Origin of the sequence: Lentibacillus sp. Marseille-P4043, from assembly GCF_900258515.1 — a bacterium.
Classification (GTDB): Bacteria; Bacillota; Bacilli; order Bacillales; family Amphibacillaceae; genus Lentibacillus_C.
Genome location: NZ_LT984884.1, coordinates 3,112,346 through 3,170,016, shown reverse-complemented (window position 1 = coordinate 3,170,016; position 57,671 = coordinate 3,112,346). Strand labels below are relative to the sequence as shown.

The following is a 57,671-nucleotide window of genomic DNA, read 5'->3' as shown; positions in this document are numbered from 1 at the left end:
TGCCAGGCACAGTAGTAAAAGTGATTTGTGAAAAAGGGGAAAAAGTTAAAAAAGGTGATCACTTGTTAATTACAGAAGCAATGAAAATGGAAACAACTGTACAGGCTCCATTTGCTGGCGTTATTAAAGATATTCACGTTAAAAATCAAGAGGCAATTACTGTGAATGACTTGCTAATTGAGTTTGAATAAGCAAAAAACGGGTAGTAGATTTTTAATCTACTACCCGTTTTTCATTTTAACCAACTTAATGGACCAAAGAGCCTCAGAATGAAGGTTATCGTTTATAAGCTGTTGGGTGATGAGGTTTCGTCCATTTTTTCTTCATACTTGGCGCTGCGTGATGAAAGTAAAATGAAGTAACTCAACATCGAGAAATAACACGATATAACAAATGCATGCACTAATGCTATGCCTAAATTGAGCATCGTAAAAATGATCATCGCTCCAAAGAAAACTTGAAGGAAAATAAGAAGCATCGTGGTAATCCAGCCCCAGAACATGACGCGATTGTTACGATAGTTCTTGATAATTTTAATGAACAATACAATCGTCCAGACAAAAAGGATTCCTGCTAACAAACGATGTCCCATTTGAATCCATTGTTCGAAACTGAACGTAGAAAAAGAAAATTGATCATTTGTACAGAATGGCCAGTCACCACAAACCATACTCGCATGTGCATGTCGGACAAGTGCTCCGGTATAGACAACGATTAATGTATAAACTGTTATAGCGTAAATTTCAATCCGATGTTTTTTCTGTATGACTAATGAAGTTGCATCAAATTTCTTATCTATCTCAAATATTAACAGCATGAGTAAGAAAACAGCCGTGAATGAAATTAACGAAATGCCAAAATGGGTTGCTAAAATGAAATCTGACTGACTCCAAATAACAGCCGCTGCACCAATTAATGCTTGCAGTATTAAAAAGAAGCTTGACAAGAAAGATAAAAACTTCACTTCGCGGATATGTCCAATATATTTCCACGATAAAACCGATAAGGCAATTATGACAATACCCATAATACCGGAAACCAGTCGATGACTTAATTCAATTACAAGTTCTGGTGTTATTTCATTAGGCATGAATTCACCATGACATAATGGCCAGCTTGGACCGCATCCCATGCCTGACCCTGTTTTAGTGACTAGTGCACCGCCAATTAAGACGAATACCATACCAATTGTGGCAACAACAGAAAGCCATTTTAATATTCTAATCATATGAAATCCTCACTTTGCTTCTGGTAGATATACAATAGCTCTATAATAATACTTTTATGATGGCAGAAGCAATAACAAACAAGTAAATAACACACAATTGTCACCTTATCATGTTTTATGACTGTTTTCACTGTGAAAAAAGAAAAAACTCTTGCAAAGTAGAGCGTTGTTTGCTAGAAATAATGTAGGGGATATTTGTTAAGATTTCCACCATTATGCCCAGATCATGGGAAAACTACATATGTTCATGATTGCAAATGAAGGCTATTATGCCTTTTATTTTATTGTTAGTCTCCATTTCACAAATTTGTCACAATTAGTGAGCCTAAGAGTACTCCATATGTAGTTGAATAGAACGTAATACAATTCCGTGATACAATAAGGATAATAGATTGGATACTTTGGGGAACATTAGATATTATAAGTACATTCTTTAGTATGCTCTATATTACTATGCCTTTTTGTTGGGAATTTGAAGGGGGGATATGATAATGGATAAAGTGGAGTCCACAACTTCACAAATAATGGGCAAGGTAACGGCATCAGAGAAAGATACTCCATTTTTTGCCGATTTTAAAGCTCTTGTAAAAACGGGGATTGTTAATTCAAATTTAATAACGACATTTACCGGATTTTGGTTGGCACTTCATTTTACAGGCGCCTCATTTATGGAAAGTTGGGATGTCTTTCTGTTAACGATGGCTGGTACTGCTTTCGTGATTGCAGGTGGATGTATTATGAATAATTGGTATGATGTTGATATCGATCCGATAATGACACGTACCAAGAAACGACCAACCGTTACTGGAACCATTCCACTAAACCAGGTACTTTTAATGGGAATTGCTGCTACAAGTGTTGGGATTATTTTGTTATTGTTCACAACAATTGAAGCTGCTGTTTTAGGGTTTTTGGGATGGTTTACATATGTCGTCCTCTATACAATGTGGTCGAAACGAAAATATACATTAAATACCGTAGTTGGCAGTTTTTCTGGTGCTGTACCGCCATTAATTGGTTGGGCAGCTATAGACCCTGACTTTCATATTGCAGCTGTTGTGTTGTTTTTGATCATGTTTATATGGCAGACACCACATTTCCTTGCATTAGCAATGAAAAAATGCAAAGAATATAAAGCTGCAGGTATCCCAATGCTTCCAGTTGTTCATGGATTTGAATTCACAAAGCGCCAAATGGTAGTGTATACGGCATGTTTATTGCCCTTGCCGTTTTATTTGTCATCACTTGGTCCTACATTTTTGGTGATTTCAACATTACTTAATGTTGGATGGCTTGGTTTAGGTATTGGTGGATTTTTCATGAAAAATGATCTAAAATGGGCAAATCTGATGTTTATTTATTCATTGAATTATTTAACCATTATCTTTTTGTTGATGGTAATTGTAACATTTGAATTCCCCTTCAGTTAATGGTAATTCGTAATGGTCCTTAATTAAAATCAAATATAAGGAAGAAACATAAGAGAAAGAGAGGTATGAATACATGAAAGGTTGGATGGGAAAATTTCGAGCATTAACATTGTTAGGCTCACTGGCACTCGTTCTATCGGGATGTGGTAGAGAAAACTTAACTGCTTTAAAACCTAAAGGATATGGTGCTGAGACATCATTCGATTTAATTATCCTAACTACAATTGTTATGTGTGTCGTTTTTGCAGTTGTGGCAATCGTGTATATTATCGTATTGATCCGATTCCGCAAAAAGAAAGGAAAAGAGAATTTTATTCCAAAACAAGTTGAAGGGCATAAGACACTGGAAACTATTTGGACAATTATTCCCATAATTCTTTTGTTCATCATTGGTGTCCCAACAACGATTGCAACATTTGATTTAGCTGACACATCAGGTCAAAAAGACAGTTTAAATGTAGAAGTTACTGGTAATCAATATTGGTGGCATTTTAACTATAAGGGACAAGAAATTCAAACTAGTCAAGATTTGTACATCCCAACTGGTGAAAAAGTATTTCTTAACATGAAATCTGCTGATGTTATTCATTCATTCTGGGTACCAGCAATCTCCGGTAAAATGGATGTAAACCCTGAGAACGAAAATACCATGTACATCAAGGCTGAAGATGAGGGTGTATATTGGGGTAAATGTGCAGAGTTTTGTGGTCCTTCCCATTCGTTAATGGACTTTAAGATTATTGCTGTGAGTCCGGATGAATTCGATCAATGGGCAAGCGATATGCAAAGTGTCGATCCTGAAGCAGTTGCAGAAGGAGATACAGCACAAGAAGGTCAGGAATTATTCCAAGAAAACAACTGTATGGGTTGTCATGCTGTTGGTTCATCCCCGGTACAAGTGGGACCTAATTTAACAGACTTCGGTAACCGTACGAAAATTGCTGGAATCTTAGATCATAATAAAGAGACCCTTGTTGACTGGATTATGGATCCCGAATCACTTAAACCAGGAAATAAAATGGCTGGAAATTATCCAGCACTATCAAAAGATGAAGCAAGTAAAATTGCTGACTATTTAATGCAATTAAAGCCTTCAGATATTACACCTGAAAGTGCTGGTAATTAAGAGATAGCATAGAAGATATTAATTAAGGGATGAAAGATGTAAAAGGGAGGTTAAAGTAGTGAGTATTGCAGCTACTCAAAAAAGAGGCTTCGGTGCTGTGTTATGGGATTATTTAACGACTGTCGACCATAAAAAAATCGCGCATTTATATTTGTTCGGCGGAGGTTTATTCTTCCTAATCGGCGGAATTGAAGCCATGTTAATCCGTATTCAGTTAATCAAGCCTGACAATGATTTCTTAAGTGCAGGTTTGTACAATGAAATGATAACAATGCATGGAACTACAATGATATTCTTGGCAGCCATGCCGTTGATATTCGCATTAATGAATGCAGTTGTACCACTGCAAATTGGTGCGAGGGATGTAGCTTTTCCATTTTTAAATTCATTAGGTTTTTGGTTGTTTTTGTTTGGTGGAGTTTTACTAAACTGTAGTTGGTTCTTAGGTGGAGCGCCTGATGCTGGGTGGACTTCTTATGCACCATTATCAACAACATCACCAGGACATGGTGTAGACTTTTATGTAATGGGTCTGCAAATAGCTGGTGCGGGTACATTAATTGGTGGTATTAACTTCTTGGTGACTGTTGTCAACATGCGTGCACCAGGAATGACATATATGCGTATGCCATTATTTACATGGACCTCGTTTATTGCAAGTATCTTAATTCTATTTGCTTTTCCTGCATTAACAGTTGGTTTATTCTTGTTAATGTTTGACCGCATGTTTGGAACTGCATTTTTTGATGTATCATTAGGTGGTAACACCATTATCTGGGAGCATTTATTCTGGGTCTTCGGGCACCCGGAAGTGTACATTTTGATTTTGCCGTTGTTCGGTGTATTTAGTAACGTATTTTCAACGTTTGCTAAAAAGCGACTATTCGGTTACACAGCAATGGTATTTTCAACTATTGTCATTGCATTCCTAGGATTCATGGTTTGGGCTCACCACATGTTTACTGTTGGTCTTGGCCCTGTCGCAAACACTATTTTCTCACTTGCAACCATGGCGATTGCTGTACCTACAGGGATTAAAATCTTTGGTTGGTTAGCAACACTTTGGGGCGGTAACATAACGATTAATTCAGCAATGCTTTGGTCACTTGCATTCATACCTACATTTACAATTGGTGGTATGACAGGTGTAATGGTTGCTTCTGTTGCTGCTGACTATCAATATCACGATACGTATTTTGTTATTGCTCACTTCCACTATGTAATCGTAGGGGGAACAATCTTTGGTATTTTTGCTGGGCTGCATTATTGGTGGCCGAAAATGTTCGGAAGGATTTTGCATGAAGGACTCGGGAAACTCACTTTTTGGACATTTTTCATTGGATTCCATTTAACATTCTTTATCCAGCATTTCCTAGGACTAATGGGTATGCCTCGACGTTATTGGGTATTCCATGCCGGAGATGGATTGGAAGTAGGGAACTTGATTAGTACAATTGGTGCCTTCTTTATGGCATTTGGTGTAATTGTGTTTATCATTAACATAATTGTTACTGCACGCGGTGAAAAAGCACCTGCTGACCCTTGGGATGGTCGCACACTTGAATGGGCGACACAATCACCACCAGCACATTATAATTTTAAACAAACACCGCTTGTACGTGGACTTGATCCATTATGGATAGAAAAAACAGAAGGCGACGGCAAGATAACACCTTCAGAACCTTTAGGTGATATTCATATGCCAAACTCATCTTTCTTACCATTTTTATTCTCACTAGGACTATTTATTGCTGGTTTTGGCTTTATTTACCAAACAGACAATAAAGCATGGTTAATAGTGCTAATTGGTGGTATGGCTTTCTCATTAGCTATGATGGTAGTAAGATCAATGAAAGATGACTTAGGTTATCATATTACAAAAGAAGAACTTGAAAGGGAGGCTGACTAAAATGAGTCACGATCATTCCTTAAATCCAGAAACGATGCCACATGAACCAGAAAAGGCCACCCTTGAAGGTAAAAACAAATTTATTGGTTTCTGGTTTTTCCTTGGCGGGGAAACGGTTCTTTTTGCTTGCTTGTTTGGAACCTATCTTGCACTTCACGGTTCAACAGCAGGTGGTCCATCTGGTAATGAATTGTTCGGTTTAGGACTTGTGTTTGTAATGACTGTTTTACTATTAACGAGTTCCTTAACAAGTGTTTATGCAATTTACCAAATGAAGAATAATAATTATAAGAAAATGACCCTTTGGTTTGTTATAACCATTTTGCTTGGGTTTGCTTTCGTTGGCTGTGAGATTTATGAATTCCATCATTACATTACGGAATATGGATTTTCTTTCCGCTCATCAGCTTTCGGATCTGCGTTTTATGCACTTCTTGGGTTCCATGGAGGACACGTAACATTTGGTTTGTTTTGGATGATTTCATTGTTAATCCGTAATGCTAAGCGAGGATTAAACCTTTATAACGCACCAAAGTTTTATATTTGGAGTCTATATTGGCACTTTATTGATGTTGTTTGGGTTTTCATTTTCACAGTAGTATATCTAATGGGAAAGGTGGGCTAATCCATGACTGATAATACAGGTTCCAATAAAATTGATTCATTCCAAAAGAAAAAGAATAAAGAAGAAATGCAACAACAATTAATCAGCTTTGCACTTATGATGGTGTTCACCATAATTGCGTTTGTCGTTGTCATTACTGGAATGGAAAAAGTAATTGCAATTCCTATTTTGATGGCACTGGCAGTTGTGCAAGTTGGTTTCCAATTTTATTATTTCATGCATATGAAACACGCAGGCCATGAAATGCCTTCCGTTATGATATATGGCGGTATTTGGGCGGCTTTCCTTGCATTAATGGGTCTTGGTGTCATAACTTGGTGGTAATAGTAACAAAAAGACTAGGATTTATTCCTGGTCTTTTGTTTTTATAATTGAATAATAGCAAGTTGGCTTTTATGAGAACTCCTTCTAATTGTCCGGACGGAAATGGTTACTGTGTATTGTTATAAATCTGTCACATTCATTTTACGTGCAGTATGGCTAAATACGTTATAATATAGAGTATAAGCTGTTTTTGATGGAGTGAATTTATTATGTGGTTGGAATTACAAATTTTTGGTTTTCGTGCATTGTGGAGTCCTTATTATTTGATCTTTGTTTTAGGACTTTGTCTTGCTTATTATTTAATTACAATACGTTATCGACATAAATTTGGTATTAAAGATAAGCCAACTGGAAAACAACTTGTCTTTTTCTACCTTGGAATGGTCTTACTATATATTGTAAAAGGGTCTCCAGTAGATTTACTTACACATATTATGCTGACAGCACATATGGCCCAATTAGCTATATACTTTTTGATCTTTCCGATTTTAATGATTAAGGGTATTCCGGTTTGGATATGGGAACGGGTGGTTAACGCACCAATAGTTAAACCTATTGTCAAATTATTGACGAAGCCGATCATTTCATTACTCTTGTTTAACGTATTATTTTCTATTTATCATATTCCAGTGGTATTTGACTTTACAAAAGCATCTCCGGTAGCTCATACACTGATATCTACCATTATTTTAGTTGCAGCATTTATTGTATGGTTCCCAATATTGACACCACTTAAGGAATTCGATACCATGTCACCAATTCTAAAAATCGGTTATATTTTTGCTAACGGTGTATTAATTACACCAGCATGTGTATTAATTATATTTGCTAACGTACCATTATATGCTGCATATAGCCAAAACGGAGCTTGGATTCAAGCGTTAGCCTTATGTGTTCCTGGTGATGTACTGCAAGGTTTGACATACTCCATTTCAGGACCGCAGATGTTTTCTCCAATGGGGGTAATGGAAGATCAGCAATTGGGCGGAATCATTATGAAAATTATGCAGGAGGCAACATACTTATCAATATTAGGTAAAATATTCTTTTCATGGTTTACTCGTGAAAGTCTTAAAGTTGATCCGATACCTGATGCAAACGCATGGAAATGAATACAGCAGATGTAGGAACTATTAAGCTGTAATTGACCTGTGACTTATTCTGGGCGGGATTACAGCTTTTTGTCTAATTTTAGTAAGAAGGGGAATAATTTAATGCCATTTTTACCGACAATTAGTACTTTTTTTATCGTTCTTAGTGCACTATTAGTTGCAATTGGCTGGAGATTGATTATAAAAGGAAAAGCTAAAGCACACAAGCGAACAATGATCTGTGCTGCAATAAGTGCATTGCTTTTCTTTATCATTTATGTGTCCAGAACTGCATTTATTGGAAATACCAGTTTTGGCGGACCGGAAGACATTGAAATTTATTATACTATTTTCTTGATTTTCCATATATTTCTAGCCACTACTGGGGCGATATTCGGAGTTGTAACCATTACGCTTGCCTTAAAACGGAAAATTAGAATACATAGAAGAATAGGGCCTATTACAAGTGTTATCTGGTTTTTTAGTGCGATAACAGGGGTTATGGTTTACCTATTTCTATATATTATTTATGATGGTGGGCAAACGACAAGTATGCTCAAGGCAATACTTGGCTCTTAAGCAAACTAAAAAAGTGTGAAAGCAACAGTATGCTTTCACACTTTTTTATACTTTGAAATTCAATTTAATAATTTCCGCTTCTCTTGCGGATTTAAACATAATTAGGAACAGTGGTCCTAAGATAAAACCAAGTATGCCGAGTATTTTTATACCTAAGAACATAGCAATGAGTGTGGCAAGTGGTGAAAGACCAATGTGTTTTCCCATTACTTTTGGCTCTACTGTACGACGTATGCCAAGAAGAATGATGGCGAGTACTGCTAGTTTAACCCCCATTATCGTATCCCCTGTAACGAACATAAAAAGGGCCCATGGTCCAAGAATTGCTATGGAGCCGATAATCGGTATAAAGTCAATTAACCAAATAATGAGTGACATGATAATGGCGACTTCAGGTGCAATGAGAAATAAGCCTAGCAACGAAACAACGAATATAATAATACTTACTAAAAATTGTGCTTTCAAAAACCCTAAAATGACATCTGATAATCGTCTGTTCATAAACGAGAATTTTTCAGCTGTTTCTTTCCTCATAAGTTTGTATGTATTGGCTTTAACCATTGGCAACTCCAGCATGAATAGGAATAAAGCGATTAAGTAGACAAGGAAACTAATTAGGTATTGTGGTATTTTCGCAAATACCTGTGTAATATTATCAATCGTTATTTCATTTTTGGCTGTTTCACTTAATGAAGACAGATAATCTTCTATACTACTTGATACTTCTTGGACAAACTCAGGTGGCAGATTCTCGGAATACTGTTTAAAGTCTTTTTCCCATTCCGCATATACGTCATTTAATTCATTAAAATATGCTGGAACATCTTCTACAAAGTTAACTAACTCGGTTACAGCCTTTGTAACAATAAATGTCCCTGCTACTCCAATAAGCATTAGAAATAATAGAAAGACAATGATAACGCTTGTTTTTCTGTTTGATTTTATTTTCCTTTGAAAAAAACGTACTGTTGGATTTAGCATAAGTGCTGTAATGAATGCGATGATTAATGGGATGGAAATAGGTAAAATAAAATACATTAGTAATATCAATACAATTGCTAAAATAATAAGTGTCCACTGACGTTTTGTAATTGATCGAAACAATTTAATAGGATGTCTCCTTTCCAGGGTAGCCTTTTATGTATATGAAAAATATAGCATTTATTTTACTATTTGAACAGTGATTTAGAATTTTTGGCAATTTAAGATGTCAATGGAGAAAGGGTAGTAAATGATTACAATAAGGAAATAAAAAAACTGCTCTATATATCAGATACAGAGCAATTTTTTAGCTTACTTTTGATATTCTTCGATTTCTTTTTGTACTTTAGCTACAAGACCATTTGCTCTTTCTACAAGGCTTTCAGGGAAATTCTCATTTTCGCCATATTCAACACCATGTGGGTAATAATGTTTACCTAGTAACGGTGTTAATAGCTTAATTACGGCATTGCCACGATCAACATCACCTTCAAGTGCATAACCTTGAATACGGATATAATATGTAATGTTTTTTTCTTTGGAATCAATTCTGTAATCATATGTTACGCGTTCATAATCCCATTGACCTGCGCGAATAAAAGCATGTTTACCCATTAAATGGTCTAGTGGTTTCAAGTCAACAACTGCATCATCTATACCAGAATTTTCTAATCTCATTCTTTTCCACCTCACAAAATTATCCTCACTAATTATATAATAGTACGAAATAGGTTTAGTTGCAATCGAAACCCATTTATAAGTTCAAACAAAAAATAAATCCTCAGTTATTTTCTTTTGTAATTTTGGAGAAATAATAGATAAACTAGAATCAAATGGAGAGCTTGAACATATAGTTGTTATAAATGACTCAACTTTTGTAGCGTGAAATGGACAAATAAGCCTTGATAGAATGAGGAAGGATGGAGGTTAACTGCTCAAGTTGACTTTGGATTAATCACATTTAATCAATCTGTGACTGCTAGACTCTTTTCTATAAGTACGCGCATTTGCCGCCGTCCGAGATCGCTCCGGCTGGATGCTTTCCGCGGGCACGGCCTCAGCCTCCTTGCCCCGGCGAGGGGTATGTCGACGTTGTCCGCAAAGGACGGTTTTAGTCGACCCTCCTTTTCAAACCACTCTGCGGGGTCTTCGGACACGTGCTATTCCCGCAGGACAAGGAAGGCTTCGACAGCACTACATCGCACGCAGAAAATCGGTCTGTATTTTCAAGGAGTCACCACCCTCCACTCACCCGGACTAGTGAAGCGGTAGAATGTGGCTTGGTAGAACATATACTACTACAGTTAATGGTAGTAAATGCAAAACCAGTGGAGGAAATACGCGGAGACTCCAGTGGNAAACCACTCTGCGGGGTCTTCGGACACGTGCTATTCCCGCAGGACAAGGAAGGCTTCGACAGCACTACATCGCACGCAGAAAATCGGTCTGTATTTTCAAGGAGTCACCACCCTCCACTCACCCGGACTAGTGAAGCGGTAGAATGTGGCTTGGTAGAACATATACTACTACAGTTAATGGTAGTAAATGCAAAACCAGTGGAGGAAATACGCGGAGACTCCAGTGGGAGGAAAGGCCTAGGTGAGACCCCGCAGAGCAGAATGGGAACAAAGGCTAAGATCGCCACGTCCTGTGGCAACGCCTTCGTGACCAACGTCGTGTTGGCCTGAGGAGGCTCAGCAGCCGCCCACGGAAAGCGTAGTGTATTTCCGGAACGGCGAGGGCGCAATTTTTTAGTTACTGCGCATTTTATATATAAATCAACAAATACTTTCGATGGGACGAGTAATCGCAGTCCCAATCTTTTAGAAAACAATCTTTATGTTTACCAAGGTTGTCAAGGCAATTATTAGAAACGTTTCAAGTTTGTCTCAGCTTACTGTTGATCTTATTTTATTGGTGCGAAAGTTGAGTAAATGAGTATAGAGGTTGTTTAATAGTAATTAAATGATAATAGGTTTTTATCATTTGGTGCTTTTAGACACGACATAAAGGGGTAAAGCACTTATGCGTTTAATTAAAATAATTGTATTTTTATTTTTAGTAGTGGTAGTGATAGGTGGATATTATTTATTGGAGAAAAATGACATCTCATCGGATAAGGCAATTGATGATAGTGGGAACGTCCTAAAAGAAAAAGAAAACATGCTGGAATCGAAATCTGTTCCGGAAAAGAAATCACCTAAAATAAAGTTAAAAGGTGAGTTGTTTCAATGGATAGGTAACTCATCAGATGAGTTAAGGGATAGCCTTGGTGATCCTTTTAGAATCGATCAAAGCGCATATGGTTATAGCTGGTGGGTTTATACGGATCAACGCGATCAATATATCCAGTTTGGTGTTCAAGAAGACAAGATTAAAACAATCTATGCAACAGGGAACAATTTATCAACTGCTCCCATACAAATTGGACAATCATATGATTCAATTAACGATCATTTTTCATTTGAAAGAGATGTGACATATACGAAGGGGGTTGCTTCCTATACGTTCCATCTAAATGAGGATGATGTAAAAATGCGTCCATTGGTAAAAATAGCCGATAATGTGTTTGTTCAATGTTATTTTGATACGTTCACAAATAAATTATCCTCTATACGGGTTTTAACAACTGATATTTTGCTGAAACATCAGCCATACAAAATAGAGTATCGTGGAGATTTGCCGGAACAACCTAATTTAACTGATAAAGATTGGGAAAAAATTGAAAGCGGTATGGAACAGCAAATATTTGATATTACAAATGTCATACGGAATCATTTTGATAAGAAACAGGTTCAATGGAATGAAACGGTAAGCGATGTTGCGTTTCTTCACAGTGAAGATATGGCTGAGAACAATTATTTTTCTCATTATAGTAAGAATGGCAATGGATTAAAGGAACGGTTAGCGGATAAAAATGTTTATTATTTTTCAGCAGGTGAAAATATTGCTGCACAGTATCCGGATGCAGCTGCAGCCATGGAAGGATGGTTGAATAGCGAAGGACACCGGGAAGCATTATTAAATAAAGATTACACACATTTAGGTGTCGGGGTATATCATTTTTACTACACACAAAATTTCATTAAAAAACCGTAATGGTAAAAAGCTCATAATTTACTTTATGAGCTTTTTTAGATGTCTTACTCTCACAGAATATAGGTCATTATCATAAAGTAATAGTAATTATATTCATCGGTGGTGAAAAATAAATGGGAGATGAATTGCATCCATCCGTTAAAGAGTTTAAACAATTTTTGGCAAATCATCCTGAGTTGATAAAGGAGATCCGAAAAAACGGCAGATCATGGCAAGAACATTATGAAAAATGGATCCTCTTGGGGGAAGATGATCCATATTGGAAGCAATATAAGGAGGAAACAGAAAAAGAAGCGGACCAAAAAGGGATGAAGAAACAATCTGAACTGTTTAGTCAACTCTTGAAACTTACAGAGAATATGGATATAAATAAAGTTCAACATCAAATAACACAATTGAGTTCAACAATATCCACAATCCAAGAGGTGCTAGGTCAATTTCAAGAAACAAAGGAAACAAAGAAATCATTACCTGAAACGAGAAGTAATCAGCCATTTAATTGGTTTCGAGATTAAGAGGTGAAAAACGTATGCAACCGATATGTTATCAGTATCTTCAATCACATCCACATATAGCAAATTTTGTTCGATTCAACCCAAGTTGGTATCGATATTTGACTAGGGATCCAAACCGTATTACGGAATTGCCAGGTGCGGCTAAAAAATATTATGGAAAAACATTTCCCCAACAGCTTGAAAAAATAAGTAATCAGGTTCAAATGGCGGGAATGCTGGTTCAATTTGCTGATGCTATGAAAGATTAGCTAGCTTTATCATATTCAAATTACATGATATGATAAATGTGGAGGTGAATCTAATGATAGCTACGATGGAATATGTAGACATCCTTGACCGTTGCGAATCACTCGGACAGATGGTTTTGCAATCGGACGTCATGGAGGACTACCAGCGTTCCCGTAAAGCGTTAAATAATGATGAAGAGGCACAAAAGCTGATTAAGGCTTTTATAGATATAAAGGATCAATATGAGGATGTCCAACGTTTTGGTAGATATCATCCGGATTTTAATCAAATTATGAAACGTGTCCGAACAACTAAACGTGCAATGGATATGCATGAAAAAGTAGCAGCGTTTAAAGTTGCGGAACGTAATTTGCAAAAATTGCTGGATGAAATAAGTCAATACGTTGCACAAAGTGTGAGTGATGATATTAAGGCTCCAAAAGATGGCGCTGCATTAAGTGATGGTGGCTGTGGCCATGGAAGTGGAAGCAGTGGTTGCGGATGTCGGGCATCTTAATATTGAATTGATAGATTGATGATAATTTGATACACTATGTTCAAATAAGGTGTAAGTGAGGGCGTAAAATGAGGACAAATCGTCAAGGTATTATCGTTTGGTTTCAGCATATGAAAAATTTGCGGCAAATAAAACGTTATGGTCATTTGATTTATACATCAAAAAAATTAAAATACGCTGTTTTATATGTTGACCAAGGGGACGTAGATGACATAGAGAAGAAGTTACTAAGACTCTCATTTGTCTCTAAGATAGATCGATCATACAAGCCCTTTATTCGAACAAACTATGAGAACGCCAAACCGGACAAAGCGAAGCAATATGATTACAAAATGGGGATATAAAATAAATTACAACAAATCTATCGGGTGATACATATAGTTAAATCCGAGGTTTTTTCAAAAAAAAACCTGCAGAAATTTTTCTGCAGGTCTTTTTGTTTTCTAATTGAAAACAAAAAGGCAAAGGGAGAGGAGAAACCGGAGGAAGAACTTATGGGGAAATGTAAGTCTTCTCCGTGTTTTTGAAACAACCAAGCTAAGTATTAGCTGTCTCACTAATTAAGTATGTACGGGTGAAAAAATTCTATACATTTTATTGTGATTTTTATTCATTTCACTGGTCGCCTCTTTTTTTGATTTGTGGTAAAATGTCGATTAGTAGTAAATAGAGGTGTGCATATGAGAGTTATTGCAGGTACAATGAAAGGACGTCAATTAAAAGCGGTTCCAGGTAAATCAACGCGGCCAACGACTGACAAGGTGAAAGAAGCTGTATTCCAAAGTATTGGCCCTTTTTTTCAAACTGGAATGTGTTTGGATTTATTTGCTGGCAGTGGATCATTGGGAATTGAAGCGATAAGCAGAGGGATGGAAAAAACGATTTTTGTCGATAAACATCCAAAAGCAATACATACCATTTATCAAAATTTAAAGTCACTAAAAATCGAACATAAGGCAGAAGTTTTTCGTACGGATGCTTTTCGTGCGCTTCATGCAGCTGCTAAAAGAGAATTGCAATTTGATTTAATCGTTTTTGATCCACCATATGGAAAGGTTAATTATAATAAGTTTTTAGAGGAAATAGAGGAACTACATTTGTTGAATATTAATGGAATGGTCTATTGTGAGCATGATATGTCAGAAGTAATGCCAGATAACCTTTCTAGTTTAACTATTGTGAAACAAGAAAATTACGGTGGGACAATAGGGGTTACAATTTATCAAAAGTAGAGTGGTGACCTCAACATGGAATGACAAGAAGCATTGGAAGAGGTGTTCAAATGAGTAGATTAGCAATTTGCCCGGGGAGTTTTGATCCCGTTACATATGGCCATTTAGATATAATCCAGCGTGGTGCTAGAATTTTTGATAACGTAATTGTGGCCGTATTTAACAATCAATCCAAAGCCCCGTTATTTTCGGTAGAGGAACGGATAGAATTATTACAGGAAACGACAAAAGACTTGCCTAATGTTTCGGTCGATTCCAGTGATGGGTTATTGATTGATTATGCTAAAGAAGTAAAAGCCAATGCTATATTACGTGGATTACGTGCAGTTAGTGACTTTGAATATGAAATGCAAATCACATCGATGAACCGTAAACTTGATGAGGAGATTGAAACATTTTTTATGATGACGAATAATCAATACTCCTTTTTAAGTTCAAGCATCGTAAAAGAGGTAGCCAAATACAAAGCAGACGTTTCTGACATTGTTCCGGAACCTGTTCAAAAAGCACTAATCAAAAAGTTTAGACGTAACTAAGGTGTAAAGAGGCAGCCCCATTAATTGGAAGCTGCCTCTTTAGATTATTTTTTTGCCTGTTTTCTGCGATATAAAAGTAGCACGGCAATCCCTAAAAAAAGGATCGTAATCAAAGGACCGGTATGTTTCAATAGGTCTAATGCTGTATACCAGCTGTTTTGTTGTACCTCCTGTGATACAGGGATATCTTTCAATTCAAATGCTTGTCGATTAACATATAACGGGTTATATAATAGAACTGTTAATATACTTGCGAAAACTGCATGTAAAAAGCGCGCAAAGAAGTAAGGAGCGAAACGGATATCTGTTTTCGCGATAATGCTTGATACTTGGGCCTGAACGGAAAGTCCATGGAACCCCAGAATAAAACTAACGATAACCATTTGCGCTAATAAATTATCGATCGAGATGTTTGACAACATTTGAGAGCCTAAAGTGATTTCAAATATTCCCGATAAAAACGGCAGAGCTAAATCAACAGGTAATGTTAGAAATTGAAAAAGATGTTTCAACACACTAGCAATTGCTGGCGATATATTCAAAATGTACAATAGTTTTGTGAAGACAGAAAAGAGAATAATAAATCCACCGACCATAACTAATGTTTTTACCGAGTTTATGACTGCATCACCCATAACTTGTCCAAAAGGGCGAGGATCGCTCATTCTGGTTTGATGCATTTCATGAAATGCTCGTTTTAGGGATACCTTCTTTTCCACTGATTGTTTATTTGTTTTCTTTGACCTTCCATAAAATCGCATGCAAATACCCACAAGTGTGTTGCCGATATAGTGGCAAACGATCAGCAGAAGTCCTAGTTTTGGATCATTGAAAAGCCCACCAGCAATTACTCCGATTATAAATAATGGACTCGATGCATTGGTAAACGCTACAAGGCGCTCTCCTTCGATTTGTGAAATTTGTTCCTCTTGGCGTAAATGTACAGATATTTTTGCGCCTGTAGGATAACCGCTAACCATTCCCATTGTCCAGGCAAAGCTCCCAACGCCTGGAACATTAAATATGGGACGCATAATTGGTTCACAAAGCACGCCGATAAAACTGACAACGCCAAAACTTATTAATAACTCAGCAATTATAAAAAAAGGTAGCAATGTCGGAAATACACTCTCCCACCAAATGCTAAGTCCGCGAATACTAGCTTCGGAAGCTTGATCAGGAACTGTTAGTATTGCAAATGCGATAAATCCTGTTATTCCAGCTAATAATAGTGTTTTTATAATTTGCCTCAACATAAAGCCCCCTAATGAAGTGCTAGCTCTGTACTTCTTTTTTTGATCGTAGTAGAATAATTTTAGTTCACAATTAAAAAAGCAAATGTGAAAATTAACAATCATAATTTGTACGACGTTTGATAAAAAAGCTAATTTTGATTGTACAAGTCTATATCAATATACGCACATACCCCTGTCATTTATGCCATACTCTTTTTGTAGAGGGTGTATAGTCAGTTGGGGTTATGGAAGGAGTTATACTGTGAAGATAACGAAGCGTCATATAATATCGTTCATTATTGTTGTAGCAATTGCCTTTTTTCTATCTGCATATAAGTTACCGTACTATATTTACAAACCGGGTGGAGCAGATGCATTAAATCCAATTGTCGCCGTTGATGGTGGGCATGAGAGTGCTGGTGATATGCACTTAGTAACTGTAAGAGGGGGACAAGCAACTCCGGTACAGTATGTGTGGGCTAAGCTACTGCCACACCACGAGGTATTACCAATAAGTCAGGTTAGGCCTGAAGGAATTACCGAGGACGAATATTTTCATGTCCAATTACAGATGATGGAGAACTCTCAGGAAGCATCTACAGTAGTAGCATATAAAGCGGCTAATGAAGATATTTCAATTGATTATAATGGTGTTTACGTTGTGTCTGTTATCAAGGGAATGCCTGCTGAGAGTAAGTTAAAAATGGGTGATCGGATTACCAGCATTGATGGAAAAGTAATTGAGGAAACAGATGATTTGATTTCTTATGTTGAGAATAAAAGTGCTGGTGATACAATTTCAATTGAATTTGAGCGAGACGATGAAACAATGACAAAAGAAATTGAATTGGAATCTTTTAAAGAATTAGATAATAAAGTAGGGATTGGCATTCAATTGGTAACTGATCGTAGTGTTAGCGTTGATCCCGATGTCAATTTTTCCAGCGGTAGTATTGGCGGTCCAAGTGCTGGGCTAATGTTTTCCTTAGAAATTTATGATCAACTGACAGAAGCGGATTTAACACATGGATATCAAATTGCCGGAACGGGAGAAATTGATTATAACGGGAATGTTGGACGAATCGGTGGCATTGATAAAAAAGTTATTGCTGCGGATGATGAAGGCTGTAAAGTATTTTTTGCACCTAATGAAAATGGTGCAGCTGATTCCAACTATGAGGTAGCAAAGGAAACAGCAGAGGAAATCGGAACCGATATGAAGGTTGTTCCTGTAGATACATTTGATGATGCCTTAACATACTTAAAAAAGCTTAAATAAAGGTTCTTCTCGTAATGTTTGTTGCTTTTTAATTTTGTAGTTGATATAAACAGCGATACAGTGACAATTCTTTTTTGTGACACTTTCTCTCACTCAAATGTGGGTTAAGTGCTTGAAACCGCTACGGCAGAATACTTCGCTTTCCGTGGGCACGGCCTCAGCCTCCTCGAAAGCAAAGAGCGCTTCCTGCGGGGTCTTCGGACACGTGCTGTTCCCACAGGAGTCTACGTATTCTGCCTCCGCTAGCAGTGATTTTCTAGCTAGAGAGAGTAGTTATTCAATCAATGTTTCACGGTTTTCCTCTCATTTGAATAGAAAGTTTTTTTAGGCTTGAGGAAAATCCGAGCCTCCTTGAAAATGAAATACACATTTTCTTCGTGCGGTTCAGATTCAAGGATGTCTCTTCAAGTCTTATGGGAAGGGAACAGTCTGAAGACACCAAAGTGAGCGGTTTTTGCTCACGAGGAGGCTGAAGCGTTCCCCATGGAAAGCGAGTATTTCCCCCAAGCCGCGAATTACCACTCACCTTGTAAAGGACGGGAGGAAGTCAACTAAAGTTACTTCGCAGTTTATATCCGTTGTGAATAGAAAAACAAATGTTTTCGGAGGGGCGAGTAATCGCATTCCTAATCTTTTAGAAAACAGCCTAAATAAATAAGGGTCTGTCCCCTCTTTAGGGGATAGACCCTTATATCATAATTGGCGGCTGAAGTTCCTGTCGACGTAGCTGTTGCCTAATCGTTGGAGGAAGAATACTATAATAAGCAGCAGTAGCTTTCTCTTCAAGCGATAACATAGGTGGATTCGTTCGACTTAGGTTTGAAATCAGTGGCACATCCGTCTGCTTTTTGGCTTTATTAAGGTATGCTCTACCTGTTTCTGTTAGTCCTAGAATACGCACATATGGGATTGAGGATAGATTGGTAAGTCTATCCATATCTTGCTTCTTTGTATTTGTTAAAATATGGACAAACATCCGTTGCAGCCTTGTCCACGTGTAGCGTTTTGTTTTAATAGCCTTGACCCATTCAGTAAATGAGGTTGCAGTCTTTGCTGTTTTTTTGATGCGATACTCCAACCCCTCATCAACCCCTTGGATCGCTCTTAGTTCAGTTTTGGACATGGTCATCACACGATAATGTAATAGATTAAAATACGCTTCCCAATGATGCCAGCATGAAGCAGTATGATAATACCTTTCTAGCTCCTCTTTGGTTGCCTTAGGAATTGTTTCTGCAATTTCCGGTGTGATTTTTCCAGAAGTAAAAAGTTGTTTCCGAATACTTGTTGCACTGGCGATAGAGCTAGTGATTGTTTCATCATGATAACCACTTTTGCTTCGCTTGATTGTTAACGGCTCAATTGGTAGACTATTTTCCAAAATTGCTTTTACATAACTAAATCCTAAGATGTTATTTGGCTTTGCTAAATCCATACCTGCCGTGGTTAAGCCGATTTTTTGATAAGCTAATCTACTTGCTTCAGGGTAAGCCATCCCCTGATTTAACTGTTCTTTTAATGTTTCCCTAAACAAATCCTTGCGCTCATAAAATGTGTGGTATCCCGTAACGAAATCACTGATCATACCTGATTCACTACCAAAGCAGATTGAATCAATTCCTAATGCGTGAAGTGTTAAAATTGACCCTTTGGCAAATAAGTCACTGCTCTGTACTGCAAACACGTATGGTAACTCAACAACGATGTCAATGCCACTGGCAAGAGCCGCGTTTGTGCGGTGAAATTTATCGATGATTGCGGGCTCACCTCGCTGCAAGAAAGAGCCGCTCATGACTGTGATCATGCAATCGGCTTTAGAGACTTTTTTCGCTTCTTCTAGATGATATACATGCCCATTATGAAATGGATTATACTCGACGATTAAACCACATGCTTTCATCTGTTCAACTCCTAATTATGTATGTTATCATTTAGTTTAACAAAAAACGTTAACAATAGCATAACACGAATCTGATTAGTGTATCTTAGTAATGGAATGCTAGAGACAAAGATTCTTCTTTTTTTCGCAATCTGTAAAGAAAATATGTTGACAAAAGTCTAATTTCCTTTTAAAATAACTTTTGTTGCTCTTTGAGGTGATAAGGATGAAATTTTCGGTAAGTCAACTTAAACGAAGTACGTTAAATGGGCCTTTTACGTTTGATGATGTTGATGATGTTTCGGAATTAGAAACAATGAACAATGATATTCGAAAAATAGACCTGGTTCATGTTTATGGAGAATGTACTATACAAGGGGAACAACTTATTTTTTCTTTTACCATAAATGGCAAAATGATTTTACCTTGTGCTAGAACGTTGGTTGATGTGCCATATCCGTTTGATATTAAGGCACTTGAGGTGTTTACACTATCTGATTTTTATGGTGAAGAAGAAGAGGAAAATGAAATTCATCCAATAGACGGGGAAATGCTTGACTTAACCCCCTATATAAAGGAAAATATCTTATTAGAGGTTCCATTTCGAGTGTTCTCCGATGATGCAAAAGCTAAAGGAGATGCCCCGGTGAAAGGCGATGGATGGGAATTTATTTCTGAAGAGGAAACTGAAAAAACGATCGATCCTCGTTTGAAAAAATTGGAGTCCTTATTTGATAATAATGAGAAAGAAAAATAAGAAGAATTAATTCGAATTTGACTTTCGTTTGAAGGAGGTGTAAGACATGGCAGTACCTAAAAGAAGAACTTCTAAAAAAGTTAAAAACCAACGTCGTACTCATAAAAAATTACACACACCTGGCATGGTAGAATGCTCAAATTGTGGTGAATTAACAAAACCACACCATGTTTGCAAATCTTGTGGACAATATGACGGAAAAGAAGTTGTAAGCAATATCTAATTTTCCTTGATAGTAAAACAGATCACTTTTCATAGTGGTCTGTTTTTTTGTACATGAAAATTTCTATGTATTTAGTCAACTTTCGCAGCGTGAAATGGACAAATAAGCCTTGATAGAATAAGGAAGGATGGAGGTTAACTGCTCAAGTTGACTTTGGATTAATCACATTTAATCCGTCTGTGACTGCTAGACTCTTTTCTATAAGTACGCGCATTTGCCGCCGTCCGAGATCGCTCCGGGTGGATGCTTTCCACGGGCACGGCCTCAGCCTCCTCGAGAAAACCACTCTGCGGGGTCTTCGGACACGTGCTATTCCCGCAGGACAAGGAAGGCTTCGACAGCACTACATCGCACGCAGAAAATCGGTCTGTATTTTCAAGGAGTCACCACCCTCCACTCACCCGGACTAGTGAAGCGGTAGAATGTGGCTTGGTAGAACATATACTACTACAGTTAATGGTAGTAAATGCAAAACCAGTGGAGGAAATACGCGGAGACTCCAGTGGGAGGAAAGGCCTAGGCGAGACCCCGCAGAGCAGAATGGGAACAAAGGCTAAGATCGCCACGTCCTGTGGCAACGCCTTCGTGACCAACGTCGTGTTGGCCTGAGGAGGCTCAGCAGCCGCCCACGGAAAGCGTAGTGTATTTCCGGAACGGCGAGGGCGCAATTTTTTAGTTACTGCGCATTTTATATATAAATCAACAAATACTTTCGATGGGACGAGTAATCGCAGTCCCAATCTTTTAGAAAACAATCTTTATGTTTACCAAGGTTGTCAAGGCAATTATTAGAAACGTTTCAAGTTTGTCTCAGCTAACTGTTGATCTTATTTTATTGGTGCGAAAATTTCTATGTATTTAGTGTACGTCAACCTTCACCATTTACTATTAGTATTAGAGATTGGGTAAATGCCGAGTTTTTTTAAGATATATGCTATGATATCAGTATATTGGATGAAAGAGGGATCAACGTTGGATACTGTAAAATATCACGTACATAAAGAAGGATATGTTGAAATTAAACTTAACCGCCCAGAGAAAAGAAATGCTATATCAGGGGAAATGAGAACAGATTTGAAAGAGGCCATACAACGGGCAAAACAAGAACCAATTTCATGCCTTGTGATTACAGGGACAGGAGATGAAGTGTTTTGCGCCGGCGGGGATTTAAAGGAATTACATGGGGATTTGACAACAGAAGAAGCCTTTAGCCAGTTGTACGAAATGAAAGAGGTGCTTTATGAAATTGCTGCATTTCCGGTTCCAACTATTTGTTTGTTAAATGGCAATGCATTAGGTGGAGGATGTGAACTTGCTGCTGCCTGTGATGTGCGAATTGCGAAAGATACTGCTACATTCGGGTTTGTACAAACAAAACTTGGAATAACACCAGGTTGGGGAGGCGGCGTCCTCTTATATGAAAGCGTCCATGCTAGTTTCGCGTTCCATTGGTTAATGGCTGCGGAAATTTATGATGCCAGGTATTTACAAGAACAAGGATTTATCCATAAGGTTGTTGAAAAAGCAGATTGGAATAACCATGAAAAATTACTAGAACCATATGTGACAAAATCATTTGAACAAATGAAATTAATAAAGAGACAGTATTTGAAGAAAATATCAATTTTAAGTTTGTCCTCTTTAATGGACGAAGAGGTTCGGGTGTGTGCTAATCTTTGGGAATCACCTGCACATAAAAAAGCTGTAGGAAAATTTTTGGCACGAAAATAGCTAACCTTAGCAGAATTACTTTTAAAAATAGTAAAACAGTTATTCTATCACTCCTACTTTTTGCATACATTTTATAGCAAACAATGTAAGGAGGGGTGTTATGGAAGCAACACGTCAAGATGCATGGACGAAGGATGAAGATGTTATTTTAGCAGAAACAGTAATTCGCTATATTAGAGAGGGCCAAACACAACTAGAGGCTTTTAAAGATGTGGCAAAGCAGTTGTCCCGTACATCTGCTGCTTGTGGGTTTCGATGGAATGCAACCATACGTAAGCATTATCAAGATGCTATTCATAATGCAAAAGAAGAACGCAAACAAGCCGGAAGAAAAACAACATCGTGGAGCTATGTGGAGCCATCAGATTATGTGGATAAAGATCCAATAGCAACAGCTATATCACTATTGGAAAAAATGAAAATAAATTATTCTGCGGAAAATCAGCTAACCCAAAAGGAACAAGAGAAAATTATTAAACATCTCGAACAGGAAAATGAAAAATTAAAAGCTCAGTTACAACGCTATGAAGGGGCATGGCAAGAAATGGGGAAGTTGTGGGATTGGGTAACTGATCAAACGAAAGAATAAGGAATTATCATATTGATAGTTGATTAATTAGGAAAAAAGACATGAATGTGAATAATCGTCATTCATGTCTTTTACTTTTAATAAGCAATTACTATTTAGTTTGATTTTAGATCTTTTTCGTTTACTCCATCGGGCATCCAAATTAATGGGTTTTCTCCAAAATCGCGTTCCATTTCGTACTTCGCTTTTTGGAAACCCATTTTCTCCCAGAAACCTTGGGAGTTAATACGAGGGTTTGTTTTGATAGGCAGATTGTAGCTTTTAGCAAATTCAACCAAAGCCTTACCATAATTGTTTCCTCTATAATCCGGTAGCACCTCGAGCTTCCACAGTACTAAGTAATCATGTGCTGGTTCAAAATACAGATCGTATTTTTTATCCACCTTGTACAAGCTCATACGGGCCACAAGTGCATTACCGAAATAAATACCGTAAAATGGTGATTCGCTATCATTTTCCACAATGTTGCTTTGTAAATCCTCTAACATGGATAATTCTTGATTCCCATATTCTTTGAATCGCTTGAATTTCTCCAATGTTTTATAATTAATCAGTAGTTTCTCAACCTTTACATCGTTCATAATCCATTGTCCCCCTTATCGTTAGAATTATTTTAATTCACTTTTCGTGTTTATTCTTTTATTATAATATAAATAGACACGGAATGAAATCAACTTGGCAGGAAAAAAGATTGAGCTTTAACGGAAAACGAAGCTGTTTGATACAATGAAAAAAAAAAAGGGGGAGATAGGCGAATGAAGATTGGGATTATTGGCGGGGGATCTATCGGTTTACTGTTGAGCTGGTATCTTTCTGGTGTGCATGAAGTCACTATTTATGTGCGAAGTACTCAGCAAAAAAAATCGATTAATGAGTATGGGATTAGTCACACACAGCACTCTGTTCCCCGGACAGTGCCAGCATTGTTAACGGAAGAATTAGGGCAAGAAGATTGTTATATTGTCTGTGTTAAACAACCACAGCTTACAAATGTAGTGCCGTACATAACAAAAATCGTATCAAAAACACCTCTTATTTTTTTACAAAATGGGATGGCACACATTGACCAGATAAAAAATATCGCTGTGCCAGTATTTCTGGGAATTGTCGAGCATGGTGCACAGCGGCTAAATAGTTGTACGGTTGCACATACGGGGCAAGGACTGATCAAGCTGGCCACCTATAATGAGAAACGAGAAATGCTAAAAGCAGTAGTTACGAATTTAAATCAACCGAAATTTCCAATTCGAATGGAGAATGATTGGTTATCTATGCTTGGTGAAAAATTAGTCGTTAATGCAGTTATTAACCCATTAACAGCTTTGTTTGAAGTTCAAAATGGGGAAGTGATCCGCAACCCCTATATTGTCTCGATAGCAAAGGAATTATGTCATGAGGCATCTATGGTGCTTGGGCTACCTTTTTTGGAACAATGGAAGCACGTCCTCACCGTAGCTGAAAAAACTAAGGAAAATGTGTCATCAATGTGGAAAGATCTTAAGGAAAACCAACAGACGGAAAATGAGGCGATTTCAGGCTTCTTACTAAACCGCGCTAGACAGAATATTCCATATACATCATTTGTATACAACGGCATTAGAGCGCTGGAAAGGAAAAAGGGGATTAAAGATTAGGTATGTTTGATATTGTTGTTTATTTTATCGCGTTTTTGGTCACAGTACCTATCATTGCGACTTGGATTGTCTATCAAATTTCAGTAAAAATCCATCGGCAAAAATGGCGAGCGATTCACATTGCTGTCAACTGGACGACCATTTTGTACATACTAGCTGTTATTGGTCTTTTTACCGTTGTTTTTAACCACGGCTTTACTGGTTGGATTTTAGTTTTCTTAATGATGGTCCTTTCTTTTATTATTTTTTTGCAATGGAAAACAAAGATGGAGGTTGAATTTAAGCGTGCATTTAAAGGGTTTTGGCGATTTTCATTTTTGTTATTTTCGTTTTTATACATATGTTTAGTATTAATCGGGCTAATGCAACAGATTTTCTTGCTTTAACAAAACAGATTACATGAAATTTTTCATTGTTTTATGTACAATACGTAGTGGACAATACTCATTATGTTTAAAGGAGCATGTAATCTATGCGGATTGACCCTATTCAATTACAAAAACAATCTAAATTAATGAACGATTACCGTTCAAATGAGATACAAATAATGAACTACTTCGATTATCAACCTTTTTTGCAATCTACATACCAAACCAGGGTCCAGGATTTAAAAGGGCGTGTTTTTAATAGAGAGCAACTCACAAAAACGCTAACCGTTATAAATAACCAATGGGATGCTCCTGATTCTACATATAAAAACATTGAAAGATTAAAGGAAAACAATAGTGTAGTTGTTATTGGTGGTCAGCAAGCGGGGCTTTTAACAGGACCACTGTATACGATAAATAAAATCATTTCGATCATTCAGTTAGCCCGTCAACAAGAGGAGGCACTAGGAGTACCTGTTGTACCTGTCTTCTGGATAGCTGGTGAGGACCATGATTTTGATGAAATCAATCATATTTTTTTACCAGAAGTTCCGGAGATGAAAAAGATTAAATTATTGCAACGTGTTGTTGGAAAAATGTCTGTATCAGCTATTGAAAAAGATGATGTGACTGCAAATCAATGGATCGATCATTTATTTGAGCAGTTAGTAGAAACAGGGGATACAGCGAAAATATATGACACCATCAAAACGTGCTTAAATAAATCGGCGACATATGTTGATTTCTTTGCTCGGATCATTTACCAATTATTTGCGGAGGAAGGGGTTGTACTCGTTGACTCAGCACATCCTGAATTACGCAGGATAGAGAGTGAGCATTTCCTAATGATGCTGGAATATCAACCTAAAATCAGTGAAGGGGTATTTAACTGTGAGCAACAACTGAATCAATCTGGTTATGCTATTTCATTAGGTGTTGAGCCTGAAGATGCGCATCTTTTCTACGATCATGGCAATGAGCGAATTTTATTAACACGTAATCGTTCAGGGGAATGGGTAGGTAAACAGAATGAGGTTTCCCTAACTACAGAGGAATTGGTTACTATCGCCAAAACAGAGCCAGAACGCTTAAGTAATAATGTTGTCACTAGGCCTTTAATGCAGGAATTGCTTTTTCCGAGTTTAGCGTTTATTGGTGGTCCTGGTGAAATCAGTTATTGGTCAGCACTAAAACCTGCTTTTCACGCATTAAACATGAGCATGCCGCCTGTCGTGCCGCGTTTATCTTTTACATTTATGGAACGAAATGTGGAAAAATTAATAAATAAATACGGAATAACAGGGGATCAGGCAGTTAACCAAGGTGTGATCAAGGAACGAGGGAATTGGTTGGCGTCCCAAAGTAATCCGCCAATTAAACAAATGACAGAGCAAATTAAACGTGTAGTGGAGGAAGCGCATCAACCACTTCGAGAAACTGCAAAGAGTTTCCGCGCGGATTTGGGGGAACTGGCCGATAAGAATTTAGCTTACGTATTTCGTGATATCGAGTATTTAGGAACGAGACTAACGAAAGCCCTTGAAGAGAAATATGCAAAAGAACTATATGAATTTGATGTGATTAATACTACATTACATCCTAATAATGGGTTACAAGAACGAGTTTGGAATCCATTACCATTGATTAATCGATATGGTATCAACTTCATAAAACAATTAACAGAAACGTCTTGTTCGTTTGAAAATGAACATTACCTTGTCTACATGTGATAGTTTTTGGTTCCACCACTTTTTACCACAAAAAGAAAAATGCTGTCTTTCTTAGCTTGGAATCGTATGTTTGAGTGTATTAAAAATGCTGGTATATGAAAATTGCCACCTGTTTTTAGTCATGATTAATCATACGACCAACTTAGGAGAGACAGCTTTTTTTGCTCTTCTCCTATGACTATTTGCCTAATTTTTGAGACGACAAAATTTATTTTAAAATTAAGTGGTGAATTGTGGGAGGATGTGGTAAGATAGGAACATGAAAGTGGGGAGAACCATATGTTCATGGGTGAATTTCAACATAACATTGATACAAAGGGGAGAATTATTGTCCCTGCTAAGTTCCGGGAAGAGCTTGGTGATAGCTTTGTTGTAACCCGTGGACTTGATAAATGTTTATTTGCCTATCCCATGGAGGAATGGAAACTGCTGGAAGAAAAGCTAAAAAAACTTCCACTTACCAAGAAAGATGCTAGAGCATTCACACGTTTTTTCTTTTCAGGTGCGGTCGAATGCGAAATAGACAAACAGGGCAGAATAAATATCCCACAGCCTTTAAGAAACTACGCAACTTTAAATAAGGAATGTGTAGTTATCGGCGTATCAAATCGCATTGAATTTTGGGCAAGTGAAAATTGGGATGATTATTTCAATGACTCTGAAGAATCATTTGCTGAGATTGCCGAAAATTTGATGGACTTTGATATTTAATTTGAAGCAAAAAAGCAGGTGTAATTATGTTTGAACATTATAGTGTTTTAAAAAATGAGGCGGTTGATGGTTTGGCAATTAAACCAAATGGTACATACGTCGATTGTACAGTTGGTGGAGGAGGACATTCGGAGCAAATTGCTTCCAGATTAAATGAAAATGGATTGCTTGTTGCTTTTGATCAGGATGAAGATGCATTGGCTGCGGCACAGACAAGGCTGGCATCATACCAGGACAAAATCACATTCATCCGAGCGAATTTCCGCAGTCTCGAACAAAAACTTCAAGAATATAATGTTGAGCATGTTGATGGTATTTTGTTTGACCTTGGTGTTTCATCTCCGCAATTAGATCGTGGAGAGCGAGGGTTTAGTTATCAACATGATGCCGAGCTAGATATGCGTATGAATCAGGACCAAGACTTAACTGCATTTGAGGTTGTCAACACATGGTCGTATGAAAACTTAGTGAAAATTTTCTTTAAATACGGTGAAGAAAAGTTTTCAAAACAAATAGCAAGAAAAATTGAAGCACATAGGTCCACAAAGCAAATCCACACGACACATCAATTGGTTGAAATTATCAAGGAGGCAATCCCTGCACCTGCACGAAGAAAAGGCGGTCATCCAGCAAAACGGATTTTTCAAGCATTAAGGATTGCAGTGAATGATGAATTGGCTGCTTTTAATGATGCATTGCACCAAGCTGCAAGAGTTATCTCTGTGCATGGACGGATTTCGGTGATCACTTTTCATTCACTTGAAGATCGGCTATGTAAACAAGCCTTCAAAAAATGGAGCACCACGAAACAAGTACCAAAAAATTTGCCCGTTCTCCCAGCAGATCATGTAGCGCCATTTAACTTAATAACAAGGAAACCAATAAATCCGAGTGATCAGGAATTAACGTTAAATCGTCGGTCTCGATCAGCAAAATTACGTATTGTCGAGAAAATTAATCCATGGAATGAAGATTTTACATATGAGGAAGGGTGGAAAAAATCATGAGTGAGAATAGTGCTCGCAAATGGGAACAAACATATTCAACACATGCCCCAAAAGAGAAACAAGTTTCAGTCGTACGTAAGACAAGCTGGATTACAAAGGGTGAAAAAATGTTGTATTCGGTCGTATGTATTTGTTTAATTGCGGCGGGAATATATATGGTTTCTTTTTCATCCTCAACTGATAGCATGAATCGAAATTTACAGTCAATCGAACAGACGGTACAGAAACAGAAAGTGAAGAATGAGGGTCTACTTTATGAAAAGAAAGAATTATCAAGACCAGAACGTATTACATCAATAGCTAAAAAACATGGGTTGAAAATACAAGATGCAGAAATTAAACAAGCAAGTGTACTAAACAACAACTAAGGCGGTTGTGTTATGAAAAAAAATAAGATGACACACTTCATGTCAGGAATCTTGATCCTTCTATTTGTTTCGATCTTTTTAATTTTAATGGGAAGGTTTCTTTATATTCAATCAACAGGCGAAATTAATGGTGTTTCCCTTGACGAGTGGGCAGATCAGAAACGGACAGCATCCTATTCCTTAAATGCGGATAGAGGCAAAATTTTTGATAATAATGGCATGACACTTGCCTATGATCGCCCAACATTTCGTATTTATGCAATTGTTAATAAAAAATACTCGATAAACTCTGAGGAGCCACACCATGTGAAAGATCCGGAAAGAACTGCGGAAGTGTTGGCTCCTTTATTAGATGTAGATGAAAGTTTTATTCTTGACATAATACAAAATGGTATTAAGGAAGGGAAGGACCAAGTTGAATTTGGGACTCCTGGTAAAGAACTTTCTCAAAATACAAAAGATAAAATTGATGAATTGGATTTACCTGGAATTAAATTTATAAAGGAATCTATTCGATATTATCCTAATGGCATGTTTGCCTCACAAATTCTCGGCTTCGCACGAAAGCAAGAAGGTGAAATAACAGGTGTCACAGGAATTGAGAGTGAAATGAACAAAATTTTGAGTGGTGAAGACGGACACATTTCTTACCAACGAGACAAATATAATACAAAACTTTTAGATCCAAATGAAGTAATTAAAAAACCGAAGAATGGTGACAATGTTTCTTTAACGATCGATCAAAAGGTTCAGACATTATTAGAAGATGTTATGTCTCAAGTGGATAAAAAATACGAACCGGAACGAATGACCGCTATTGTGATGAATCCGAAAACAGGCGAAATAGTGGCGATGAGTAATCGGCCAAGTTATAACCCTAATAACCCAAAAGATGTTGAGAATTGGTATAATGATGCGATATCAACACCATTTGAGCCGGGATCAACGATGAAAATGTTTACATGGGCAGCAGCAATTGAAGAAGGTGTTTATAAGGGGAATGAATGGTTTGAGTCGGGTAGCTACAAAATCAGCGACAGAAATAAACCAATTCGCGATTGGAAACAATCATGGGGCTCTATTACATATGATGAAGGATTTCAACGTTCATCTAATGTCGCTGCGGCTAAACTGGCATGGGAGAAAATTGGTCCGGAAAAATACTTGGATTATTTAAAAGCGTTTGATTTTGATCAAGAAACAGGAATTGATTTACCTGGAGAAGTACCTGGACAGATATTGTATAATTGGCCAATTGAAAAAGTAACGACTGCATTTGGACAAGGCACCACCATGACGCCGATTCAGCAAATGAAAGCAGCTTCGGCAATTGCAAATGATGGGAAAATGGTTAAACCATACGTTATTTCGAAAATTACCGATTCAGCAACAGGAAAAGTTATCAAAGAAAAATCACCAGAAGTAGTTGGTCACCCAATTTCTAAAGAAACAGCAAAACAAGTAAGAGATTTAATGGGAACAGTTGTAACTGGAGAAAACGGGACAGGTAAAATTTATAATTTGGAAGGTTACTCAGTGGCTGGTAAAACAGGAACGGCACAAATTCCCGATTATGAAAATGGTGGCTATTTAATAGGACAGGAAAACTATACATTTTCATTTTTAGGTATGGCACCAAAAGACAATCCAGAACTGATGATGTATGTGTCGGTGAAACAACCGAATTTAGACGAGGAAAACTATGAATCTGGTTCTGTGCCGGTTTCGATTGTTTTTAATAATGTGATGAAAAATAGTTTGCGTTATTTAAATATCGAACCGGATAAAGAGGGGGATAAAGCAGTTAAATCGATTAATGTGCCAAAAGTAAAAGGTGAAAATACAAAAACACTTAAAAAAACGCTTACCGATCTTGGGTTACGTGTAACGATTGTGGGATCAGGAGATAAAATAGTAGAAGCAAATGCGGTAAAAGGGGATAAATTACTGCAGAATGACCGGATCATTTTACTAACGGATAAACCAACAATGCCAAATATTACAGGCTGGTCGATGCGAGATGTATTGCAACTAGCAGATTTATTGCAGGTGAGAGTCGAAACCTTGGGAAATGGCTACGTTATTAGTCAAAATATCAAGGAAGGAACAACCGTGAAAAAAAATGATTATTTAGGTGTTGAACTCGCGCTCCCAAATGAAGAGAAGACAGATGAAAAGGAAACAGAAGATTCACAAGCACAAGATTAAAATAGCAATAACGAACCTTAAGAAACAGTGTTCTATTCATATTTCTTCGTTCATATAGTGGATACAAGCCTACCTATGAAAAGGGGATGGAAGATGAAACGTGTATCTGCTGTTACCGTAAGAAAACGAATAGTCACTGTTTTTCTCTGTGGATTATTCGTGCTCGCAGTCATTATTATTCGTTTAGGTTATGTCCAATTTATAATTGGTGACAAGTTAATGGCCAAAGCGAATAACTCTTGGACAAGGGATATTGAATTTCAGCCAGAACGAGGTAGAATTTTAGACATTAATGGTGATATATTGGCTGAAAATGTATCTGCTCCTTCCGTTGTACTAGTGCCGAGACAAATAAAAAATCCACAAAAAACAGCTGAACAACTAGCGGAGATTTTAGATTTATCAGTAAAAAAAGCATACGAATACGTTACCGAAAACAGTTCACAGGTAAGTATTCATCCAGAAGGGAGGAAAATTTCCGAAAAACAGGAAGAAACAATCCGAACACTTAATCTTGATGGTGTTTATTTGGCGAAAGATTCAAAGCGAAGTTACCCAAATGGGGACGATTTAGCGCATGTTTTAGGCTTTGCTGGTATTGATAATCAAGGATTAATGGGCTTAGAACTCTATTACAATGACAAACTTAATGGAGAAAAAGGAAGTTTATCATTTTACTCGGATGCTAAAGGAAAGAAACTAGAAGATCTAGCCGACATTTACAAGCCACCTGTCGACGGTCTGGATTTAAAAACGACTATTAACTCCAAAGTGCAAACCATTATGGAACGGGAACTTGATTTAGCTGTAACAAAATTTAATCCTGATGGCGCTTTGGCAATCGCAGTGAACCCAAAGACAGGTGGAATACTTGGTATGACATCAAGACCAAACTTCGACCCAGAAAATTATCAGGAAGTTGATTCGGAAATATTTGACCGTAATTTGCCGATCTGGAAAACATATGAACCTGGATCAACATTCAAAATTATTACCCTTGCCGCAGCTTTAGAAGAAGAACAGGTGGATCTAAAAAAGGATACATTTGATGACGATGGTTCTATTTCAGTTGGCGGAGCAAATTTGCATTGTTGGAAAAGTGGGGGACATGGCCACCAAACTTATTTAGAGGTCGTGCAGAACTCCTGCAATCCAGGTTTTGTTAACTTAGGATTAGAACTAGGTAAAGAAAAATTATTTTCCTATATCAGAGATTTCGGCTTTGGTAAGAAAACAGGAATTGATTTACAGGGTGAAGGTAATGGGATTCTATTTAAGCCAGAAAATGTCGGTCCAGTGGAGCTAGCAACGACGTCATTTGGACAAGGTGTATCTGTTACCCCAATTCAGCAAGTCATGGCAGTAGCAGCTACGGTGAATGGTGGGTATTTATACAAACCCCATATTGCTAAAGAATGGATTGACCCACGAACAGAAGAGGTTGTTGATGCCGTTGAGACTGTTACGAAGGATAGAGTTATTTCTGGCAAGACTTCTAAAGAGGTACGTCGTGCATTAGAGAATGTTGTAGCGAATGGTTCTGGTAGACCAGCATATGTTGATGGATATCGCGTAGGTGGAAAAACGGGAACAGCTCAGAAGGTTGGTCCAGATGGTAGGTATATGCAAAATAACTATATTGTTTCATTTATCGGGTTTGCTCCTGCAGATGATCCGGAAATTGTTGTCTATGTTGCAATTGATAATCCGAAAGACACGGTTCAATTTGGTGGAGTGGTAGCTGCACCAATTGTTGGAACGATTATTGGTGATAGTTTACGAACATTAGGTGTTGAGCCAAGAGAAGGTGGACTTGAAAAAGATTATCAATGGCCAGATCAACCGAAAGTGGAAGTACCGGATTTAGTCGGTTTGAAAAAGGGTGAACTAACCGAATACATGACAAACCTATCGATTGAAACAAATGGTTCAGGCGATTATATTATTGATCAAGCACCACAGCCTGGAACGAAAGTGGAACAAGGCTCAAAAATCAGAATTTATTTTTCCGATAAAAAAGATCGTGAATCGGATTAAATTTTGCTATAATCAATTATAAAAGAGGGTGGATCCACCCTCTTAAAAACGTATCCATATGAGAATACATATGTAGGATATTTAATTTAGTTAGGATGTTTAACATGAAAATAACTGATATTCTTTCCGTATTGCCATTCTATGACGTTACGAACCTAATGGAGGGCATGGAAATCAACACCATCGAAATGGATTCCCGTAAAGTAAAAAGTGGTGATCTATTTGTCTGTATTAAGGGATATACAGTTGATGGACATGATTATGTTCAACAAGCTGTCAACAACGGAGCAGTTGCTATTCTAGCAGAAAAAAGACTAGAAGTGGATGTGCCTGTTATTATTGTTGGAGATACATCACGTGCTGCCGCAATGCTCGCAACTAAATTTTACAATTACCCGACGAGAAAATTCCCGCTTATCGGTGTTACGGGAACAAATGGAAAAACGACGGTTACCTATCTGTTGGAGACCATATTTAAACAATTTAAAAAGAAAACCGGTGTAATTGGAACAATCCAGATGAAAATTGGTGATGATAGCTATCCAGTGAAAAATACGACACCAGATGCATTGTTTTTACAAAAAGTATTTGATCAGATGGTAAAGGATAACGTCGAAACAGGCATCATGGAGGTATCATCCCATGCGCTTGATCAAGGGCGGGTATTTGGTTGTGAATTTGATATAGCGATATTTACGAATTTGTCACAAGATCACCTCGATTATCATAAAGATATGGATGATTATTTACGTGCCAAAAGTCTTTTGTTTGCACAGTTAGGGAATACTTATAACGATAAACAGAAAAAATTTGCTGTTATCAATCAGGATGATCCGGTAAGCAAAATTCTAAAACGCAGTACGGCACAACATGTATTAACTTATGGTTGTAAAAATGAAGCACAGATTATGGCGACTGATATACAATTAGATGTAACTGCAACAAACTTTATTTTAAAAACGCCGATTGGTGAAATAGCAATTAAAAGCAAACTTATTGGTATGTTTAACGTATACAATATGTTGGCGGCAAGTGCCGCGGCAATTGCTGCGAATATTCCACTAACTACTATTAAAACGGCATTGGAAAATATAACCGGTGTTAGTGGGCGTTTTGAACCGGTCCTAGCAGGTCAATCATTTGCTACATTAGTGGATTATGCTCATACACCGGATTCGCTGGAGAATGTGTTACAAACAATTAACGGCTTTGCAAAGCAAAAAGTATATGTAGTTGTCGGCTGTGGCGGGGATCGTGATAAAACAAAACGTCCGTTGATGGCAGAAATTGCATTAAAATATGCCGATCGAGCAATATTTACATCTGACAATCCACGAACAGAGGATGCACAGTCCATTTTGGATGATATGACAGAGGGGTTAGAACAAGATCATTTTGATGTGATTACGAACCGTAAAGAAGCAATCTTTAAAACAATTGAACTTGCAAAAGCTGATGACATTGTGTTAATTGCCGGCAAGGGACATGAAACATACCAGCAAATTGGGGATGTGAAATATGACTTTGATGATCGGCAAGTAGCTCGAGAAGCAATTCAAGCTAAGGAGAATAAATAAATGTTATTTACGACAAATTGGCTTACCAGCTTTTTTACTGATTTTAAAGGGGCAGCGTTAGATGCTATTTCAATTGATGCTGTTACAACTGATAGTAGAAAAGAAACAAAAAAGGCATTATTTATTCCACTCGTCGGTGAGAATTTCGATGGGCACGATTATGTCAAGCAGGCATTTGATAATGGTGCTGTAGCGGTGATGTGGAACAAGCAAAAAGACTTGCCAACCTTTTTGCCAACTGATTTTCCGGTGTTTTTCGTTGATGATACACAAAAGGCATTACAGACGTTAGCGGCAGCATATAGAGAAGAAGTCAATCCCATTGTAATTGGAATAACTGGATCGAATGGGAAGACTACAACAAAAGATGTCACAGCGGCTGTAATGGCTTCAACATATCGGACTCATTATACAGAAGGAAATTTTAATAATCACATCGGATTGCCATTAACGGTTTTGTCGATGCCGAATGAAACAGAAGTACTTGTACTGGAAATGGGAATGAATCATTTTGGCGAAATAGAAGAGCTTTCTAAGCTTGCAAAGCCAGATTATGCAATCATTACGAATATTGGCGAGTCCCATATCGAATACCTTGGATCACGCGAAGGTATCGCAAAAGCAAAACTAGAAATCACACAAGGCCTGAAGCAAGATGGTTACCTCATTATTGATGGTGATGAAGATTTATTGCAACCACTAGATAAAAAGCTTAATGTTATAACATGTGGTTTTCACCGTAATAATGATGTCGTTATTGAACAATCTACGATAAATCAGGACGAAACTGTTTTTGTTTTGTCTGATGGATATGAATATAAGATTCCGTTATTAGGGAAACATCATGCTAAAAATGCAACGTATGCCATTACACTTGCATCTCAGTTGGGAATATCTAGGGAAGTAATTATACAGGCATTACGTACATTGGAATTAACATCCATGCGTTTTGAAATGTTAACTGGTACGAACGGTGTATCAGTTATTAATGATGCCTACAATGCTTCACCGACATCAATGAAGGCGGCGATTGAGGTCGTCAAGCAAATGGCTGGCTTTAACGAAAAGGTCCTGATTCTTGGAGATATGTTTGAACTCGGGCAACAGGCTGATGATTTACACCAATCCGTCGCAGCTGTCATCGATGATTCTATAACAGCTGTATTTACTTTTGGCGAAAAGGCCGCATTAATTTCCCAAACAGTTAATCGAGAAAACACTTCTATTGATTGTAATCATTTTACAACGCGCAAAGAATTGACAGATGCCATAGAAGGTTACTTAAAACCGGAATCACTTTTATTGTTTAAGGCTTCACGTGGCATGCAGTTTGAATCGTTTGTTAACGCAATAATACATCCATAAGTTATATGGACGGTTTTGTACAAGGAGGAGAAACAGTGAATATATGGGCATTAATCATAACAATTGGAATCGCATTTCTAATAACCGTCCTTTTATCACCAATAGTTATTCCATTTTTACGACGATTAAAGTTTGGACAAAGCATTCGTGAGGAAGGACCAAAATCCCATTTAAAGAAAACAGGCACCCCTACAATGGGCGGTGTAATGATTGTCATTAGTGTTGTTGTTACATCACTGATTATGGTTAGTAAAATTAGTTCCACCCCGATTGGATATCAGCTTTGGTTATTAATTTTTGTTATCGTGGGATATGGCTTTTTAGGTTTTTTAGATGATTTTATAAAAGTTGTAATGAAACGTAATTTAGGACTGACATCAAAACAAAAAATGCTTGGTCAAATTATAATTGCACTTGTCTTTTATTTTATTTTAAAAGCGAATGATTTCCCAACATATATCCAAATCCCAGGCACAAACATTCAATGGGAATTAGGATGGGGCTATGCATTACTAATAGTTTTTATGCTAGTAGGTGCATCGAATGCTGTTAACTTAACAGATGGGTTGGATGGCTTATTGGCAGGTACAGCGGTAATTGCTTTTGGGGCCTTTGGAATATTAGCATGGTATGGCTTTCCACAAAGTGAAGTACTCATATTTGCTTTGGCGGTTGTTGGTGCGTTACTTGGATTCCTTTTATTTAATGCACACCCAGCAAAAGTATTTATGGGCGATACAGGTTCATTGGCACTAGGAGGGGCAATTGCAGCTATTGCTATCCTGACAAAATTGGAAATCATTTTAGTTATTATTGGTGGCGTTTTTGTAATTGAAACATTATCCGTTATTATTCAGGTTATTTCATTTAAAACAACAGGTAAACGGGTGTTTAAAATGAGTCCATTACACCATCATTACGAACTGCTCGGGTGGTCTGAGTGGCGAGTTGTAACAACTTTTTGGCTGATTGGACTTATTTTTAGTGCGCTTGGCATATATATCGAGGTGGGCTTGTCTTGAAAAAACTAACAGATTTTCCTTATGCACATGTGCTTGTTTTAGGTTTAGCTAAAAGCGGAACAGCAGCAGCTAAATTATTACTTCACAATGATAAGCATGTACGAGTTAATGATGTGAAGGCATCTGAGGATGATGAAATTGTTAAAAAATTAATCAAGACAGGTGCTGAAGTTATTGTAGGATCACACCCGCTTTCTGCCTTGGAAGGTATCGAGATTGTCGTTAAGAACCCAGGGATTCCATATGATAACCCAATTGTTAAGGAAGCACAAAAGCGCAATATTCCAGTAATAACGGAAATCGAACTAGCTGGAAACATCGTTGAAGGGCCAATTATCGGAATTACGGGTTCGAATGGCAAAACAACAACAACCATGCTGACAACTCAAATGCTTGAGGCAAGCAAACAAGGGGTTCAGATTGCTGGAAATATTGGGACTGTTGCTACTGATGTTGCCAGTACATTAAAACCACATGAAAGATTAGTTGTAGAGCTCTCTTCGTTTCAATTAATGGGTATCCAAACGTTCCAGCCTAAAGTTGCCGTTTTGTTAAATATTTTTGAGGCACATTTGGACTATCACGGTACATTTGCCAACTACAAAGAAGCAAAAAGTAATATTTTTAAAAATCAAGATAGTGATGATTATCTCGTTTATAATGCGGAAGAATCAGTTGTTGTCGATGCTGTACAACATGCAAAAGCAACGAAAGTTCCTTTTTCTGCCAAAAGACGGATGGAAAATGGTGCATGGGCTGATGATAGAAGCATTTATTTTAAAAGAGAAAAAATAATTGATTTAGCAGAAATTGTACTCGTCGGTGAGCATAACTTAGAAAATATTTTAGCCGCAGTTAGTGCAGCTAAATTAAGTGGTGCAACAAATGAGGGGATTCAAGCAGTTTTGACAACCTTTTCTGGCGTAAAGCATCGATTACAATATGTTGATACGATTAACGATAGACTTTTTTATAATGATTCAAAAGCGACGAATATTTTAGCGACACAAAAAGCATTATCATCGTTCCAGCAGCCAACTATATTGCTTGCAGGTGGATTGGATCGTGGCAATGGCTTCGCTGATTTATTACCGTATCTTAATAACGTTAAGACGATGGTATTATTCGGACAAACGAAAGAAAAATTGAAGGAACTTGCTGATGAAGCGGATATTCTTTCAGAGCAGGTGGACGATTTGGAATCGGCTGTTAAAAAAGCGTACGAAATCTCAAATCCTAATGATGTTATACTATTGTCTCCGGCGTGTGCTAGTTGGGATCAATATCGTACTTTTGAAGAAAGAGGAGACATGTTTATACAAGCTGTGCATACATTAATGTAGGGGCTTGTTTCAAATTTGGCAGAGACAAGAAGACGAAGATCGGATTGCTATTATTCTAATGCGGTCCTTCGACTTGAATAATGATATGAAATAATGCCCCGATTCCAATCATGGATATGGGGTGTTTCTATTGTTTCGAAATTTATTTAAGCAGCAAAATGCACCAGATTATACACTACTTGGTGTCATTCTAGCATTATTACTTGTTGGCATTGTGATGGTTTATAGTTCATCCTATGTGTGGGCCGAATATAAGTATGGAGACAGTATTTTTTATTTGAAGCGACAATTATTGTTTACTGGTGTTGGTCTCGTTGGGATGTTCTTGATCATGGCGATTCCTTATGGTACGTGGCATAAATATGCGAAAGTTATATTGTTTAGCTGTTTTGTATTGTTACTACTTGTATTAGTTCCAGGAATTGGAATGACAAGAGGTGGGGCGCAAAGTTGGATAGGAATTGGGGCATTTAGTATACAACCATCAGAGTTTATGAAGCTTGGGCTGATTATTTATTTGTCTGTCTATTTGGCAACAAATCAAAAATACATTACTTCGTTTAAAAAGGGTTTTTTACCGACACTATTGCTTGTGTTTACTGTGTTCGGATTAATCATGCTGCAGCCGGACTTAGGAACAGGTGTCGTACTTGTTTTAACGTGTATGGTCTTAATCTTTACTGCTGGTGCTAAATTGTCACACTTCATTGGGCTTGGATCTCTTGGACTTGTAGGCTTTTTACTGCTGATCATTTCTGCACCATACCGGATTAACCGTATAACTGCTTTTTTAAACCCGTGGGAAGACCCACAAAACACTGGGTTCCAAATTATTCAATCACTTTATGCGATTGGGCCAGGTGGATTAATGGGGCTTGGATTAGGGGAGAGTATACAAAAATACTTTTATCTGCCTGAACCGCAAACGGATTTTATTTTCGCGATTCTTGGTGAGGAACTTGGTTTTATCGGTGGAACAGTCGTGATTGGACTTTTTGGGCTGTTGTTTTGGCGAGGAATAAAAATCTCACTAGCTGCACCAGATCCATTTGGACGCTTCTTGGCACTTGGAATAGTATCGATGTTAACAATTCAAGTGATGATCAATATCAGTGTTGTGATCGGGCTAATTCCGGTTACTGGGATAACGTTACCTTTCTTAAGTTATGGTGGATCCTCGCTGACATTAACACTCTGTTCGGTTGGTGTATTATTAAATGTTAGTAGGTATTCAACGTTATAATAGAGAAAAAAAGGATTTAATGTCCATGTGATAAAATAGATCTAATAATTTTATAAAACAATAGGTAATGTGTACTACATATCCACACATAATCTATGATATAATTTTTGTAACAAGTGAAACGGCATTTTTATTGTGCCGTTTTTATTTGTTAATTTATGGATAAAGGAAGAAATAGAATGGGCAAAAAGAAAATTGTTTCGATTGAAGACCGAATCCCTAAATTGAAACAAGCTCGGAAAAAGAAGGCAAACAGAAGATTAATATTTTATCTATCTATTTTTTTCCTATTGATAGCGATCATTGTTTATTTGCAATCGCCATTAAGCCATGTGAAAACAATCACGGTCACTGGTAATCAATTTGTGTCGGACAAAGAGGTTATTAATCAAAGTAAACTAACAACCAAAACAAATATATGGACAATTAATGAATCGAAAATAATAGATGTGCTGAAAAAAAATCCTTCCATTAAATCTGTCAAAATTGAGAAACAACTCCCGTGGACGGTTGACATTCAATTGAACGAATACGAACGGGTAGGCTATGTGAGTAATAATGGTGTCTATTACCCGGTATTAGGAAATGGACAAATATTAACAGAGTTAAAGCAAAAGACGGCCAATGGGGATGCGCCACTATTAATGAACTTTTCGGACAAGTCTTATTTACACAAGATGACAAAAGAATTACAAAAGCTACCAACAAGCATTTTAAACATTATCTCGGAAATTCATTGGAAACCAACAGATGAAAATAAATATAAAATTTTACTTTATATGAATGATGGCTATCTTGTTGACGGAACGATTAGAGGTTTTTCGGAAAAAATGAACGTTTATCCATCTATTGTGTCTCAACTTAATCCGGATAATAAAGGGATTGTTCATATCGGGGTTGGTGCTTATTTCGAATCATTTGATAAGGAATCCCAAGAAGAGGTTGCAGACGATGAAACTGAGGGGTAAACATACTGTCATTTCGGTTATTCTGTTGATTTTTGGCTTTTTCGTGACGTATAGCTTTCAACAAGCAGCGGAAAATCCCAAGGTTGTCCAATTGTCAGAGAAAACATGGGATGAAAATTATCAATTTCGCCAACAAGCAATTGACTTAGTTGATAAAAATAAACAGCTACGGGACGAATTGGAAGGAAACTTACAAAGAATTCAGGAATTGGAAACTAAATTTGCCAATCAAGAGGAGCTGATTGGCAAATATGTTGAACAAAAGAAGCGATTGCAAATTTTAAATGGAGATCTAACTATTAGTGGAGATGGTATCACGGTTACGTTGCATGATGCCAACTATATCCCAAATGAACAAAATGCGAATGATTATATGGTACACGAAAGTCACATACATAAAATTGTTAACGAACTGTTTAGTGCAGGTGCAAAAGCAGTAGCTATTAATGGACAACGCGTATTAAAAGATACATATATAGCATGTGTCGGACCTGTGATAACGGTTGACGGTGTAGAATATCCTGCGCCATTTGTTGTGCGTGCAATCGGTGATCCTGACGTTCTCTATCCAAGTATTACATTAACAAATGGAGTTCGCGATCAATTAGTAAATGAGAATATTGAAGTCGATGTAAGCAAGGAAAATAATCTGGTAATAAATGGCGAGCATACAGGGGAACAGTGATTCGTATGAAACCGAACTATAAATTAACCGTATTGATTGTGTTTGCACTTGCTGGTTTTATTGTTGCCATATCGTTTCAGTTTTTACAAGAACCAGAAGACAAAGATACAAGAGACACAAGGGATGCATGGGAATTAAAAGCTGATATTCAAAAGCAGCAAAAATTACAGCAACAATTATATGCTGATATTCAAGAATCAGAAACGACTATTAATAATTATGAGAAAGAGTCTGTAAATGAGACAATTGAAACGTTGAAAAAATCTGTCCAAAAACTAGAACAGGAAACAGGGTTTGTGGAAGCTGAAGGTAAAGGTATTGTATTTACATTAGCTCCACTGTTTCAAGATGATCCCAATAGACAAGCTTATCCAACAATGTCACCGGAACTTTTAAGCAGATTCATGAACGAGTTAAACAAGTACGGTGCTATGGATACAGCGATAGAAAACGAACGTATTATCAGTCTTACAGCGATACGGGAAGTTAATGGCAGTGTCTATGTCAATAACCATCCAATCCCTGCTCTTCCGTTTAAAGTTGCCGTCTTAGTTGATAATCCTGAAAAATTACAAAGCTACATTGAATATAGTAATATTCGCGATGCATTCGCCGCTGAAAATATCAATTTAACTAGCGTAACGAAAGAAGAGCTTACGCTTCCTGCATATGACCAGGAAATCCGCTTGAATTCAGTTGATGTACAAGATGCTAAAGAAACGGATGGAGAATAATAATGTGGTTACCTATTCTTTTTTTACTAGTTGGGGTTATGTTAGGATTACTAACAGATGTTCACATTCCAGAAGCATATACAAGTTATTTGTTAATCGCAATACTTGCGGTATTTGATACGCTATTTGGCGGTATCCGTGCTTATCTCGAAAAAAGTTTTGATGACAAAATTTTCATTAGTGGTTTTTTGTTTAATAGCATATTAGCAGCATGTTTAACTTTCATTGGTTTACAATTAGGAATTGATTTATATCTAGCAGCCGTATTTGCATTTGGTGTGAGACTTTTCCAAAATTTAGCGATTATTCGGCGTCAAGTAATTGAAAAGTATTATTATTTTAAGAAAAAGGAAAAAAGTAATGGAAAATAAAAGGAATATGAAGGTTTTTTGTAGAAATACTCTATATATCTTTTATTTTTATGTGTATTCCTTTAAGAATTTAATTTATAATAAGAGAATAGAAGAAATGTGAATCTATCTGATACATTTAATCAGATGCTTCTGAATTGGAGGTGCCTTACATGAACAACAGTGAAATACTAGTAAGCCTAGACGTAGGTACATCAAAAATAAAGGTTATTATTGGTGAAGTTTTAAATGATTCCTTGAACATTATTGGTGTAGGTTCTGCAAAATCAAATGGCATGAAAAAAGGTGCCATCGTTGATATTGACCAAACTGTACACTCGATCCGAAACGCGGTTGAACAGGCAGAACGCATGGTAGGAATGCAAATTGATCGTGTGGTTGTTGGTATTAATGGAAATCATGTTCAGTTGCAGGCTTGTCATGGTGTAGTAGCGGTTCAAAGTGAAAATAGGGAAATCGGTGATGAGGATATAACACGAGTGATTGATGGTGCCCAAGTTGTTTCCATTCCACCAGAAAGAGAAATTATTGATGTGATACCAAAGCAATTTATTGTTGATGGATTAGATGAAATAACGGATCCGCGAGGGATGATCGGGGTTCGATTGGAAATGGAAGGCACGATAATTACTTGTTCCAAAACGGTTCTGCACAATATTTTAAAATGTGTGGAACGTGCAGGGTTACAAGTAGCCGATATTTGTTTGCAACCACTTGCAGCTGGTTCCATTGCTTTATCCAAAGATGAGAAAAATCTTGGTGTTGCATTAATTGATATTGGTGGAGGTTGTACAACCGTATCCGTCTTCGAAAGTGATCATTTAGTATCCACAAGTGTCGTTCCCCTTGGCGGAGATAACATTACGAAAGACTTATCAATTGGACTTCGGACATCAACAGAGGAAGCGGAAGATATTAAACTAAATTATGGCCATGCTTTCTATGATGATGCACAAGAAGATGAAACATTTAACGTATCCACTATAGGTAGTAATACATCACAAACATATAATCAATTACAAATTGCCGATATGATTGAAGCAAGACTGGAAGAAATTTATGCGTATGCCGAACGAGAAATTAGACGAATGGGATACCATGAATTACCAGGTGGATACGTGCTTACAGGTGGTACAATGAAAATGCCTGGTGTATTAGAACTTGCACAGGATTTGTACCAATCAAATGTTAGAATGTCTTTACCAGATTACATAGGCGTTCGGGAACCACAGTTTACTGCTGGAGTAGGAATCTTGCAATTTGCTTATCGTAATGCGAAAATACAAGGAAAAGAATTATTTCCATCTGTACTTGTTAATGCTTATGAAGAAAATCCGAAACGAACAAAAAAACAACCAAAAGCTGAAGAAACTACAGGGAAAAAGAAGAAAGAATCTGGAATCGCTAATTTGTTTAAATACTTTTTTGATTAAGCGTTCCTATTATTCTAAAATTCTCGTAATTTTGCATATCTAGGAGGAACAATATATGTTAGAGTTTGATACGAACATGGATCAACTGGCCACAATAAAAGTTATTGGAGTTGGCGGCGGTGGAAACAATGCTGTTAACCGAATGATTGAACACGGTGTTGAAGGCGTAGAGTTTATCGCTGTTAATACTGATTCACAGGCGTTAAATCTATCAAAAGCAGAAGTGAAACTTCAAATTGGTGGGAAACTGACTCGTGGTTTAGGTGCAGGTGCAAATCCCGAAGTTGGAAAAAAGGCTGCGGAAGAAAGTAAAGAGCAGATTGAAGAAGTATTACAGGGTGCCGACATGATATTTGTTACTGCTGGAATGGGTGGCGGAACTGGAACGGGTGCTGCCCCAATTATTGCACAAATTGCCAAAGATTTAGGTGCATTAACAGTTGGTGTTGTAACACGTCCATTCACATTTGAAGGCAGAAGGCGATCCACCCAGGCTATTTCTGGTATTGATACATTGAAAAATAGTGTTGACACTTTGATCGTTATTCCGAATGATCGATTACTAGAAATAGTTGATAAAAACACACCTATGCTAGAAGCATTCCGAGAAGCTGACAATGTACTTCGTCAAGGTGTACAAGGTATTTCCGATTTAATCGCTAAGCCTGGTTTAATCAATGTTGACTTTGCCGATGTTAAAACTATTATGTTTGATAAAGGGTCTGCATTAATGGGAATTGGTATTGCAACTGGTGAAAACCGTGCGACAGAAGCCGCTAAAAAGGCAATCTCATCACCATTATTGGAAACGTCAATTGATGGAGCACACGGAATTTTAATGAACATAACCGGTGGAGCCAATTTAAGCTTGTATGAAGTTCAAGAAGCAGCAGATTTGGTAACATCGGCCGCTGATAATGAAGTGAATGTTATTTTCGGTTCAGTTATAAATGAGAACTTGAAAGATGAAATTATCGTTACTGTTATTGCTACAGGATTTGACGAAAACCAAAAAGTGGAACAACAACCAAAAAGCCGACCAGTTATTAATCATAAACAACATGCTGCAACTCGAGTAAACGAGGATATCCCACAAAGAGAGCCGCAAAGAGAGTCGGTTAACCAGCAACGACCTAAGCCAGAAGAAGATACATTGGATATCCCAACGTTTTTACGGAACCGTAATCGAAATAGGTAAACAGAGCAGGCAAAAAGAGCAAACGATGTAGATCCTCATCTACTCGTTTGCTTTTTTTATTAGATATTATTCAGGATGTTACTGCCCTCGTTAATTTCTTCACGCCCCCCCAAAAAAATACTATTTTAAATAAGTTTTATACAACCGACAAACTCTCCAATAACTTGTTAAAATTAGCCCTATTATGCTTACAAGAACTGACAGACTTTGCTGATCAAGTTCGCTATACTTCATATACAGTATTCATTTTCAGTAAATGAATCTATTTCAAAGACTCTTTTCGTAATCTTTGTTGCTTTATTAATTCGTAGGTGATAGAAATGCGACGTAACTAAGAAAGTGCTGTCCCACCGTTCCGGAAATACACTGGTATTGCATTTACTACCATTAACTATAGTAGTACGTGTTCTATAAAGTCGCATCCTACTACTTTACTAGTCCGGGTGAGTGGAGGGTGGTGACTTCTCGAAAAAGAAAGGCACTTTTTCTTCGTGCGATGTATCGCTGACGTAGCCTTCCTTGTCCTGCGGGAACAATGGTTTTCGGTGGGGCGAGTTAGCGCAGCCCCAGCACGTGTCTGAAGACTTCGAAGCGGCGGTTTTCCGCTTCGGAGGCTGAAGCCGTGCCCGCGGAAAGCGTAGTGTTTTCCCGTAGCGGTTGTCAAAGCTCGGAACTTGATTTCTAGTTATTGCACATAATCCTTCTATTGATTAAATAGCAACAGTCTTTTAAAAAACGCTATTTTAAATCCACCTTGATACTTTTTGATGCGGGAAAGGAAGAGTAGAGTGACTATTTATCTTGATGCTGTCTGGCTGTTGAATTTCCTGTTAGATATGATGCTCTTAATGCTTACCCAAATGTTAGCCAAAGATAGCACAAGAAAAATCAGGATATTTTTTGGCGCGTTTGTTGCATCCATGATTGTGCCAATTTCATTAATTTATCCGGAATCTATCATAACGACTACAGCCGGCAAAATTGTTTACTCTGTCGTAATTATTTTATGTTCATTCGGGTATTCCTCGTTCTATCGATTGTTGAAAATGCTTTTTTTATTTTACTTTACGACATTCTCTATTGGAGGTGGTTTGATAGCGGTACACTTTTTGTTTCAAAATCCAATTGGGTTTTCGTCCAATGGAATACTCACCTTTAATAAAGGATTTGGTGACCCTGTAAGTTGGCTGTTTATTATGATAGGGTTCCCGGTAATTTGGTGGTTTACGAAAGCTCGTATGGACAAGCACGCCATAGAGAAAATCCGTTATGACCAATTGTATCCTGTTACAATTCAGGTTAATAATCGAAGCAATTCAACTACCGGATATATTGATAGTGGGAATCAATTGGTAGACCCATTAACCAAAAAACCTGTCATCATTTGTGATGAACAATTTTTAATGCATTGGTTTTCAAAGGACGAATGGCTGCTGCTAAAAGACGCACAAGAAGAGTTGGATTTTGACAAAATTCCGGAGCGGTGGAAAAAGAAAATTCAATTAGTCCCATTTCAGGGAGTCGATGGTAAACGTCTATTCATGTTGGCAATGAAGCCAGATCAATTGATTGTATACTACGATGAGAAAAAAATTATGACAAATAAAATTCTAATTGGCATTCAATTTGCCGAATTAACGCATGATCAACGATACCATTGTTTATTACACCCACAAATTATAAAATTAGCTGCTGTTCATTCAGCATAGTTTAAGCAAAAGGATAGTGTTTAGCTTTTTTTGGTTTATGATTTATCCGCTCTTAAAGGTAGTAAACACCCAATGAATGAAGTTTTTTATGAGCATATAAAAAGGAGAGATAAATTTTGCGGAAATGGAAATTACGGATTCGATTATGGTGGTACAAAACGTTAATGAAATTAGGATTTAAATCAGATGAAATCTATTATATTGGTGGAAGTGAAGCGCTGCCGCCACCATTATCCAAGTCTGAGGAACAAGAACTATTGGAACTCTTACCAAAAGGTGATAAAGCGGCTCGTTCTATATTAATTGAACGAAACTTGCGATTAGTTGTTTATATTGCTAGAAAATTTGAAAATACAGGAATTAACATTGAAGATTTGATCAGTATTGGAACAATTGGACTAATTAAAGCGGTTAATACATTTAATCCGGAAAAGAAGATCAAACTAGCTACGTATGCATCTCGCTGTATTGAAAATGAAATACTTATGTATCTAAGAAGAAATAACAAATTGAAATCGGAAATCTCGTTTGATGAACCATTAAACATTGATTGGGATGGGAATGAATTGCTATTATCTGATGTACTCGGAACAGATGATGATATCATTACAAGGAACTTAGAAACAAATGTCGATAAGCATCTGTTAAAAAATGCGCTATCACAATTAAATGCTCGAGAAAAACAAATAATGGAACTTCGCTTTGGATTAATTGGTGAAGAAGAAAAAACACAGAAGGACGTAGCGGATATGCTTGGCATTTCACAATCCTATATTTCGCGTCTAGAGAAGAAAATAATTAGGCGTTTAAAAAAAGAATTTAATAAGATGGTTTAGCCCTATTTCTAGCAGGAATCAGCCAATTTTTTACTTTTTTTAGCACTGTTTGCATTGCATAAAAAACCCTCTAGGGGGAGATACTGTCCATGAACAGCATCTCCAACTGGGAGGGTAGAACAGATGATAAGACATAAAGTAGAGATATGCGGTGTTGATACATCAAAATTACCGGTTTTAAAGAATGAGGAAATGAAGAAATTATTTATTCAAATGCAAGAAGGAAACCTATCTGCACGAGAAGAGCTCGTGAACGGAAATTTACGACTTGTCTTAAGTGTTATCCAACGATTTAATAATCGCGGAGAATATGTTGATGATTTATTTCAGGTGGGTTGTATTGGGCTAATGAAATCCATCGACAATTTTGACCTAGGACATAATGTTAAATTTTCCACTTATGCAGTACCAATGATCATTGGTGAAATCAGACGGTATTTGCGCGACAACAATCCAATTCGCGTTTCACGATCATTGCGAGACATTGCCTATAAAGCATTGCAAGTTCGGGAAAAATTGATTAATAAAACATCAAAAGAGCCGACACCGATGGAAATCGCTGAGGAGATGGGGGTTCCACACTCTGATATTGTTTTCGCCATGGATGCTATTCAAGATCCTGTATCGTTATTTGAACCTATTTATAATGATGGAGGAGACCCAATCTTTGTTATGGATCAATTAAGCGATGATAAGGATAAAGATGAAACATGGGTTGATAAACTTAGCCTGAAAGAGGGAATGTATGAATTAAATGCAAGAGAAAAAATGATCTTAAATAAACGATTCTTTCAAGGAAAAACACAAATGGAGGTTGCCGATGAAATTGGTATTTCTCAAGCACAAGTATCCCGCTTAGAGAAGGCGGCAATCCACCAAATGAATAAACAGATGTTTGAATAACTCAACAATAAGCCGTATCACAATAAAGTGATGCGGCTTGTTTTTTTAAAAACTTAGACCTTCCTGCATATAAGTACGTGTTCAAAAAGTTGCCAAATTAGAAGCAAGGTCGACTAAATACGTCACGTCCTGTGCGTCGAAGGTCGAGACGGCGTAGCATAGGTACATGAGGAGCGGAAAAATAAGCCAACGAAGAGATTTGCCGCTTATTATTTGGCGGCTTTTTGAACAATCTCTATAATAAAATGTTACATGAAACTATCCCTTCTTCGCATATAGTTTAGTAAGGTGGGTGAAGCATATGATGAAGTTATCTGAATTACAAATAAAAGAAATTATTGTGATCGATGATGGAACAAGATTGGGGCATTTTTCAGATCTGGAAATTGATGCAGAAACAGGCAGGATTATTTCACTGATTTTAAATGTAAAGGATAAGCAGGGTGGTTTTTTTAGTAAAACAGATGAGATGATTATCCATTGGGATCAAATTGAAACAATTGGCTCTGATGTTATCCTAGTGAAAAATGTGCAAACACCGTCATTATACCCAGATCGACATTTCATAGAATGAAAATTATGATAGAATGGTACAAGCAAGTGGTTTTTAAGGAGGGAAACAAACATGACAGAATCATTTATTCATACTACCAATTCATTATTACATATAGAAAAGTGGCAAAATTTAAATACGAGACTACGAGCAGGTTTCACAACGAGGCAAGGTGGACTTAGCCAAGATCCATATAAATCATTTAATCTGGGATTACATGTTGATGACGATAAAAATATTGTTATAAAGAACCGGCAGCGATTAGCACAAAAACTGGAAATCCCACTTGACAATTGGGTGGCGGGTGAACAAATCCATTCAACAGAGGTAGTAGAAATAAATCAACACGATTTGGGAAAGGGTGCAATATCATATCAAGATTCATTGCAAAAAATTGATGGCATGATTACAAATGAAGCCGGGATGTTATGTACTGCTTTTTTTGCTGATTGTGTTCCGTTATTTTTTTTTGATCCTGTAACAAATTATATTGGTATAGCCCATGCTGGTTGGAAAGGTTCTGTTCAGCGAATTGCGGGAAAAATGGTAGACAAACTACAAGCCACTGGTGTTGATATTGCCAATCTACTCGTTGCGATTGGTCCATGCATTTCACAACAGGTTTATGAAGTTGATGAGCATGTAACCCGCCATATACCAGAAAAAATCTGCGAAAAAGTAACGATTAACCAAGAAAATGGACACTATTTATTAGATTTAAAGCAATTAAATGTAGAAATCCTTTTACAATGTGGTGTTATTCGTCATAATATAGATGTAACCAATTATTGTACGTTTCGCGATGAATCGTTATTTTTTTCACATAGAAGAGATAATGGGGAAACTGGTAGAATGTTAGGTTATATTGGCTATTCTACGTGATGACGCTAGGAGGAGTATGAGAAACAATGACTGTATCAGCAAATCTGCAAGAAATTCGCTCGAACATTAGACAAGCATGTGCAAACAGCAATCGTAATCCGGAAGAAATTACCATAATCGGTGTCACGAAATATGTTACAATAGAACGAACAGAAGAGACAATCAATGCAGGAATTAATGATCTTGGCGAAAATCGTCTAGAAGGCTTTTTGGAAAAGCATGAACACTTTCAAGATCAGGCGAAGTGGCATTTTATTGGTACCCTTCAGTCAAGGAAAGTTAAAGACATTATCGATAAAGTAGATGTTATCCATTCACTAGATCGTTTGTCACTTGCAAAGGAAATAAATAAGCGGACAACAGTGCCAATTGATTGTTTTGTCCAAGTAAACGTTAGTGGTGAAAAGTCCAAGCATGGGTTGTCACCCGACACTGTTATCACTTTTTTAAATGACGTTCAAACGTATGAAAATATTCGTGTGGTCGGTTTAATGACCATGGCGCCACATGTTAATGATGAGAAATTACTGCGGGATACGTTTAGACAATTAGCAACGTTGAGAAGTGCTATCCAACAAGAAAATCTCCCACAAGCACCTTGCCACTATTTATCAATGGGAATGAGTAATGATTATCAAATAGCGATTGAAGAAGGAGCCACACACATTAGAATCGGTTCTAAATTGGTGGGGACAAACTAATTGAGGTGGTAATGATGAGTATTAAAAATAAAATCAAGACATTTTTCACAATGGATGATGAATATGAATATATAGAGGAAGAGCAGGAGGAGATCGAGTTGCCTGAGACTACACCAACGCAGCATCGAAAAAACAATGTTGTGAATCTAAAAAGTATGCAGCAGCCATCGTCCAAAGTTGTGCTTTGTGAACCAAGATCATACAATGAAGTACAGGAAATTGCTGACAATATCGTTAACAAGCGTGCTGTTGTTATTAATTTACAAAGAATCGACCATATGCAAGCCAAACGAATTGTCGATTTTCTTAGCGGGACAGTGTATGCTATAGATGGCGATATTCAAAAGCTCGGTGCGGAAACATTCTTATGTACACCAGATAATGTTGATGTGTCAGGAACCATTTCTGAGATATTTGCAGGAGAAGATGAATTTGAAAAAGGATGGTAGGATGATATGATCCAGTTATTTAATATTTTAGATACGGCAATCGTTATATACAGTTATGCATTGATTGTTTACATTTTTATGTCATGGTTTCCCGGTGCGCGTGAATCAGCGTTTGGTACGTTTTTGGCAAAAATCACCGAACCATATTTAGAACAATTTCGCAAAATCATTCCACCTCTAGGTATGATTGATTTATCACCAATCGTGGCAATTTTTGTTTTGTATTTAGCAAGGATGGGATTATTTGAGCTATTTAAAATAATCTTCTTCTAAAAGGATGTTCAAAAAGTCATCAAATGATAAACGGCGAATATCTTCGTTGGTGTAAAGGAACTTCTACTAAACCCGCCCACGTCCTGTGGGCAACGCAGAAGTCAGCACGTCCTGTACAAGTCGGTCCTCATGTAGCATTTGACTACACTCCGGTTCTCAAGACTACGCCGCCTTGATCTTCTTGTTTCTAATTTGTCGATTTTTGAACATGTACTTAAGGTGGGGAATATGGATATTTATCAGCATTTTCGTAAAGATGAACAACCATTTATTGATCAAATTTTAACGTGGAAAGAGCAGGTTGAAAAAACGTTTCAGCCAAAATTGACCGATTTCCTTGATCCGCGAGAACAACAAATTGTGGAAATGGTAGTTGGTACGAACCATGATGATGTAAGACTACATAAACACGGCGGGGGATTACATACGGAGAGGAAGCGGATGATCATCGCTCCTTGTTATGATGTTATAGAAGAGGAAGATTTCAAGCTTACCTTAATGCAAGCATCGTATCAGAAGAAATTTATTACGTTATCTCACCCTGATGTTATGGGTGCGTTTCTTTCGTTAGGAATAAAACGAAAAAAACTGGGCGATATCTATGTCGCAAATGGTGTGTTACAAATCATGATGGCGAGTGATATTGCTCCATATGTTTTAACAAATTTGACAGCAATCAAGAAGGCAACCATTAAATTAACGGAGAAGCCGTTGTCTGCCTTATTAGAAGATGATGTACAATGGCGGGAAACTGATAATACTGTTTCATCGCTTCGATTGGATGCCGTAGTCAAAGAAATATATACCATATCCAGGAAAGATGCTACCCAATATATTTCTAAAGGTCTTGTTAAAGTAAATTATAAACTAGTCGAAGAACAAGCATTTGGTGTACAAGCTGGGGATCTAATCTCTGTTCGTGGTAAAGGAAGAAGTAAAATAGTTGCAATTAATGGTCGTACCAAAAAGGACAAATGGAAAATAACAACGGCGATCCTAAAATAATTTAAAAAGCGTGCAGGAATTTTTCAAGTTATGTCGAATTATAACGAACAAAGGACAATTATTTTTAAAAAGTATATAAAAGTTTCGATGGGTCGAGTAATCGCAAATTGTTGCGCTTTTCTTATCGATACGATATTTCGTAAGGAGGTGGCCTTTGTGCCATTATCACCATTAGATATTCATAATAAAGAATTTACCAGAAGCTGGCGCGGATATGATGAAGATGAAGTTAACGAATTTTTAGATCAAGTGATTAAAGACTATGAAATGACAATCCGTGAGAAAAAAGACTTACAAGAAAAAGTGGAACAGTTGAACGAAAAACTGGGACACTTCACGAATATTGAGACAACGTTGAATAAATCAATTTTAGTTGCACAAGAGACTGCGGAGGAAGTAAAAGGAAACGCGACAAAGGAATCAAAATTAATTATCAAAGAGGCAGAAAAAAATGCCGATCGAATCATCAACGAGGCATTAGACAAATCGCGACGTATATCCATGGACGTTGAAGAATTGAAAAAGCAGGCAAAGGTATTCCGAACTCGGCTGAAAATGCTGATAGAAGCACAATTAGACATGATTGGTACCGATGATTGGGACGAGCTGTTAGATACAGAAATGGCCGATGATCTGGAATTAGCAGAAAATAAGTCATAAACCTTGACGTCTGTCGGATTTATGCATATAATTTTCTCACATGGATTAATTAAAGGAAAAAACGATGACAGAGACAGTATAAAAGTATGGTATCTGTTTAGCGAACTAGGAATTTGGTGGAAGCCTGGTCAGAATACTTTTAGAAGATCACTCTGGAGTATCCATTCGAACGATTATCTAGTAGGTATGGACGGTTCATTCACGTTACGAATCTTGAGTGAATTTAAATGTGTATTTAAGTTTATTAGGGTGGTACCGCGAGTCTTCTCGTCCCTTTTTGGGGGATGTTGAGGGCTTTTTTTATTCCACCTCTATGGGAAGTACCCTAACAATATTGAAATATCAAGTTATAGAAAAAATTTTAGGAGGAAATCAATGATGGACTACAAAGAAACCTTACTCATGCCAAAGACAAAATTTCCGATGCGTGGGAATTTGCCAAATAAAGAACCTGTAAGACGAAAAGAGTGGGAAGAAGCCGATTTGTATCAAAAAGGCCAGCAAAGAACGGAAGGAAGACCATTATTTATCCTTCATGACGGCCCTCCATATGCAAATGGTGATTTACACATCGGTCATGCGTTAAATAAAATTTTAAAAGACTTTATCACCCGTTATAAATCAATGGCAGGTTATCATGCACCATATGTACCAGGCTGGGATACACATGGATTACCAATTGAAACTGCATTGACGAAAAAGAAAAAGGTTGATCGTAAAAAGTTAACTATTGCTGAATTCAGACAAAAATGCGCAGAATACGCTATGAAACAAGTGGATAACCAACGCGAACAATTTATAGAACTTGGTGTACGTGGTGATTGGGATAATCCATATTTGACGCTTACGAAAGATTATGAGGCTGCACAAATCCGAGTGTTTGGCGAAATGGCTAAAAAAGGATACATCTACAAAGGGTTAAAACCTGTTTATTGGTCCCCTTCTTCTGAGTCAGCATTGGCTGAAGCAGAAATTGAGTATCATGATAAACGCTCGCCATCTATCTATGTTGCATTTGACGTAACAGATGGGAAAGGATTGCTAGACGGCGGAGAAAAATTTGTAATCTGGACGACAACACCATGGACAATTCCAGCTAATTTGGGAATCAACTTGCATCCTGAGTTTGATTATGTTGTTGTACAGGTGAACGATGAAAAATTTGTCGTTGCTGAAGAATTGTTATCAGCCGTAGCCGAAGAATTAGACTGGGAAAATCCGGAAGTCGTAAAAACATTCAAAGGGAAAGAAGCAGATCGAATTGTAACAAAGCATCCGTTTTATGATCGTGATTCCCTAATTATGTTAGGTGAACATGTAACAACAGATGCTGGTACCGGTTGTGTCCATACAGCACCAGGACACGGGGAAGATGACTTTTATGTATCTAGAGAATATGGAATTGAGGCATTATGTCCTGTCGATGAAAAAGGTGTATTCACAGATGAAGCTCCAGGATATGAAGGCATGTTTTATGACACAGCAAACAAAGCTATTACAGAAAAGTTGGAAGAGGTTGGAGCTTTACTAAAATTAAAATTTATTACCCACTCCTATCCACATGATTGGCGGACGAAAAAACCAACAATTTTCCGGGCAACATCACAGTGGTTTGCATCGATTAAAGATTTTCGTCAAGATATTCTAGACGAAATCAAACGAATTAATTGGTATCCAAATTGGGGTGAAACACGCCTTTATAATATGGTTCGTGATCGTGAAGATTGGTGTATTTCAAGACAACGTACTTGGGGAGTCCCAATTCCAGTATTTTACGGCGAAGATAACCAACCAATCATTACCGATGAAACCATTGAACATGTATCTACATTATTTGCTGAGCATGGATCAAATATCTGGTTTGAGTGGGATGCTAAAGAACTGCTACCTGAAGGGTTTACTTCCGAACATAGCCCTAATGGCAAATTCTCTAAAGAAGTAGATATTATGGATGTATGGTTCGATTCTGGATCATCACATGAGGCTGTGCTAGTTGGACGTGACGATCACAGACGTCCGGCAGATGTGTATTTAGAAGGAAGTGACCAATATCGTGGCTGGTTCAACTCATCTTTGTCAACTGCTGTTGCGGTAACTGGCAAGGCTCCATATGAAAATATTATTAGCCATGGATTTACACTTGATGGTGACGGAAGGAAAATGAGTAAGTCATTAGGAAATGTTATTCAGCCATCCAAAGTGTTAAAACAGCTCGGTGCTGATATTTTACGATTATGGGTATCATCGGTTGATTATCAGGCAGATGTGCGAATCTCGGATGATATTTTGAAACAGGTATCTGAGACATATCGTAAAATCCGTAACACATTCCGATTTATGCTTGCCAATATTGCTGATTTTGATCCGGCTAAAAATCGTGTTCAAGATGCAGATTTAGAAGAAGTCGATCGCTATATGCTGCATCGATTACAAAATGTAATCACAAGCGTCAAAGAAAGCTACGATAATTATGAGTTTTCACCGATTTATCATCAAATTCATAATTTCTGTGCGGTGGATTTAAGCTCATTCTATCTAGATTTTGCCAAAGACATTTTATATATTGAAGCAGCAGATAACCACCGTCGTCGAAGTATCCAAACCGTGTATTATGATATTTTAACGAGTCTTGTACAGTTGTTAACGCCAATTATTCCACATACGGCAGAGGAAGTGTGGGAATACATTCCAGGTACGGAAGCAGAATATGTACAATTAACTGACATTCCTGAACCAAAGACTGTTTTTGAAAATAAGGACGCACTGGAAAAATGGGATCACTTCATGAAGGTTCGTGATGATGTATTAAAGGCATTGGAAGAAGCACGAAATGAAAAAGTAATCGGGAAATCGCTCGAGGCAAAAATAACGATTGTTGCTAAGGATGCACAAACAAAGGCAGTGCTGGAACAAATTCCGTATTTGCATCAGCTACTGATCGTGTCGGAAGCTGATGTTGCTGAAAACGTGGAAGGTGCGAGTGAATATCGCTACGTCCATGTCAAAGTAGAAAAACATCCTGGCGAAAAGTGTGAACGCTGCTGGGTTGCTTCAGAAACAGTTGGCGATGACCCAGATCATCCAGAATTGTGTACCCGTTGTGCGGATATTGTGAAGGAACATTACACAACTGCATAAAATATTTATTGGCTGAAAGTCCCCCTCATACAAGGCAGAGGGGGACTTTTTATGATACTATGTTAAAAGAGAAGTTTGTTAAGGAATCGGAGGACAGCACATGTATTGGTATTATCTAATAGCGTTGATTATTATTGGCATTGATCAGTTAACAAAATGGATTGTTGTAAAAAACATGGATTTGTACGAACAAATTACGATTATAAAAGACTTTTTCTATTTTACATCGCATCGTAATAAAGGTGCAGCATGGGGAATATTACAGGATCAAATGATCTTTTTTTATGTCATCACAGCTGTCGTTATCATTGGTGTAGTTTTCTACATGCAAAAGTATGGACGCGAAAGTAAGCTGTTGGCATTTTCACTTAGCCTGATTTTAGGTGGAGCAATTGGGAACTTTATTGACCGGGTTTTCCGTCAAGAAGTTGTCGATTTTCTTGATTTTATTATTTTTAACTACGATTTCCCTATCTTCAATGTTGCGGATTCAGCTTTATGTGTAGGTGTTATCCTAGTCTTGATTGCGACATTTATAGATGAGAAAAAGAAAGGAAATGCAGCAAAATGACGAAGCAGCAATATGAAGTAAAAGCAGATCAAAGTAAAATCCGAATTGATAAACTGTTGGCTGAAATGAATCCGGACAACTCACGTTCACAGGTGCAAATGTGGATAAATCAGGATATGGTAACTGTCAATGATAAGAATGTGAAGGCTAATTTTAAGTGTCAACCAGGGGATATTGTAAAGTGGGCCATCCCAGAAGCACAGCCGTTATCGATTAACCCAGAAGATATTCCGCTTGATATTGTCTATGAAGATCATGATGTTATCGTTGTGAACAAACCTAGAGGAATGGTTGTTCATCCATCTGCGGGCCATTCCAGTGGGACACTGGTAAATGCACTAATTTATCATTGTCGTGATTTGTCAGGGATTAATGGCGTGGAGCGTCCAGGTATAGTACATCGTATTGATAAAGATACAAGTGGGTTATTAGTTGTTGCAAAAAATGATTTAGCACATGCTTCATTGGCTGAACAGCTTCAGGATAAAGATGTGGAACGTAAATATGAGGCAATTGTGCACGGCGTGATAGAACATGAAAATGGCTTGATTGACGCCCCAATTGGCAGAGATCCTAAGGACAGGCAAAAAATGGGGATCGTGGAGGAGGGAAAACCTGCTGTTACACATTTCAAAGTGTTGAAGCGGTATGAACGTTTCACCCATGTTGAATGTCAATTGGAAACAGGCAGGACACACCAAATTCGTGTCCACATGAAATATATCGGCTATCCACTTGTTGGCGATCCTAAATATGGTCCAAGGAAAACATTAAACATTGATGGACAGGCCTTGCATGCAAAAGTATTAGGGTTTACCCATCCACGGACAAATGAATGGCTGCACTTTCAAGTAGACGCACCAAAGGTATTTCAGG

Annotated in this window: 58 protein-coding genes and 1 other annotated feature (2 of these 59 running past the window's edge); of the genes, 52 read left to right on the top strand and 6 right to left on the bottom strand. The window is 37.4% G+C overall.

Annotated features, from left to right (window positions below; translation table 11 throughout):
• On the top strand, positions 1 to 191 hold the 3' portion of the coding sequence (pyc, locus tag C8270_RS15735; RefSeq protein WP_106497746.1) for a pyruvate carboxylase. 3,253 nt of this gene lie to the left of the window's left edge; the window shows 191 of its 3,444 coding nt (coding positions 3,254-3,444); its start codon lies beyond the left edge, outside the window; the stop codon is at positions 189 to 191.
• Positions 192 to 283: 92 nt separating this feature from the next.
• Here the strand turns inward: pyc and C8270_RS15730 are convergent, their stop codons facing one another.
• Complete coding sequence (locus C8270_RS15730) at positions 284 to 1,228, bottom strand: COX15/CtaA family protein (protein ID WP_106497745.1); 945 nt, start codon at positions 1,226 to 1,228, stop codon at positions 284 to 286.
• A 491-nt stretch (positions 1,229 to 1,719) separates the two neighbouring features.
• Here C8270_RS15730 and cyoE point away from each other — a divergent pair, with 491 nt between their 5' ends.
• From cyoE to C8270_RS15695, 7 genes are all read left to right on the top strand, one after another.
• On the top strand, positions 1,720 to 2,658 hold the full coding sequence (gene cyoE / locus C8270_RS15725; protein ID WP_106497744.1) for a heme o synthase: 939 nt from the start codon (positions 1,720 to 1,722) through the stop codon (positions 2,656 to 2,658).
• 73 nt (positions 2,659 to 2,731) lie between these two features.
• A complete protein-coding gene (coxB, locus tag C8270_RS15720; protein ID WP_106497743.1) occupies positions 2,732 to 3,784 on the top strand; it encodes a cytochrome c oxidase subunit II in 1,053 nt (350 codons plus the stop codon).
• 58 nt (positions 3,785 to 3,842) lie between these two features.
• Positions 3,843 to 5,693: a cytochrome c oxidase subunit I gene (gene ctaD, locus C8270_RS15715; protein WP_106497742.1), complete on the top strand. Its 1,851-nt coding sequence runs from the start codon at positions 3,843 to 3,845 to the stop codon at positions 5,691 to 5,693.
• A 1-nt stretch (position 5,694) separates the two neighbouring features.
• Entirely contained in the window at positions 5,695 to 6,318 is a 624-nt protein-coding gene (locus tag C8270_RS15710; protein ID WP_106497741.1) for a cytochrome (ubi)quinol oxidase subunit III, read from the top strand.
• A gap of 3 nt (positions 6,319 to 6,321) precedes the next feature.
• The gene (gene ctaF, locus C8270_RS15705) at positions 6,322 to 6,642 is read left to right on the top strand and encodes a cytochrome c oxidase subunit IVB (RefSeq protein ID WP_106497740.1); all 321 of its coding nucleotides are present in this window, start codon (positions 6,322 to 6,324) and stop codon (positions 6,640 to 6,642) included.
• A 209-nt stretch (positions 6,643 to 6,851) separates the two neighbouring features.
• Entirely contained in the window at positions 6,852 to 7,754 is a 903-nt protein-coding gene (gene ctaG, locus C8270_RS15700) for a cytochrome c oxidase assembly factor CtaG (RefSeq protein WP_106497739.1), read from the top strand.
• A 102-nt stretch (positions 7,755 to 7,856) separates the two neighbouring features.
• Positions 7,857 to 8,312, top strand: coding sequence for a DUF420 domain-containing protein (locus C8270_RS15695; protein ID WP_106497738.1), 456 nt, complete (start codon positions 7,857 to 7,859; stop codon positions 8,310 to 8,312).
• A 45-nt stretch (positions 8,313 to 8,357) separates the two neighbouring features.
• Here C8270_RS15695 and ytvI read toward each other — a convergent pair whose 3' ends face one another.
• Together ytvI and C8270_RS15685 are read right to left on the bottom strand one after the other, a co-directional pair.
• Entirely contained in the window at positions 8,358 to 9,416 is a 1,059-nt protein-coding gene (gene ytvI, locus C8270_RS15690; RefSeq protein WP_106497737.1) for a sporulation integral membrane protein YtvI, read from the bottom strand.
• 189 nt (positions 9,417 to 9,605) lie between these two features.
• Positions 9,606 to 9,971, bottom strand: coding sequence for a YugN family protein (locus tag C8270_RS15685; RefSeq protein ID WP_106497736.1), 366 nt, complete (start codon positions 9,969 to 9,971; stop codon positions 9,606 to 9,608).
• A gap of 1,347 nt (positions 9,972 to 11,318) precedes the next feature.
• Between C8270_RS15685 and C8270_RS15675 the strand changes: the two genes are divergently transcribed.
• From C8270_RS15675 to coaD, 7 genes are all read left to right on the top strand, one after another.
• Positions 11,319 to 12,392 (top strand): CAP domain-containing protein, encoded by a 1,074-nt coding sequence (locus C8270_RS15675; RefSeq protein WP_106497734.1) that lies wholly within the window; start codon positions 11,319 to 11,321, stop codon positions 12,390 to 12,392.
• 113 nt (positions 12,393 to 12,505) lie between these two features.
• Positions 12,506 to 12,907 carry a YlbD family protein gene (locus C8270_RS15670; RefSeq protein ID WP_106497733.1) on the top strand — a complete coding sequence of 134 codons (402 nt, stop codon included), beginning with the start codon at positions 12,506 to 12,508 and terminating at the stop codon, positions 12,905 to 12,907.
• A 14-nt stretch (positions 12,908 to 12,921) separates the two neighbouring features.
• Complete coding sequence (locus C8270_RS15665; protein WP_106497732.1) at positions 12,922 to 13,155, top strand: YlbE-like family protein; 234 nt, start codon at positions 12,922 to 12,924, stop codon at positions 13,153 to 13,155.
• 53 nt (positions 13,156 to 13,208) lie between these two features.
• Positions 13,209 to 13,652, top strand: a complete 444-nt coding sequence (locus C8270_RS15660) for a YlbF family regulator (RefSeq protein WP_106497731.1) — start codon at positions 13,209 to 13,211, stop codon at positions 13,650 to 13,652.
• 68 nt (positions 13,653 to 13,720) lie between these two features.
• Entirely contained in the window at positions 13,721 to 13,996 is a 276-nt protein-coding gene (locus tag C8270_RS15655; protein ID WP_106497730.1) for a YlbG family protein, read from the top strand.
• Positions 13,997 to 14,332: 336 nt separating this feature from the next.
• A complete protein-coding gene (rsmD, locus tag C8270_RS15650) occupies positions 14,333 to 14,884 on the top strand; it encodes a 16S rRNA (guanine(966)-N(2))-methyltransferase RsmD (protein WP_106497729.1) in 552 nt (183 codons plus the stop codon).
• A 50-nt stretch (positions 14,885 to 14,934) separates the two neighbouring features.
• Positions 14,935 to 15,420: a pantetheine-phosphate adenylyltransferase gene (coaD, locus tag C8270_RS15645; RefSeq protein ID WP_106497728.1), complete on the top strand. Its 486-nt coding sequence runs from the start codon at positions 14,935 to 14,937 to the stop codon at positions 15,418 to 15,420.
• Positions 15,421 to 15,464: 44 nt separating this feature from the next.
• Here coaD and ylbJ read toward each other — a convergent pair whose 3' ends face one another.
• Positions 15,465 to 16,676: a sporulation integral membrane protein YlbJ gene (gene ylbJ, locus C8270_RS15640; protein WP_106497727.1), complete on the bottom strand. Its 1,212-nt coding sequence runs from the start codon at positions 16,674 to 16,676 to the stop codon at positions 15,465 to 15,467.
• A gap of 241 nt (positions 16,677 to 16,917) precedes the next feature.
• Between ylbJ and C8270_RS15635 the strand changes: the two genes are divergently transcribed.
• Complete coding sequence (locus C8270_RS15635) at positions 16,918 to 17,934, top strand: SepM family pheromone-processing serine protease (protein ID WP_106497726.1); 1,017 nt, start codon at positions 16,918 to 16,920, stop codon at positions 17,932 to 17,934.
• A gap of 688 nt (positions 17,935 to 18,622) precedes the next feature.
• On the opposite strand, the gene C8270_RS15630 is transcribed toward C8270_RS15635, so the two are convergent.
• Entirely contained in the window at positions 18,623 to 19,834 is a 1,212-nt protein-coding gene (locus C8270_RS15630; RefSeq protein ID WP_106497725.1) for a nucleotidyltransferase, read from the bottom strand.
• A gap of 205 nt (positions 19,835 to 20,039) precedes the next feature.
• On the opposite strand from C8270_RS15630, the gene C8270_RS15625 reads away from it, so the two are divergent.
• From C8270_RS15625 to C8270_RS15605, 4 genes are all read left to right on the top strand, one after another.
• A complete protein-coding gene (locus C8270_RS15625; protein WP_106497724.1) occupies positions 20,040 to 20,570 on the top strand; it encodes a YceD family protein in 531 nt (176 codons plus the stop codon).
• 46 nt (positions 20,571 to 20,616) lie between these two features.
• On the top strand, positions 20,617 to 20,793 hold the full coding sequence (gene rpmF, locus C8270_RS15620; protein ID WP_106497723.1) for a 50S ribosomal protein L32: 177 nt from the start codon (positions 20,617 to 20,619) through the stop codon (positions 20,791 to 20,793).
• Between the two features lie 972 nt (positions 20,794 to 21,765).
• Positions 21,766 to 22,524: an enoyl-CoA hydratase/isomerase family protein gene (locus tag C8270_RS15610; RefSeq protein WP_234028579.1), complete on the top strand. Its 759-nt coding sequence runs from the start codon at positions 21,766 to 21,768 to the stop codon at positions 22,522 to 22,524.
• Positions 22,525 to 22,624: 100 nt separating this feature from the next.
• Positions 22,625 to 23,113, top strand: coding sequence for an RsfA family transcriptional regulator (locus C8270_RS15605; RefSeq protein ID WP_106497721.1), 489 nt, complete (start codon positions 22,625 to 22,627; stop codon positions 23,111 to 23,113).
• A 95-nt stretch (positions 23,114 to 23,208) separates the two neighbouring features.
• Here C8270_RS15605 and C8270_RS15600 read toward each other — a convergent pair whose 3' ends face one another.
• Entirely contained in the window at positions 23,209 to 23,694 is a 486-nt protein-coding gene (locus C8270_RS15600) for an N-acetyltransferase (protein ID WP_106497720.1), read from the bottom strand.
• 174 nt (positions 23,695 to 23,868) lie between these two features.
• Between C8270_RS15600 and C8270_RS15595 the strand changes: the two genes are divergently transcribed.
• From C8270_RS15595 to C8270_RS15440, 32 genes are all read left to right on the top strand, one after another.
• Positions 23,869 to 24,747, top strand: a complete 879-nt coding sequence (locus tag C8270_RS15595; protein WP_106497719.1) for a 2-dehydropantoate 2-reductase — start codon at positions 23,869 to 23,871, stop codon at positions 24,745 to 24,747.
• A 2-nt stretch (positions 24,748 to 24,749) separates the two neighbouring features.
• Positions 24,750 to 25,133, top strand: a complete 384-nt coding sequence (locus C8270_RS15590; RefSeq protein ID WP_106497718.1) for a DUF3397 domain-containing protein — start codon at positions 24,750 to 24,752, stop codon at positions 25,131 to 25,133.
• A gap of 86 nt (positions 25,134 to 25,219) precedes the next feature.
• The gene (gene bshC, locus C8270_RS15585) at positions 25,220 to 26,845 is read left to right on the top strand and encodes a bacillithiol biosynthesis cysteine-adding enzyme BshC (protein ID WP_106497717.1); all 1,626 of its coding nucleotides are present in this window, start codon (positions 25,220 to 25,222) and stop codon (positions 26,843 to 26,845) included.
• Between the two features lie 279 nt (positions 26,846 to 27,124).
• Positions 27,125 to 27,556, top strand: coding sequence for a division/cell wall cluster transcriptional repressor MraZ (gene mraZ, locus C8270_RS15580; RefSeq protein ID WP_106497716.1), 432 nt, complete (start codon positions 27,125 to 27,127; stop codon positions 27,554 to 27,556).
• 26 nt (positions 27,557 to 27,582) lie between these two features.
• Positions 27,583 to 28,563, top strand: a complete 981-nt coding sequence (gene rsmH, locus C8270_RS15575; protein WP_106497715.1) for a 16S rRNA (cytosine(1402)-N(4))-methyltransferase RsmH — start codon at positions 27,583 to 27,585, stop codon at positions 28,561 to 28,563.
• A complete protein-coding gene (gene ftsL, locus C8270_RS15570) occupies positions 28,560 to 28,931 on the top strand; it encodes a cell division protein FtsL (RefSeq protein ID WP_106497714.1) in 372 nt (123 codons plus the stop codon). The genes rsmH and ftsL overlap by 4 nt, the downstream gene beginning before the upstream one ends.
• 12 nt (positions 28,932 to 28,943) lie before the next feature.
• Positions 28,944 to 31,139, top strand: coding sequence for a penicillin-binding protein (locus tag C8270_RS15565; protein WP_106497713.1), 2,196 nt, complete (start codon positions 28,944 to 28,946; stop codon positions 31,137 to 31,139).
• Positions 31,140 to 31,232: 93 nt separating this feature from the next.
• The gene (locus tag C8270_RS15560) at positions 31,233 to 33,176 is read left to right on the top strand and encodes a stage V sporulation protein D (RefSeq protein ID WP_106497712.1); all 1,944 of its coding nucleotides are present in this window, start codon (positions 31,233 to 31,235) and stop codon (positions 33,174 to 33,176) included.
• Positions 33,177 to 33,280: 104 nt separating this feature from the next.
• Positions 33,281 to 34,753 (top strand): UDP-N-acetylmuramoyl-L-alanyl-D-glutamate--2,6-diaminopimelate ligase, encoded by a 1,473-nt coding sequence (locus tag C8270_RS15555; RefSeq protein ID WP_106497711.1) that lies wholly within the window; start codon positions 33,281 to 33,283, stop codon positions 34,751 to 34,753.
• Positions 34,754 to 36,118, top strand: a complete 1,365-nt coding sequence (locus C8270_RS15550) for a UDP-N-acetylmuramoyl-tripeptide--D-alanyl-D-alanine ligase (protein WP_106497710.1) — start codon at positions 34,754 to 34,756, stop codon at positions 36,116 to 36,118.
• 35 nt (positions 36,119 to 36,153) lie between these two features.
• Positions 36,154 to 37,140, top strand: coding sequence for a phospho-N-acetylmuramoyl-pentapeptide-transferase (gene mraY / locus C8270_RS15545; RefSeq protein WP_106497709.1), 987 nt, complete (start codon positions 36,154 to 36,156; stop codon positions 37,138 to 37,140).
• Positions 37,137 to 38,483 (top strand): UDP-N-acetylmuramoyl-L-alanine--D-glutamate ligase, encoded by a 1,347-nt coding sequence (gene murD / locus C8270_RS15540; RefSeq protein ID WP_106497708.1) that lies wholly within the window; start codon positions 37,137 to 37,139, stop codon positions 38,481 to 38,483. The genes mraY and murD overlap by 4 nt, the downstream gene beginning before the upstream one ends.
• A gap of 130 nt (positions 38,484 to 38,613) precedes the next feature.
• Positions 38,614 to 39,726 (top strand): stage V sporulation protein E, encoded by a 1,113-nt coding sequence (gene spoVE, locus C8270_RS15535; RefSeq protein ID WP_106497707.1) that lies wholly within the window; start codon positions 38,614 to 38,616, stop codon positions 39,724 to 39,726.
• 179 nt (positions 39,727 to 39,905) lie between these two features.
• Complete coding sequence (locus tag C8270_RS15530) at positions 39,906 to 40,694, top strand: cell division protein FtsQ/DivIB (RefSeq protein ID WP_106497706.1); 789 nt, start codon at positions 39,906 to 39,908, stop codon at positions 40,692 to 40,694.
• Positions 40,678 to 41,379 (top strand): DUF881 domain-containing protein, encoded by a 702-nt coding sequence (locus C8270_RS15525; RefSeq protein ID WP_106497705.1) that lies wholly within the window; start codon positions 40,678 to 40,680, stop codon positions 41,377 to 41,379. The genes C8270_RS15530 and C8270_RS15525 overlap by 17 nt, the downstream gene beginning before the upstream one ends.
• Positions 41,380 to 41,384: 5 nt before the next feature.
• The gene (locus C8270_RS15520) at positions 41,385 to 42,113 is read left to right on the top strand and encodes a DUF881 domain-containing protein (protein ID WP_106497704.1); all 729 of its coding nucleotides are present in this window, start codon (positions 41,385 to 41,387) and stop codon (positions 42,111 to 42,113) included.
• A gap of 2 nt (positions 42,114 to 42,115) precedes the next feature.
• A complete protein-coding gene (locus tag C8270_RS15515; protein WP_106497703.1) occupies positions 42,116 to 42,484 on the top strand; it encodes a small basic family protein in 369 nt (122 codons plus the stop codon).
• Between the two features lie 152 nt (positions 42,485 to 42,636).
• Entirely contained in the window at positions 42,637 to 43,917 is a 1,281-nt protein-coding gene (gene ftsA / locus C8270_RS15510; protein ID WP_106497702.1) for a cell division protein FtsA, read from the top strand.
• A gap of 55 nt (positions 43,918 to 43,972) precedes the next feature.
• Positions 43,973 to 45,115, top strand: coding sequence for a cell division protein FtsZ (gene ftsZ / locus C8270_RS15505; RefSeq protein WP_106497701.1), 1,143 nt, complete (start codon positions 43,973 to 43,975; stop codon positions 45,113 to 45,115).
• A 788-nt stretch (positions 45,116 to 45,903) separates the two neighbouring features.
• The gene (gene spoIIGA / locus C8270_RS15500) at positions 45,904 to 46,824 is read left to right on the top strand and encodes a sigma-E processing peptidase SpoIIGA (RefSeq protein ID WP_106497700.1); all 921 of its coding nucleotides are present in this window, start codon (positions 45,904 to 45,906) and stop codon (positions 46,822 to 46,824) included.
• Between the two features lie 116 nt (positions 46,825 to 46,940).
• Positions 46,941 to 47,660, top strand: a complete 720-nt coding sequence (gene sigE / locus C8270_RS15495; protein ID WP_106497699.1) for an RNA polymerase sporulation sigma factor SigE — start codon at positions 46,941 to 46,943, stop codon at positions 47,658 to 47,660.
• Between the two features lie 123 nt (positions 47,661 to 47,783).
• Positions 47,784 to 48,563 (top strand): RNA polymerase sporulation sigma factor SigG, encoded by a 780-nt coding sequence (gene sigG / locus C8270_RS15490; protein WP_106497698.1) that lies wholly within the window; start codon positions 47,784 to 47,786, stop codon positions 48,561 to 48,563.
• A 301-nt stretch (positions 48,564 to 48,864) separates the two neighbouring features.
• The gene (locus C8270_RS15485; protein ID WP_106497697.1) at positions 48,865 to 49,137 is read left to right on the top strand and encodes a YlmC/YmxH family sporulation protein; all 273 of its coding nucleotides are present in this window, start codon (positions 48,865 to 48,867) and stop codon (positions 49,135 to 49,137) included.
• Positions 49,138 to 49,188: 51 nt separating this feature from the next.
• A complete protein-coding gene (gene pgeF, locus C8270_RS15480) occupies positions 49,189 to 49,998 on the top strand; it encodes a peptidoglycan editing factor PgeF (RefSeq protein ID WP_106497696.1) in 810 nt (269 codons plus the stop codon).
• Between the two features lie 26 nt (positions 49,999 to 50,024).
• The gene (locus C8270_RS15475; RefSeq protein ID WP_106497695.1) at positions 50,025 to 50,699 is read left to right on the top strand and encodes a YggS family pyridoxal phosphate-dependent enzyme; all 675 of its coding nucleotides are present in this window, start codon (positions 50,025 to 50,027) and stop codon (positions 50,697 to 50,699) included.
• A gap of 14 nt (positions 50,700 to 50,713) precedes the next feature.
• Positions 50,714 to 51,148 carry a cell division protein SepF gene (locus C8270_RS15470; protein WP_106497694.1) on the top strand — a complete coding sequence of 145 codons (435 nt, stop codon included), beginning with the start codon at positions 50,714 to 50,716 and terminating at the stop codon, positions 51,146 to 51,148.
• A gap of 6 nt (positions 51,149 to 51,154) precedes the next feature.
• Positions 51,155 to 51,421 (top strand): YggT family protein, encoded by a 267-nt coding sequence (locus C8270_RS15465; RefSeq protein WP_106497693.1) that lies wholly within the window; start codon positions 51,155 to 51,157, stop codon positions 51,419 to 51,421.
• Between the two features lie 228 nt (positions 51,422 to 51,649).
• Positions 51,650 to 52,426, top strand: a complete 777-nt coding sequence (locus C8270_RS15460) for a YlmH family RNA-binding protein (protein ID WP_106497692.1) — start codon at positions 51,650 to 51,652, stop codon at positions 52,424 to 52,426.
• Between the two features lie 156 nt (positions 52,427 to 52,582).
• On the top strand, positions 52,583 to 53,086 hold the full coding sequence (locus C8270_RS15455; RefSeq protein WP_106497691.1) for a DivIVA domain-containing protein: 504 nt from the start codon (positions 52,583 to 52,585) through the stop codon (positions 53,084 to 53,086).
• A 55-nt stretch (positions 53,087 to 53,141) separates the two neighbouring features.
• Positions 53,142 to 53,364, top strand: a binding site (T-box leader).
• Positions 53,365 to 53,464: 100 nt separating this feature from the next.
• Positions 53,465 to 56,224, top strand: coding sequence for an isoleucine--tRNA ligase (ileS, locus tag C8270_RS15450; RefSeq protein WP_106498564.1), 2,760 nt, complete (start codon positions 53,465 to 53,467; stop codon positions 56,222 to 56,224).
• A gap of 100 nt (positions 56,225 to 56,324) precedes the next feature.
• Positions 56,325 to 56,795, top strand: coding sequence for a signal peptidase II (gene lspA / locus C8270_RS15445; RefSeq protein ID WP_106497690.1), 471 nt, complete (start codon positions 56,325 to 56,327; stop codon positions 56,793 to 56,795).
• Positions 56,792 to 57,671: the 5' portion of an RluA family pseudouridine synthase gene (locus tag C8270_RS15440; protein ID WP_106497689.1), read on the top strand. Its footprint extends 32 nt past the window's final position; 880 of the gene's 912 nt are visible here — the first part of the coding sequence; it begins with the start codon at positions 56,792 to 56,794; its stop codon lies off the right edge, out of view. Before lspA ends, C8270_RS15440 begins: the two co-directional genes overlap by 4 nt.

Bases quoted from the DNA above. Each gene is read 5' to 3' on its own strand.
- C8270_RS15595 (WP_106497719.1), top strand. From the start codon at position 23,869: ATGAAGATTGGGATTATTGGCGGGGGATCTATCGGTTTACTGTTGAGC.
- C8270_RS15685 (WP_106497736.1), bottom strand. From the start codon at position 9,971: ATGAGATTAGAAAATTCTGGTATAGATGATGCAGTTGTTGACTTGAAA.
- ylbJ (WP_106497727.1), bottom strand. From the start codon at position 16,676: ATGTTGAGGCAAATTATAAAAACACTATTATTAGCTGGAATAACAGGA.
- ctaG (WP_106497739.1), top strand. From the start codon at position 6,852: ATGTGGTTGGAATTACAAATTTTTGGTTTTCGTGCATTGTGGAGTCCT.
- ftsZ (WP_106497701.1), top strand. From the start codon at position 43,973: ATGTTAGAGTTTGATACGAACATGGATCAACTGGCCACAATAAAAGTT.
- ftsL (WP_106497714.1), top strand. From the start codon at position 28,560: ATGAGTGAGAATAGTGCTCGCAAATGGGAACAAACATATTCAACACAT.
- C8270_RS15475 (WP_106497695.1), top strand. From the start codon at position 50,025: ATGACTGTATCAGCAAATCTGCAAGAAATTCGCTCGAACATTAGACAA.
- rsmH (WP_106497715.1), top strand. From the start codon at position 27,583: ATGTTTGAACATTATAGTGTTTTAAAAAATGAGGCGGTTGATGGTTTG.
- coaD (WP_106497728.1), top strand. From the start codon at position 14,935: ATGAGTAGATTAGCAATTTGCCCGGGGAGTTTTGATCCCGTTACATAT.
- C8270_RS15630 (WP_106497725.1), bottom strand. From the start codon at position 19,834: ATGAAAGCATGTGGTTTAATCGTCGAGTATAATCCATTTCATAATGGG.
- ileS (WP_106498564.1), top strand. From the start codon at position 53,465: ATGGACTACAAAGAAACCTTACTCATGCCAAAGACAAAATTTCCGATG.
- C8270_RS15520 (WP_106497704.1), top strand. From the start codon at position 41,385: ATGAAACCGAACTATAAATTAACCGTATTGATTGTGTTTGCACTTGCT.
- rsmD (WP_106497729.1), top strand. From the start codon at position 14,333: ATGAGAGTTATTGCAGGTACAATGAAAGGACGTCAATTAAAAGCGGTT.
- C8270_RS15460 (WP_106497692.1), top strand. From the start codon at position 51,650: ATGGATATTTATCAGCATTTTCGTAAAGATGAACAACCATTTATTGAT.
- C8270_RS15695 (WP_106497738.1), top strand. From the start codon at position 7,857: ATGCCATTTTTACCGACAATTAGTACTTTTTTTATCGTTCTTAGTGCA.
- sigG (WP_106497698.1), top strand. From the start codon at position 47,784: ATGATAAGACATAAAGTAGAGATATGCGGTGTTGATACATCAAAATTA.
- C8270_RS15525 (WP_106497705.1), top strand. From the start codon at position 40,678: ATGAAACTGAGGGGTAAACATACTGTCATTTCGGTTATTCTGTTGATT.
- C8270_RS15730 (WP_106497745.1), bottom strand. From the start codon at position 1,228: ATGATTAGAATATTAAAATGGCTTTCTGTTGTTGCCACAATTGGTATG.
- mraZ (WP_106497716.1), top strand. From the start codon at position 27,125: ATGTTCATGGGTGAATTTCAACATAACATTGATACAAAGGGGAGAATT.
- C8270_RS15605 (WP_106497721.1), top strand. From the start codon at position 22,625: ATGGAAGCAACACGTCAAGATGCATGGACGAAGGATGAAGATGTTATT.
- C8270_RS15590 (WP_106497718.1), top strand. From the start codon at position 24,750: ATGTTTGATATTGTTGTTTATTTTATCGCGTTTTTGGTCACAGTACCT.
- ftsA (WP_106497702.1), top strand. From the start codon at position 42,637: ATGAACAACAGTGAAATACTAGTAAGCCTAGACGTAGGTACATCAAAA.
- C8270_RS15670 (WP_106497733.1), top strand. From the start codon at position 12,506: ATGGGAGATGAATTGCATCCATCCGTTAAAGAGTTTAAACAATTTTTG.
- coxB (WP_106497743.1), top strand. From the start codon at position 2,732: ATGAAAGGTTGGATGGGAAAATTTCGAGCATTAACATTGTTAGGCTCA.
- C8270_RS15710 (WP_106497741.1), top strand. From the start codon at position 5,695: ATGAGTCACGATCATTCCTTAAATCCAGAAACGATGCCACATGAACCA.
- C8270_RS15675 (WP_106497734.1), top strand. From the start codon at position 11,319: ATGCGTTTAATTAAAATAATTGTATTTTTATTTTTAGTAGTGGTAGTG.
- C8270_RS15485 (WP_106497697.1), top strand. From the start codon at position 48,865: ATGATGAAGTTATCTGAATTACAAATAAAAGAAATTATTGTGATCGAT.
- C8270_RS15600 (WP_106497720.1), bottom strand. From the start codon at position 23,694: ATGAACGATGTAAAGGTTGAGAAACTACTGATTAATTATAAAACATTG.
- C8270_RS15665 (WP_106497732.1), top strand. From the start codon at position 12,922: ATGCAACCGATATGTTATCAGTATCTTCAATCACATCCACATATAGCA.
- rpmF (WP_106497723.1), top strand. From the start codon at position 20,617: ATGGCAGTACCTAAAAGAAGAACTTCTAAAAAAGTTAAAAACCAACGT.
- C8270_RS15555 (WP_106497711.1), top strand. From the start codon at position 33,281: ATGAAAATAACTGATATTCTTTCCGTATTGCCATTCTATGACGTTACG.
- C8270_RS15530 (WP_106497706.1), top strand. From the start codon at position 39,906: ATGGGCAAAAAGAAAATTGTTTCGATTGAAGACCGAATCCCTAAATTG.
- C8270_RS15515 (WP_106497703.1), top strand. From the start codon at position 42,116: ATGTGGTTACCTATTCTTTTTTTACTAGTTGGGGTTATGTTAGGATTA.
- C8270_RS15565 (WP_106497713.1), top strand. From the start codon at position 28,944: ATGAAAAAAAATAAGATGACACACTTCATGTCAGGAATCTTGATCCTT.
- ctaF (WP_106497740.1), top strand. From the start codon at position 6,322: ATGACTGATAATACAGGTTCCAATAAAATTGATTCATTCCAAAAGAAA.
- C8270_RS15470 (WP_106497694.1), top strand. From the start codon at position 50,714: ATGAGTATTAAAAATAAAATCAAGACATTTTTCACAATGGATGATGAA.
- C8270_RS15625 (WP_106497724.1), top strand. From the start codon at position 20,040: ATGAAATTTTCGGTAAGTCAACTTAAACGAAGTACGTTAAATGGGCCT.
- C8270_RS15660 (WP_106497731.1), top strand. From the start codon at position 13,209: ATGATAGCTACGATGGAATATGTAGACATCCTTGACCGTTGCGAATCA.
- lspA (WP_106497690.1), top strand. From the start codon at position 56,325: ATGTATTGGTATTATCTAATAGCGTTGATTATTATTGGCATTGATCAG.
- C8270_RS15465 (WP_106497693.1), top strand. From the start codon at position 51,155: ATGATCCAGTTATTTAATATTTTAGATACGGCAATCGTTATATACAGT.
- C8270_RS15560 (WP_106497712.1), top strand. From the start codon at position 31,233: ATGAAACGTGTATCTGCTGTTACCGTAAGAAAACGAATAGTCACTGTT.
- pgeF (WP_106497696.1), top strand. From the start codon at position 49,189: ATGACAGAATCATTTATTCATACTACCAATTCATTATTACATATAGAA.
- bshC (WP_106497717.1), top strand. From the start codon at position 25,220: ATGCGGATTGACCCTATTCAATTACAAAAACAATCTAAATTAATGAAC.
- cyoE (WP_106497744.1), top strand. From the start codon at position 1,720: ATGGATAAAGTGGAGTCCACAACTTCACAAATAATGGGCAAGGTAACG.
- C8270_RS15550 (WP_106497710.1), top strand. From the start codon at position 34,754: ATGTTATTTACGACAAATTGGCTTACCAGCTTTTTTACTGATTTTAAA.
- C8270_RS15655 (WP_106497730.1), top strand. From the start codon at position 13,721: ATGAGGACAAATCGTCAAGGTATTATCGTTTGGTTTCAGCATATGAAA.